This is a genomic window from Arthrobacter sp. B6 (assembly GCF_001663775.1).
GTDB lineage: Bacteria > Actinomycetota > Actinomycetes > Actinomycetales > Micrococcaceae > Arthrobacter.
This window is the reverse complement of record NZ_KV467168.1, coordinates 3,225,804-3,281,445: the sequence shown is the minus strand read 5'-3', so window position 1 is coordinate 3,281,445 and position 55,642 is coordinate 3,225,804. Positions and strand designations below refer to the sequence as shown.

Here is a 55,642-nt window from a genome sequence, read left to right as displayed (position 1 = left end):
GTGAACGGTTGCCGGCAATACCCACAGACACCGAGCGGAGGCCGTCGAGGTAGCCGGACGGACGGCCCAGCGGGTCCTCGCCGGGACCGTTGAAGAGGTCGGAGAGGAGGAGCTCGTCGCCGCCGCCGTGCCCGCCTTCACCGTTGACGATGGGTACTTCGTAGGCGGGCTCCCAGTGGCGCTGGACGACCAGGCGTTCGCCGTTGCGGCGGACGGCGTCGTCCTCCTCGATGGGAGTGGCGCTCGGGTCAACCACTGTCTTCTTGTCGGTGCTGCTGAGGACGGCGGCGCGTTCCACGACTTCGAGCTCTGCCCGGCCTTCCGTGCCGTTGACCGAAACGCGGTAGCCCTCCCACGGGCTGTGGGCGTTCAGGGAGTAGCTCAGGCGCGGCCCGCCCTGGTACTCCACCACGAGTGCCAGGTTGTCCTCGATGGTGATGCCGCCGGTGAAGACGTCCTGGTCGCGGCGGTAGCCATCGTAGTGCTCGTTGTCGAGGAAGAGTGCCTTGAGCCGCTCATCCTCACGGAGGTCCAGCGCAAACGGATCCTTTTCGGCACTCGCCGGAGTCCCGGCGTCGGGGGTTCCACGTTCGGGACGGGGACCCAGGCCGCGCTCGGCGGCGTTCCTGTCGCCGTAGAACTTCAGGCCGCCGGAGGCGAAGACGCGCTCCGGGACGTCGTTGATCCACCAGTTGACCAGGTCGAAGTGGTGGGAGGCCTTGTGGATCAGCAGGCCGCCGGAGTTCTTCTTCTCGCGGTGCCAGCGGCGGAAATAGTCCGCGCCGTGGACAGTGTCCAGGACCCAGCTGAAGTCGATCGAGGTGACCTTGCCGATCACGCCGCTCTGAATGATTTCCTTCAGGGCGCTGTTGCGCGGGGAGTAGCGGTAGTTGAAGGTCACCACCACGTTGCGGCCGGTCTTTTCCACGGCCCTGGTGATGCGGCGGCAGCCCTCGGCGTCGATGGTCAGGGGCTTTTCGACCACGACGTCGGCACCCGCCTCGAGTGCCTCCACGATGTAGTCCGCGTGGGTGTAGTCCGGCGTGGTCACCACAACGCGGTCGATGTTGTTGGCCTGGATGAACGCGGTCAGGTCCGCCGGGTCAAAGGCAGCGACGGGGCCCGGCGCCCCAAGTTCCTGGATGAGCTTCTGGTAGAACTCGACCCGGCCGGGGTTGACGTCGGAGAACGCCACGAGTTCCGCCGTGTCGGCGTGCTTGCCGAAGATGGCGCGGATGTACATCTCGGAGCGGCCACCGGTGCCGATGAGGGCGATGCGGGCCTTGGCGCGGGCACCGGCTCCTGGAACGCCGTCGGCTGCGGTGCCGGTCAGCGGAGCGGGGGTGCTGGCAGCGGTGGCGGAACTCGATTCGGCTGTGTTGACCATGAGGGTCCCTTTCGAAGGCTCAATACCCGGCCGGAAGGCGGCCGTTTGTGTGACGCAGTGTGCCGCTTTCCGGACACTACCGAGAAAGCGTTTTCTCATAAGCGTTATATGATTTGTACCAAGAGCAACCTGCTCTCGTCAACCATATCCTCGTTGAGAGAAAGCGTTTTCTAGAAGGTGGGCGCTGCGGAGCCCTTCGCGCGGAGGCCAAGCTCTCTGACGTACCGATAGAAATCGCTTTCCCGCGGCGTTATATGCTTTTTCTCACGACACCCGACATCTGCAGGAAAATCGCCAGCCCTCTGGCGGCAGAATGGCCCGGGGGACCTACGAAAGGCAGGCCATGGTCAGGAGATCGGCAACCGGAAGGATCGGCATCGCAGAAGTTGCCGTGAAAGCCGGAGTTTCGCATGCCACGGTTTCGCGGGTGATGAACGGCAACTTCACGGTGGATCCGGAAATTGCTGCCCGCGTCCGGGCCGCAGCAGCGGAACTGAAGTACCAGCCCAATCCGGTGGGCCGGAGCCTTGCACTGGGCAAGACGGACACTATTGGGATTGTGGTTCCGGACCTTGCCAACCCCACGTTCCAGGCCATCCTGCGCGGGCTGAGCCGGGCAGCAGCCCAGGACGGCTACCGGGTGCTGATCGCCGACTCCTTCGAGGTCTCCAGTGAGGAAGCAATCCTGGCGGGTGAGGCCCGCCGCCGGTGCGACGGCCTGGTGCTGTGCGCACCGCGCATGAGCGATGCCGAGCTGGAAGAAATCGTGCCTTCGCTGCACCCGCTGGTCCTGATCAACCGGACAACAACTGCGGCTGACGTTCCGAGCCTCGTGGTGGACTACGGGCAAGGCGTCCAGGACCTCGCGGGGCACCTCGTGGACCTCGGCCACACGCGGCTGGCGTTCCTGGCGGGGCCACCCCGCAGCGCCTCCAACGGACTCAGGCTCCAGGGGCTGGAGGCCTTCAAAGCGGACCACCCTCAGGTGGAGGTCCTCATGCTCGAAGGCGGCTCGGACTTCGACACCGGACATGAGGCCGTGGACGCTGTCCTGGACAGCGGCGCCACGGGCATCCTCGCCTTCAACGACCTTGTAGCCATGGGACTGATGAGCGGGCTTCACGAGCGGGGAGTGGACGTTCCCGGTGACATCTCGGTCACTGGCTTCGACGACATCCCGTTTGCCCGCTACACCACGCCTGCCCTGACCACGGCGGCCGTGCCCATCACGGAGCTTGGCCAGCAGGCATGGGAGCAGATGCGCGCACTCATCCGCAAGGAAGAGAATGATGCACCGGGCAGCCGCTACCAGCCGCGGCTTGAGATCCGGGCGAGCAGCGGACCGGCGAAGGCGCCACGCACAGCGACGCACGGCTGACAACCCCTCCCCCTATGGAGTTTTTGTCCAGTTACGGCGACTTGGATGCCCTCCAGCTCGCCATATGTGGACAAAAACTCCACCGTGAGCCGCCGAACCCGGGCGCCCGAAGTTACGAGGAGTGCCTGACCCCGGCCTCCCGGTAGTAGCCCTCGATGTGGGCGGCCACCAGCTTTGCTGCCCTTTCGCCGTCGTCATTCCGGATGGCGTCCAGGATGTCATGGTGCTCCGCCCGTAGCCGCGATGCGGTGGCATCCCAATCCGGAAGGTTGCCCGTGAGGCGTGAGGCATAGCCCGTAATGGATTCGCGCAGGGAACCCATCATGGCGCTGACCACGGTATTGCCTGCGGCGTCCGCCAGGGCCAGATGGAAGCGGACGTCGAGGGCCAGGAAGTCGTCCACGGCCACCCCGTCGGCATCCATTTCTTCCAGGAGCCGGGCAGCCCCGGAGAGCTCCGGCGAATCAGGTCGGGCGTGGGACGCCGCCCAGGATTCCAGGAGGACCCGGGTCTGGACAATGTCGGACACGGGCAGGTGCTGCGTGGCAACGTGGAGCCGCAGCGCCGAGCCGAGCGCCGCCGTCGGGTCCGAAATGACCACAGTTCCCGCCTCGGGACCGGAGCCGACGCCGGCACGGACAACGCCCATTGCCTCCAGGATGCGGATCGCCTCGCGCACTGAAGTGCGGGAGACCTGCAGCTGCTCAGCGAGGGTGCGTTCGGCGGGCAACCGCCCACCCACGGCCAGTTTGCCTTCGGAGAGCTGGCCCTCGATCCACTGGAGGACAAGCTGATGGGTACGCATACGGCCATCCTACTTGATGTGGTCGGACCACATGCCCTACAGTGTGGTTAGACCACACGCACGGCACGATGACTCCCGCAAGCTGTCCGGCCCACCAACGGAGGAAGCCATGACCCACACGATCCAGCCGAACAATCCCGAGACCACCCCGGCTCCGGACGCTACGGATGTCCCGGCTTCCGCCGCGGCCGCGGCGCGCCCCGCCGCCTCGACAGCAGTCCCGGCCGCCCTGAAGCGTCGCATCCCGAAGTACTCGGACCTCGCGCCGCTGATGCAGTTCAAGAAGCCCGAGTTCAGCAAGGAAGCCCGGCTCAAGCGGGCCAGCACCATTTGGGAACTGCGGGACATTGCCAAGCGCCGCACACCACAGGCGCCCTTTGACTACACGGACGGCGCCGCCGAAGCCGAGATCACCCTGCGCCGCGCCCGTGAGGCCTTCCTGGATATCGAGTTCCGGCCGGGCATCCTGCGGAATGTCTCCAAGATTGACCTGAGCACCGACATCCTGGGCAAGTCCTCCCGGCTGCCCGTGGGCATTGCCCCCACCGGCTTCACCCGCATGATGCAGTCCGAAGGCGAATACGCCGGCTCCCAGGCGGCCGAAGCGGCCGGTATCCCGTACACCCTCTCCACCATGGGCACCGCCTCCATCGAGGACGTGGCCGCCGCCGCCCCGAACGGCCGCAACTGGTTCCAGCTCTACCTGTGGACAGACCGCGACCGCTCACTGGAACTGATCGAGCGCGCCGCCAACGCCGGCAACGACACCCTCATGGTCACCGTGGACACCGCAGTCGCCGGCGCCCGCCTTCGCGACGTCCGCAACGGCATGACCATTCCGCCTGCCCTGACCATCAAGACTGTGCTGGACGCGTCCTACCGTCCGGCCTGGTGGTTCAACTTCCTCACGCACGAGCCGCTGACCTTTGCCTCGCTGTCTCGCTACACGGGCACCGTGGCCGACCTCATCAACTCGATGTTCGACCCCACCCTCACCTTCGAGGACCTGGACTGGCTCCGCGAGACTTGGAAGGGCAAGCTCGTGGTCAAGGGAATCCAGACCGTTGAGGACGCCCGCAAGGTGGTGGACCACGGCGCCGACGGCGTGGTGCTGTCCAACCACGGCGGCCGCCAGCTGGACCGCGCGCCCATCCCGTTCCACCTGCTGCCCGGCGTCAAGGAAGCCTTCACGAAGGACAACTCCGACGCAGCCATCATGCTGGACACCGGCATCATGAGCGGCGCGGACATCATCGCCGCCCTGGCCCTGGGCGCTGACTTCACGCTGATCGGGCGCGCGTACCTGTACGGCCTGATGGCCGGAGGCCGGGCCGGCGTGGACCGTGCCATCCAGATCCTGGAGAAGGACATGGCCCGCACCATGGCACTGCTGGGCGTCAGCAGGATCTCGGAGCTGACCCCCGAACATGTGCGCCTGCTCAACAAGTAGAGCCCACCCAGCCCAACTAGGTAGCAGTAAGTGTCGGTTTGAGCCCTCAAAACGACATTTGCTGCTACTTACTTGGGTTAAGGGCTACTTTTTGCGGCCAAACTTCGGGAGGTTCGGCAGGTTGGCAAGCAGGTCGGCGGCCTTGGTGGCGGCGCGGCCCACGGTCCGGCCGATCTGCTGGGGCACGGTGTCATCACTGAGCGGGGCAACAGTTCCGCCCGGAATGACGACGGCGGGGCTCAGCTCCGCGTCATCGCGCGCCAGGACGGCGGCCACGGCTTCGCCCTCCCGCAAGGGGGCAGCCACGGCACGCTCGCTGCCCGCTTCCGCCGCGGGAACCTCAGGCGATCTTGCGGCGGCAGCCGCCGGGCCGACGTCGAACGTTTCCAGCCAGCTGACAATCCCTTCAAGCGGCTTGGGGTTCAGGGCGTAGTAGCGCTTCTGGCCCTGCGCGCGCATGCTGACGAGCTGAGCCTCGCGGAGGACCTTGAGGTGTTTGGAAATGGTGGGCTGGCTTGCGTCAAGTTCCTCCACCAGCTCCCCTACGGCCTTGTCCCCGGCACGCAAGGAAACGAGGATGTCGCGCCGGGTTGCTTCCGCAATGACGGCAAATACGTCGTCTGTCACCATGCTCCCACCCTAGCGACATATACGCCGAAAGGCATCAACTATTTCGGCGGGGGCCCGCGGGCCATTGCCCCTGTTCTCCCGTGGTGCTAGAACGGATGCACGGTTGCCCCGGATTGTCCGGCCGTGGCCGCATAAACATGAGGGGTGGGCGGCTATGGATTTCCTGCGCCAGCAACTTTTCAACATCATCGCATTTGTGTTTCTGGGCCTTTTTGTGGCGGTGTGGGGCACGGTGATGCTGCGCGTCGGGTTTTGGGTGCCGGACGGGCGGACAGCGGCGCCGGCGCTCAACGGAGCACTGGTGACGGCAGCAGGCGTGCTGGGCACCGCTTTGAGTTCCCTGACAGCATCTGCCCTGGGTTTCACCATCGCCGAAGTCCGCCGGGACGAGCGCGACCAGGAAGCCCGGCCGGGTGCAGGACCGGGCGCTCCAGGCAAAGCGGTGGCCTTCAATCCTTCCGAGGTCACCGCGAGGTTGTCAGGCCGGATCGTCGCAGCGGTAGTGGTCTACCTCGCAATGGGGCTGCTGGTCCTGCTGCTTTGGCTCGCCAAGGGAACGGCGTCCACGGACCTGATCGGCGCCTTCGCCTTGTCCTTGCTCGGCTGGCTGATCGGCGCGGCCGGGGTGGTGTTCCAGACCGAGAAGCCCACCAGCTGACCGGTCCACGGGCTGGTCGAACAGGACTGTCAATCGAACCAGGGGTCCAGCCCGTGCAGCGGAAACACGGCCTTACGGGTGGCCATGACAGTGCGGTCGACGGCGTCGTTGGGGTCGAAGCCGACTTCCCAGGACCGCCACCACAGCTCCACGTCATCCCCCATAAGCCCCGGCGTTGCTGCGCCGAACTTCTCGTCAACGTACGCGCGCCAGTCCGCAGGCACCGGGGTCCGCAGAGGTACCGGGCGGCCTGCGGCGATGGCGATGAGGTGGCTCCAGGACCGCGGCACCACATCCGTGACGTTGTACCCGCCGCCGCCGGTGGCAATCCAGCGGTTGCCGCAGTAACGCACGGCAAGATTTCCGACGGCGGTGGCCGCCTCGCGCTGGCCGTCCACGCTCAGGTTGAGATGGGTCAGCGGATCCCTCCGGTGCGAATCGCAGCCGTGCTGGCTCACGATCACTTCGGGCTCGAAAGCCCCAACCAGCTGCGGGACCACCGCATGGAACGCCCGCAGCCAGCCGGCGTCCCCGGTGCCGGAGGGCAGCGCAACGTTGACGGCGCTCCCCTGCGCCTGCGGGCCACCGACCTCGTTCGCGAATCCGGTGCCAGGGAACAGCGTCAGTCCGCTTTCGTGCAGCGAGATGGTGAGCACACGGGGGTCGTTCCAGAAGATGCTTTCCGTCCCGTCGCCGTGGTGCGCGTCGACGTCGATATACGCCACCCGCCGGACGCCGCCGTCGAGCAGCCTTTGAACGGCAAGGGCCGAGTCGTTGTAGATGCAGAAGCCGCTGGCCCGGTCACGGGCGGCGTGGTGCAGGCCGCCACCGAAGTTCACCGCGTGGAGGGCGGACCCGTCCAGGACAGCGGCAGCCGCGAGCAGCGAGCCTCCCGCCAGGCGCGCTGCTGCCTCATGCATGCCCGCAAAGGCGGGATCGTCCTCGGTGCCCAGTCCCCTGGATTCATCGGGCGAGGAGGGATCCTCGCTGATCCTGTGTACCGCCGCCACGAAGTCCGGGGAGTGCACGGTCTCAAGCTCGGCGTCGGATGCCACCTCCGGAGCCTCCACCGACACATGTGAGAGGTCCAACAGGCCCAGGCTGCGGGCCAGGCGCACCGTAAGGTCCATCCGTTGAGGTGCCATCGGGTGCCCGGGGCCAAAGTTGTAGGCGGTCATGGCGGAATTCCACACCACCGTCGTTGGCGGCGCGGGCTGGCTGAGACCGGGCAGGTATGTCATCAATCACAGGCTACCCGAGCCCGCCGCCCACCCAGCCCGGCCATTACGCGTGCATTAGTGGTTTACTACTGAAGGAAACAGTTTCAACCGAGGAAAAGCCACCCCATGACGCAACGCCAGTCGAGGCCCCGGAACCCGGCCACCTGGCACCCCGCCGCACCGGAGCGCGAAGGGCTGTGGGTCTTCACCCGGCTGCGGGACTTCATTGACGATATTGCCAATACGTCGCCCGCCCGGCTTGCCTTGACCGTATTCGCTTCCGTCTGCCTGGTGTTCACTTTCCTGCTCTCCCTGCCGGCAGCATCAGCGGACGGTGAATCCACTCCACTCCACCAAGCCATGTTCACGGCAGTTTCTGCTGTCTGCGTCACCGGGCTGACCGTGGTGACTACGGCCACTCACTGGTCTTTCTTCGGGCAACTGGTCATTTTGGTCGGCATCTTTATAGGGGGCTTGGGCACGCTGACCCTGGCGTCGCTGCTGGCACTTATGGTCAGTAAGCGCCTTGGTGTGCGCGGCAAGGTCATCGCCGCCCAATCGATGAACAACGCCGGACGCCTCGGTGAGGTTGGTGCACTACTTCGGATCGTGATTACCACTTCGGTGGTCATCGAGGCGGTACTTGCCCTCGTGCTCATCCCCCGCTTCCTCATTATCGGTGAGAGCTTCTGGAATGCAGTCTGGCACGGCTTGTTCTATGCCATCTCTTCCTTCAACAATGCAGGATTCACGGCCCACGCAGAAGGAATCGTTCCATACGCGAATGACCTATGGATTCTTGTTCCGATCATGGTCGGCGTTTTCCTGGGCAGCCTAGGGTTTCCTGTGGTGATGGTCCTGCTTCAGAACGGGTTTAACTGGAAGAAATGGAACCTTCACACAAAACTGACCATCGAGGTGTCCCTCATCCTCTTCGCCGCGGGGAGCATTCTCTGGGCAGTTATGGAGTGGGACAACGCCCGGACCATCGGGCCACTCAGTTTCAGTGACAAGGTCCTCAACTCGGTCTTTGCGTCAGTCCAGATACGCTCCGGCGGGTTCAACCTGGTGGACCAGAACCAACTGGAGTCCACCACCATGCTGCTGACGGACGCCCTCATGTTCGCCGGAGGAGGTTCAGCATCCACGGCTGGCGGTATCAAGGTGACCACCATCGCCATTATGTTTCTGGCCATAGCGGCCGAGGCCCGCGGTGACGCAGACGTGCAGGCCCACGGACGTACCATTCCGCAGGGTGCTATGCGCGTTGCCATTTCCGTTATCGTTGCGGGTGCCACATTGGTTTCGGTTGGATCGTTTTTGTTGCTGTCCATCACCGGTGAATCCTTGGACCGAGTGCTGTTTGAGGCAATTTCGGCATTCGCCACCTGTGGCCTGAGCACGAACCTCAGTGCCGAGGCCCCTCCTGCCGGAGCCTACGTGCTGACGGCACTGATGTTCATGGGGCGCGTGGGCACCGTTACCCTTGCAGCTGGACTTGCCCTGCGCCAGCGCAGCCAGCTGTACCACTACCCGGAAGAGAGGCCCATCATTGGCTAATACCCCAGGCGCACCCAACCGGCCCGCGCACAACGCTCCGGTCCTGGTGATCGGGCTGGGCAGGTTCGGCTCCTCGACCGCAGAGCAGCTGGTCAAGCAGGGCCGCGAAGTTCTCGCGATCGAACGGGACACCAGCCTCGTCCAGAAATGGGCGCCCCTCCTGACCCACGTGGTGGAAGCCGACGCCACCAATATTGACGCACTGCGCCAGCTGGGTGCGCAGGAGTTCAGCTCGGCCGTGGTGGGCGTGGGCACGTCCATCGAGTCCTCGGTCCTGATCACGGTGAACCTGGTGGACCTTGGTATCGAGCACCTGTGGGTTAAGGCCATCACGCCCTCGCACGGCAAGATCCTCACCCGGATCGGCGCCAACCACGTGATCTACCCGGAAGCGGATGCCGGCGTCCGCGCCGCGCATCTGGTCTCTGGTCGCATGCTGGACTTCATCGAGTTCGACGACGACTTTGCCATAGTCAAGATGTACCCGCCACGCGAAACCGTAGGCTTCACGCTGGACGAGTCCAAGGTCCGGTCGAAGTATGGCGTCACGATCGTGGGGGTGAAGTCACCCGGCGAAGACTTCACCTATGCGCGGCCGGAGACCAAGGTTTCCGCCCGCGACATGCTGATCGTTTCCGGCCACGTGGACCTGCTGGAACGGTTCGCGGCGCGCCCATAATCGGAACCCCGAGTTTTTGTCCAGATAATGCCTCGAAAACGCCCTTTATGGCGCTTTATCTGGACAAAAACTCCAAGGGTGAAGGGAGGGGGTCAGCCGAGCTGCTTGGTGATCTCTGCGGCCCTGTCCGCGGCGGCGCGGGCGCCGGCGGCGATGATTTCCGGGATGCCGCGCTCATTGAAGGTGGCGATGGCGCGCTCTGTGGTGCCGTTGGGGCTGGTGACGGACTTGCGCAGGGCCGAAGGATCGGCGCCGGGCTCGGCCAGCATGAATCCTGCCCCCGCAACCGTTTCGCGAGCCAAGAGCAGGGACAGATCAGGGTCCAGGCCCAGCTCCACGCCTGCTGCGGCCATGGCCTCCGCGAGGTAGAACGCGTACGCCGGCCCCGAGCCGCTGATGGCTGATAGGGCATCCACCTGCTCCTCGGGTACCTCTACAACCGTGCCGGCCGGTTTGAGGACGTCCTTGGCCAGCTGAAGCTGTTCCGGGGAGCAGTTAGCGCCCGGCGACACGGACACAACGCCGCGGCCCAGCTTGGCGGGGACGTTGGGCATGGTGCGGATGACAGGCTGCCCGGCCGGCAGTGCGGCCTCCAGCTGCGCCAGGGACACCCCTGCTGCCACGCTGACGACGATGGTCTGCGGCGACAGGGAGCCGCTGATCTCCCGGGCAAGGTCGGCGATGCCTACCGGCTTGGTGCCCAGGATGACGACGTCGGCCCTCTTCGCCGCCTGCCTGTTGTTCTCCGGTTCCTCCTCGCCGGCGATGGCCGTGATTCCATGGTGTCGGGCCGCCAGTTCAGCGGCGCGCTCTGCCCGCCGGACGGTTGCCACGATGTCGGCGGGGTCCATGCCGCCGTCAATCAGGCCACCCAGGATGGCTTCGTTCATGGATCCACAGCCAAGGAATGCGATTCGGTTGCTCATGGGTCCATCATTGCAGTTCGGGCGCTGCGGTGCCGAAACTGAAAATGAACTGCAGGTGGCGGAACTCGCCCGTTGCGATTCACAGCGGACTCCCATGTTCGCCGCAGGTCGTACACAAGTTGGGCCGTTAACGTAGTTACTACCTCATTGAGGGTGCGAGTGATGCGGCAAGCATGGGGATGTTTGCCCGAGGCGCCGGTAGTCTGCAGCAGGTTTTCCCCCATTTTCCTGCTGCGGGCGCCGGTGCTTTCGCGTTAAGCAGGTTCACCCAATGAAACGTTCCCGCTGGGCGCCAACAGAAGGCTAGTGTGATGCCGCTGGCTGCGGTGCCCCGACGTGCGGTGCCGGATCCAGCGGTCCGGCAAAGATGAGCTGGTCCAGCCGCCGCAGGATCAGGCCTTCGCGCAGGGCCCAGGGGCAGATCCTGACCTTCTTGAATTTGAACATTTCCAGTGCGGCCTCCGCCACGAGGGCGCCGGCCAGCACCTGGTTGGCCCGGGCCTCGGAGACGCCCGGCAGATGGAGCCTGTCCTCGGTTTTCATGGCGGAGATGCGTTGCGCCCAGACGCCCAAATCCGTCCCGTTGAGTTCACGTTTGACGTAGGGGCCAGCAATGCTGGGCGCGGCACCGGCGATCCTGGCCAGTGAACGGAACGTTTTGGATGTCCCTGCGACGAGGTTGGCGCGCCCCAGCCCGTCGAACTGCCGGACCGCAGGCTTGAGGGTGGAGCGGATGTAACGGCGCAGCTCCTTCACGCTTTTGGCCGACGGCGGATCATCAGCCAGCCAGTCCCGCGTGAGCCTGCTGGCCCCGAGGGGCACGGATGTGGCCATTTCCGGAAGTTCGTCCTGGCCGAACGCCATTTCGAAGGAGCCGCCGCCGATGTCCAGGTTCAGGATGGGTCCGGCACCCCAGCCGTACCAGCGGCGGACGGCGAAGAACGTCATGGACGCCTCCTCGCTGCCCGTCAGTTCCTGGAGGGTCACGGTGGTTTCGTGCTTGACCCGGGCCAGTACTTCCGGGCCGTTGGTGGCTTCGCGGATGGCCGATGTACAGAAGGCCAGCAGGTCCTCGGCCTTGTGCTTGGCCGCAAACTCCCAGGCTTCCAGCACGAACTCGGTCAGCTCGTGCTGCCCGGCGTCGGTGATGTTGCCCTCGGCGTCCAGGTATTGGACCAGGGAAAGCGGCCGCTTGTGCGAGGCAAAGGGCACGGGGCGCGCGCCGGGATGCGCGTCAACCAGAAGGAGGTGGACAGTATTGGACCCGATATCGAGGACGCCTAGCCGCATCCTGCCATTATTCACCCGCGCCGCTCGTCGGCTGCAAACGGCGCGGGAACATGTCAGTTTGCGCTGGGGTCCGTGGGGGCGCCGTCGGGAAGCTCGTCGGCGCGTTTGAAGTCGCGCCGGATGTTGGCCACGCCTTCGGGATTGATCTCGAAACCAAAGGCGGCGCCAGGGTTGATGACCATGCCCAGTTCCTCGCCGATGTTGGCGATGATGGCCGCACCCTGGGTTCCCAGGATGTTCGGGGCAGCGGCCAGGTACTGCTCGTCGACGCGGCTGGGGTGGGAGAAGACAGCCAGGACGGGGTCGCCGTCGGCGTTGGCCAGCACCAGCGGCTCAACCTGGGAGTCCTCGCCTTCGATGCCCTCGGTGCTGACGACGTAGACCTCGCTGTTGAGGAACGACAGGATGACATCCACCGGGCTGGCGTCGGGCTGTCCCCCCTGGGCGAGCTTCTCCTCGAGGTCGTTGAGCGGCGTAGTGTCGGCGATGCCGGGCTGTTCAGTCATGTATCTACTCGACCATGTTGTGGACTACGGCGCAATTCCGAGGATGACACACGGACCGGGATGGGAGGGATCCGGCAGCGTGCGTCTAAGCGGGAACGAGCGAGCACGCCGAGGATTTCTGCCATCCCGGCGCCAGGGATTATTTCTTGGCGGCAGCCTTCTTTTTCGCCGGGGCCTTGCGGGCCGTTGCCGTGCGCTTGACCGGGCCCTTGGCACGCTTCTCGGCGAGCAGTTCAACTGCCTGCTCCCGGGTGAGCTCCTCCAGGGACGTGGCCCGCGGGACGGTGATATTGGTGATGCCGTCGGTGATGTACGGCCCGAAGCGGCCTTCCTTCACCACGATATTCTTCTCCGACACAGGGTCCGGACCGAACTCGGCCAGCGGCGGCACGGCGGCACGCGCCCCCCGCTGCTTGGGCTGGGAGTAGATCTCCAGCGCCTGCTCCAGCGTGATGGTGAAGATTTCCTCTTCGGACCCGATGGAGCGCGAGTCGGTGCCCTTCTTCAGGTACGGGCCAAAGCGGCCGTTCTGCACCGTGATGAGGTTTCCTTCGGCGTCCTCGCCCAGCGCCCGGGGCAGGCTCATCAGCTGGAGGGCCTCGTCCAGGGTGACGGAGTCCACGGTCATCGACGCGAACAGCGAACCGGTGCGCGGTTTGGCCTTGACAGGCTTCTTCGGCGGCTTTGGCTTGCCGTTCTTGTAGTACTCCACGGGCTGGTTGGCCAGCTGTTCGTCGGTCATTTCCGGGATGATTTCAGTGACGTACGCGCCGTAGCGCCCGTTCTTAGCCACAACCGTGTGGCCGGTGTGCGGATCGGTACCCAGCACGCGTTCTTCCGGCGCGGCCGTTTCCATAAGCTCGATGGCCTTGGCCGCGGTGAGCTCGTCCGGAGCCAGGTCCTCAGGCACGTTGGCCCGGGAGTTCTCCACAATTTCGCCGGTCTTAGGATCAACCGTGGCAGCGGAACTCTCCAGGTACGGTCCGAACTTGCCCACCCGCAGCGTAATCTCGTCCGTGATGGGAATGGAGTTGATCTCACGGGCATCGATCTCGCCGAGGTTGTTGACGATGCTCAGCAGGCCCGGCTCGGCATCCTCGCCGAAGTAGAAGTGGCGCAGCCAGGCCGCGCCAACGGCCTGGCCGTTGGCGATCTTGTCCAGGTCGCCTTCCATGTCCGCCGTGAACTCGTAGTCCACGTAGTCCGTGAAGTGCTGCTCCAGGAGTCGGATCACGGAGAACGCGATCCAGCTGGGCACCAGGGCCGAGCCCTGCTTCCGGACGTAGCCGCGGTCCTGGATGGTGGAGATCGTGGAGGCGTAGGTGGACGGGCGTCCGATGCCCTTCTTTTCCAGCTCGGCTGTCAGCGACGCTTCGGTATAACGCGGCGGCGGCGAGGTTTCGTGGCCCACGGCGATGATGTCCGAGGCTGCGAGGGCATCGCCCTTGGCAACATTGGGGAGGCGGCGGGCTTCTTCGGAGTCGTCGTCGCCGCGGGTTTCGTCCTTGCCTTCCTCATAGGCGGCCAGGAAGCCGGGGAAGGTGATGACGGTGCCGGAGGCGGAGAATTCCGCGTCCCGCCCATCCACGGCGACGGCACCCAACCGGATGGTGGCGGTGGAGCCCTTGGCGTCGCCCATCTGGGATGCGACGGTGCGCTTCCAGATCAGTTCGTACAGGCGGAACTCGTCGCCGGAAAGCTGCTTGGCCACCTGCGCCGGCGTGCGGAAGGAGTCGCCGGCGGGACGAATGGCCTCGTGGGCTTCCTGGGCGTTCGCGGCCTTGCTGGAGTACACGCGAGGTGAGGCAGGGATGTATTCCGGGCCGTACAGCTCGGAGGCCTGGCGGCGGGCGGCCGTGACGGCCTCGTCGCTCAGGGCCGAAGAGTCGGTACGCATATAGGTGATGTACCCGTTTTCATACAGGCGCTGGGCGATCTGCATGGTGCTCTTGGATGAGAAACGCAGCTTGCGGCCGGCTTCCTGCTGCAGCGTGGATGTGGTGAAGGGGGCAGCCGGACGGCGGGTGTACGGCTTGGTGTCCACGGACCGCACCAGGAAGTCCGCGTCCTGCAGGCCCGCTGCCAGCGACGTGGCGAGTTCCTCGTTGAGGTGGACGGCGTTCCGGGCGGTGAGGACGCCGTCGTCGTTGAAGTCCCGGCCGCTGGCCACCTTGGCGCCGTCAACGGAGGCAAGCTTGGCCTTGAACGAGGCGGACCCGGCGCCGAACTGGCCGGTCAGGTCCCAGTAGGACGCAGCTTTGAACGCCATGCGTTCGCGTTCGCGGTCCACCACCATGCGGGTGACCACGGACTGCACCCGGCCGGCGGACAGGCCGCGGGCAACCTTGCGCCAGAGGACCGGGGAAATCTCGTAGCCATAGAGGCGGTCGAGCACCCGGCGGGTTTCCTGGGCGTCCACCAGCGCGGAGTCAACGTCGCGCAGGTTGCCCATGGCGCGCTGGATGGCTTCCTTGGTGATTTCGCCGAAGGTCATCCGGTACACGGGCACCTTGGGCTTGAGCACTTCGAGCAGGTGCCACGCAATGGCCTCGCCTTCGCGGTCCCCATCGGTTGCGAGATAGAGTTCGTCGGCGTCCTTGAGCGCCGCCTTGAGCTCGGTCACCTTTTTCTTTTTGTCAGCGGAGACCACGTAGTACGGCTTGAAGTCGTTTTCGATGTCGACGGCGAACTTGCCCACGGAGGTCTTCTTCAGTTCTGCGGGGAGCTCAGACGGCTGCGGCAGGTCGCGGATGTGACCGATGGAGGCCTCTACGATGAAGCCCTCGCCGAGGTACTTGGCGATGGTCTTGCTCTTGGCCGGAGACTCCACAATCACGAGTTTCTTGCCGGTTTTGGCCTTGCTTGGCACGGTGCTCCTACAGAAAAAGGTTGCTCGGGCAGATGAGCCCATATTGGCCTAGTTCACCATATTTTGGACAATCATGCGCATTCGGCGTGAAAAACGTACGTCGTCCGGCGGCGGCCCTGCGCCCCGCCGTTCCTACGTTTCCGCAGGTCCGGCCGGATCTTCCGGGGGAGTTGCGGGAACGGTCCGGTCGTCCGGAATCAGCGACCACATGGCCGCCATCCGCTCGGCTCCTTCGGGTATCCGGTGCGGATCGCCGAGTTCGTATTCGCTCAGCAGGGCGAACATGCGGCGGGTCAGGTCCGCCTGCTGCTCCCGGGTGAGGTACAGCAGTTCGCTGGCAAGCACGACGGCGGTGGGGGCCTCACCGGGTGCGCCGGATCGACGGCGCTCATCCCGCGTCCTCGCGTAGGCGGCAGCACGGCGGCGGAAAGCATCGAGTTCAAGGTCAATGACCGGGCTGGCCGCTCCCCCGCCGGAATTTATGGCGAAATCCGTGCCTGCAGCCTTCCAGCGACGCTCCCGCGCATCCCCCGCGGTAGGCGCCGGGACCACGATGCCCCATTTCCGCAGGGCACGAAGGTGGTAGCTCATGGCGCTGGGCGTCAGGCCGGTCTGCGCGGCAAGTTCGGTGGCGGTCCGGCTGACCTGGCTGGAATACAGTTCGGAAATGACCTCAAGCCGGGCGGCATGGGCCAGCGCCCGGATCGCCTTCGGATCGGTGATCTCCACCTTCTCCTCCGGGCGGGCACGCCGGCCTGCGGATTCCGTATTCACGGCTCCAGTGTATCCAGCGTCCGGCAGCTGTGAAGGAACCGTTTGATATCAGCACCCGCGGGAAGCCACCGGTCCTGGACGGAAGTCAGGCAGGCAGCAGGAACCCGTCCCGAACGAGGTTCGCCACGTCGGCGAGCAGCCCGGTTCGGAACGTGCCGCCGTCGAACCCGTCCTCCCCTGCCAGGCTGCCGCCCAGCAATGCTTCCAGGGCGCCGGCGATCTGCCCGACCGTCAGGTCGCCGTCGCACGCCGAGACGAAGCCGGCCAGTTCGGTGCTGAGCAGGTTGGTCCGGCGCAGGCCGGCGCCCTGGCGCAGCAGGATCACCCCCGGGTGCTCGGCTCCGGGGCGCTGGTGCCGTTCCTCGGTGACATCGTCAGCCACCAGCAGGTGTGCGTCTTCCAGGCTGTTGGCAGCCAGCCAGTCAGAACGTTCGACGGCGGTACCCAGGTGGGGCCCGACGGGCTGCTCGATGGGGTACCGGATTTCCTCGAACCGGCTGATGACGGCGGTACCCGGCGCGGTGTGGTGCGGCCGGCGCAGCCAGATCATGCCGAACCCGATTCCGTCCACGTTCCGGGACGCGAAATCCGCGAGGTAGGCGGCGTAGGCATCCTGGTAGTGCTTCCGGTCGCGGGATTCGGACGCGTCCTGCAGCCAGGTTTCGGCGTACTGTTCCGGTCCCACCTGCTCGCGCTGGATGAACCAGGCGTCCGTGTCCGGCGTGATCCATCCCTGCGGCCGCTCCTGCCATCCCGTGCCGGCGGTGATTTCCCAGTTCCCCAGCAGCTGCGCTGTGCCGCCGGGGACCAGGACATCAGGCAGTGCCGACACGAGCGACGCCACAATGTCGTCGCCTGGCAGCCCGCCGTCGCGGTAGGTGAACTGTCCGGAGTCGTCCCCGCCGGGAGTCCGCGGCGTGATGACGAATGGCGGGTTGGACACCACCAGCTCAAACTCTTCCCCGGCCACCGGCTCCAGGAGCGATCCCAGCCGCAGGCTGACCCTGTCCTCGAGCCGTTCCGGGTCCAGGTGCAGCGCCTCAGCGTTCAGGAGCAGGTTGAACCGGGTGAAGGCCAGCGCCCGCTCCGAGATGTCCGTGGCCGTGACGTGCTCGGCATGGTGCAGGAGGTGGAAGGACTGGACTCCGCAGCCCGTCCCCAGGTCCAGCGCCTTGGCGACATGGCGCCGGATGGTGGTCTGCACCAGCGTGGTGGAGGCCTGCCCGATCCCCAGCACGTGGTCGTGCCGCAGGACCCCGGCCTGCTGGTGCGCGGCGAGGTCGCTGGCAACCCAAAGCTCGGCGCCGCCGCTGCCGTCAGCGCCCTCCCCTTCGGTGCCTTCCCAGCCGTACGGCCGCAGATCCGCCTTGGCCTGCAGCAGGTCCGTACCGGGCCCGCCAGGGCCGGACTCGGGCTCAGCCAGCCCGAGCTCCACCAGGCCGTCGGCCCGGATGCCCGGCAGGGCGGCGTCGAGCGTTTCGCGCGTCTGCGGTACAGCCAGCAGCCAGAGGCGTACGACGGCGGCGAGCGCCGCCGTCGTACGCTCGCCGTGGGTGGCGCCCTCGGTGGCGAGCAGCGCCGGGATGAGCTGGTCCCGGTTCAGCGCGCGGTAGGCGGACTCGCCCAGGAGCCCGGCCACGCCGTCGAGTGTGTAGTCCACCCGGCGGAGATCGGCGGCGAGCGCCGTCAGCAGTCCGGGGAGGTCGCTCCGCGGGGCGTCGGGGGTGTTGCCGGCCAGAAAGAGGGTGGAATCATTCACCGGTCAAGTCTACTGGCGCGGTACCACCGGCCTGACGGCTACAGGTTCTGGTCCGCGTAGATCCTCAGCGCATCCCGGACGAACGAGGCGCCATCAGCCCCGCCGTAGTTCTTGGCGAACCGGGGGTCCGCCACGTACATTTCGCCGAGGCCGGTGACGTACCCCTTGACGCCGCCCGTTCCCTTCCCGCCACTGCCGCGGGCGTCCGCCGCCGGTGTTCCCGGAATGCTGGTCAGCCACTCCACGTGCCGCTTCGCGAGCGCCTGCGCTTCCGCGCTGTCCGCTGCCATGCCAGACGTTGCGGCGGCGATCCAGTCCTCCCCCAGCTTCTGCGAGCGCTGCTTCCACGTGGCCTTCTCGTCCGCGCTCATGCCGCGCCACCACGAGTCCCCCTTGGCGTAGGCGTCCTTGCCCCAGCGTTCCTCCACCTCGTCCTTGTACTGCGTGTGGTCGAAACCGTTGAACATATCTTCTGCCATGATTTCGCCGCCTCCTTTCACTGCTTCGATGGTTTGCGTGACCGACGCGATCTGCCGCGCCAGCCTGTCCTGTTCCTGCTTCAGCCACGTGAGATGCCCGGTGAGAGCCCTGGCTGCGTCCGCTTCGTCGTCGAGCACCTGGCCGATCACCGGCAGGCCCAGCCCCAGCCCCCGCAGGAGCAGGATGCGCTGGAGCTGCACAAGCGCGGCCTGGTTGTAGTACCGGTAGCCGTTGTGCCCGGTGCGGCTGGGCTTGAGCAGTCCGATGTCGTCGTAGTGCCGGAGCGTCCTGCTGGTGGTGCCAGCTATCCGGGCGATGTCCTGGATGGACCAGTCCATGGCGTCCTCCTTTCGTGGGCCTCTCCGTGCTGGTACTTCGACGATAGGGGTTGACGTAGCGTCAAGGTCAAGGGGCCTTTGAAGGTGCGGCGTATCATTGGCGCATGCGCACACAGCAGCGATTTATCAGCCCTCGGCCGCTTACCGGCCGCACGGGCTTCCCATCGCGCGCCTGACTGGAGCTGCCGGGGTCCGTCCGGCGCAGCGGTTGAGGGTGACCTCCCGCCCGTACCTGTTGCACCAAAGGACCCCGACATGAAGACTTACCTTTCCCTTTCCCAGCTCAACTCCGCCCTTTCCCTGCGTGACCTGTCCGACCCCGGGGCAGGGCCGCACGCCATGCAGCAGCTCCTCGCCGACGTCGTTGTGGCCCTGGAGCGCCTCTGGGGCGTGCCGTCCCGGACCCACAGGCTGAACCCGCTCGTGGCCACGGCAGACAACTATGACCGGCTGGGATACTCGCCCGACGACGTCACCCGGGATTCGCGCTATTCCCGCCATGTGAGCCCCACGGTGATGCTCCGTAGCCACACGTCCGCAGGCATCCCGGCGCTGCTGGATTCGCTCCGCGGCGAGCTGGGCCACTACGACGAACTGCACGTGCTCCCGGGCCTGGTGTACCGCCGCGATGCGATCGACCGCACGCACGTGGGCGCGCCGCACCAGGTGGACCTCTGGCGGCTCAAGGCGCGCGGGCTGCTGGGGCCCTCAGACCTGCAGGCCATGATGGCCGCGGTGGTGGAGGCGGTGCTGCCCGCTGCGGAGAACCCGGACGTGCAGTGGCGCTCCACCCCGGCACTGCACGGTTACACCGCGGCCGGCCGGCAGCTGGATGTGCTCGTGACGCAGCCGGACGGGCGCCGCGAGTGGCTGGAGCTCGCTGAGTGCGGGCTGGCAGCGGCTCCGGTACTGCGCTGCTCCGGCCTGGACCCGCGGCGCTGGGCCGGCCTGGCCCTCGGGATGGGGCTGGACCGCGCGCTGATGCTGCGGAAGGGAATCACGGACATCCGCCTGCTGCGCTCGGGGCAGCCCGATGTCCAGGCCCAGATGCTCAACCTGGCGCCGTACCGGCCCGTCTCTGCCATGCCGGACATCCGGCGCGACCTGTCGCTCGTGCTGGACTCCGGCGACGATGCCGACGTCGAACTCCTGGGCGACTCTGCACGCACCGCCCTGGGGGCGGATGCCGACGTCCTGGCGGCATTGGAGGTGTTGGCCGTGACCACGACGCCGGAGCTGCCGCCGGCCGCCTCCGGATGCGTCCCGGGCAGGTCAACGTGTTGCTGAGGCTCGTCCTGCAGCCGCTGGACAGGACGCTGACCGACAGGGAAGCCAACGCGCTGCGCGACAGGGTGTACCTGGCGCTGCACCGGGGCGAGGTGGTGGAGCTGATCGCCGGGTAAGGATAGCCAGGCGGCCCGGGTAAGTTGGAGGTATGGCTGTCCTTCCTCCATCCCTTTCACGTGCCCTTTCCGTGGCGGCCGCCGCCGCTGTACTGCTGGGTCTGTCCGGCTGCGCCCAGCAGCTTTCGGTGGAGAACGCGGATGTGCCGGCCTGGAAGGCCACCGCGCTGCCTTCGGCCAGCGGTCTCGTGGCCGAGGACGCCGGCAAGATCCTGAATGCCCAGCCGGTGGACCACACGGAGAATGTCCCGGCAGGCACTTACAGGCTGACGCTGGTCTGTGAGGGCGGCGGCAAGGCCTTCCTCGCGGTGCGTTCCGGGGGCAAGGAGCTGGCTGACCTCGGAGCAGCCTGCTACGGCACGCGGGAGTCCGTGAAGATCGCCCTCGCCGAAGCGGGCCGGCTGGACCTCAGCGCTTCCAGCGTGGATGCACCCTTGATCTACGCCTACCAACTGGTGTCCGCCGGTTAGTTTCGGGAGCTGGTCTCAGCGTGACTTGCGGCGGTCCCGTGCATCTGTAGGCTCGGGCCATGGCACTTCTTGGGGGAACGTCCGTTGGTTACAGATCCGCGTCGCAGCGAAGTAGGGCGCAAGGGCCCGCCGTGCGGGGCGTCAAGGTGGCCATGGGAGCGCTGTTGGCCGTGGCCATGCTCGGCGGGTGCGAGTACGCCGATACCGACCCTGTGCCGGATGCCAGCACATCTGCGGCGCCCTCCATTCCTCCGCTGACGGGCATCAGCGAGGAGGAAGCCGTACGCCAGTCGGAGGTGATGGCGGAAGTTGATGCCCTCATGGGTCCCCAACCAGACATGCATTTCTTTGGCGTTGCGGGTGGAATGCGGGGAGGATCCGGCATCAGCAGCACGGGCCTGGTGCCGGACGCGGGCGACTACCCGGTGCGTGCGGCCTGCACAGCCGGGCAGAGCGCTGTCCTGACAATCCGCCAGCACGGGGCAGTGCTCCTCACGCAGGAAATCAGCTGCGGAACGCCCTACAACGCCGTGGTTCAGCTCGGGGCCGGCGAGGTTTCGGCGGCCCTTGAACCGACCGACCATGGCCTCGTTGGCGGCGCTGTCCTCTTCGCCGCCCCTCTGGGTGCTACAGCTTTTCCGGGCCTGCCTCCCAACTGACGCCGGGAGTCGGCTTTCGCGGCGACGAGGCGCGGGGCGTACGCCGCTTTCCCCGTTACCAGAGCCACTGGCTTACGGGCTGGGGCGGGCTTAGAGTCGGAGTATGCCCGCGATGCAGGGGGCGCCGCCTCGTCAAAATGCGGTATCTATTCCGGACCCCAGCCCGTCCCGGAAGGCATCCCTGCGCATCCGGGCGAGGGCCGCCGTCGTACTGTGGGCAACAGCCGTTCTGGTGGCAACCGCCTCGCTTGCCGGCTGCGAATACACGTATGACGAAGGCTGGCGGGCACCCGAGTCTGTCCCCGGGCCGGCCTTCACCGAACCGGCATTCCGCGATCAGCTGCGCAATGAGCCCGTCACCGAAGCCGAACTGGAGGACTGGGTGGAGGAGGAGCTGCCCAACATCGAGCGGCAGCTGGTAATGGACTATGGCATCCTCACCGGAGGCGAGATCAAGTCCGAGACCGCGGCAGGACTGCCCGCCGGAACGTACGCCCTGGCCCTGGTGTGCCGGAGCCAGCGGCGGGTCACATTCACCGTCCGCAGCGACCAGTTCACGCTGGTGGACCTCACCCTGCGCTGCGGTTCCATCAGGTCGAACGTGATCTACCTGTCCAAGGAGTCTGCGCTTACTTTCCGTGTTGAGCCCAGGTCACTTGCGAATTACGCGTACCGGCTGACCCCGATTGGACCGTCTGGCTGACCAATCCTCAGCTTCAGACTGCGCAGATTTCAGACCGTGCAGCCTTGGGGGCAGCGGAGCGTCTCCGGGCTGGCGGCACATCCGGCGCAGTACAGGGTCAGCGTGCGGCAGCTCGGGTTGGAGCAGTTCTCGAACTTGCTGGTGGGGGCAGCGCAGCGGACGCATTCACCGATGGTCTTGGCGTCCTCGCTGAACTCCAGGTGCATGCGCTTGTCGAAGACGTAGAGCGAGCCTTCCCAGAGGCCCTGGTCCTTGAAAGTCTCGCCGTAGCGGACGATGCCGCCGTCGAGCTGGTAGACCTCCTTGAAGCCGCGGTTCACCATCAGGCTGGAGAGCACCTCACACCGGATTCCGCCGGTGCAGTAGGTGACTACGGGCTTGTCCTTGAGGGCGTCGTACTTGCCGGAGTCGAGTTCCTTGATGAAGTCGTGGGTAGTGGCCACATCCGGGACCACCGCGTCCTTGAACCGGCCGATCTGGGCCTCAAAGGCGTTGCGGCCGTCGAAGAACACCACGTCTTCCCCGGCCTGTTTCCTGGCGTCCACGAGTTGGTGCAGTTCCTCCGGCTTGAGGTGGGTGCCGCCGCCCACCACGCCGTTCTCATCCACCTTGAGCTCGCCAGGAGCACCAAAGGAGACGATCTCGTCCCGGACCTTGACGCTGAGGCGGGGGAAATCGTCCGCACCGCCGTCGGACCACTTCACGTCGATGTCGTGGAAGCCCTTGTATTCCCGGGTGGTCTTCACATACTGCTTGACCGCGCCGATCTCGCCACCCACGGTTGCGTTGATGCCGTCCTTGGAGATGAGGATGCGTCCGGTCAGCCCCAGCTTCTCGCAGAGGGCACGCTGCCAGAGCCGCACCGCGTCCGGATCTGCGAGCGGGGTAAAGCCGTAAAAGAGGACAATTCGGTTCAAAGCCACGTATTTAAGGGTACTGGCTTCACCGCGCCGGGCGCGTTCCGGCGCTCAGCGGGCGCCTTCCCGCACGGCCACCGCAACGTCGTGCCTGTTCAGCGCGGTTTAGGGCGTTCTGTACCCGTGGACGACAACGGCGAAAGGCAGCATGGCCTCATCACAATTGCATAAGCAAGTCATCTCGGCGCAGCGAACCCCTGTTGCTTGTGACAGGGCTGGAATACTCTCATCACATGAGTCCGGACGCCATGGTTGGAGACATCACACACCTTCTTGAAGTCTGGGTTGCCGGCTGGGCCGGCTGCCGCGGCTACCAGACTGCCACCGAGGGGCGGTTTCCTGCGGCCCTTCGGAGCGACACAACCGGGGATTGGGAATACTTCGCCCACGATCCGTCAGATGACGAGTTTGCTTCCTTGGTGGCTAAGACCGCCGAGGCTCGGGCGAGGATCCTGACCGTCCTGACCAACGACGTCGCACGCTACACAACCCTGGCCCAAAATCACGGCCTCAACGTCACGTCCGACTCCCAGACGATGATGATCGTGGACATGGAAACCCAGGATTCCGAGGACCCGTGGCTCTCGGATGACGATCTCGCCCTGTCCACGTCTGAACTGGATGGCGTGCACCACGCCGTGGTCCGGTCCGGGGACACTGTGGCGGCCAGCGGCAGGGTGTTTGTTGTGGGCGATACCGCGGTCTTCGACAAGATCGTGACGGAGCCGGCATTCCAGCGCCGCGGGCTGGGCAGCTTCATTATGAAGGCCCTGGCCGCGCAGGCCTTCGAGCACGACGTGGAGAACGGCCTGCTCCTCGCCTCCCGTGACGGGCAGAAGCTGTACTCACACCTTGGCTGGTCCAACGTGTGCCGGGTCCTGATGTTATCCGCATCCGACGAAGGCGCTGACCTCTCCGTCGGGTAATTTTTCTCCGAATGACAGAATGTTGTCGGTGATCCCCCATGACTCGCTGATTCCCCTGCTAGGCCGCGGCCCGGACCCGGAACAGCTCCGTCATGTCCGCACGATTCCCGCGCGGAAGGCTGTCCACGCGGCGTGGCCGGGCTGGGCGCACCCCGATCTGGTGGCAGCCTATGGCTCGCTGGGCATTCACGAGCCATACCGGCACCAAATTGAAGCCGCCGACCTGGCCCACGGCGGCGAGCACGTTGTCATCGCCACCGGCACCGCCTCCGGAAAATCGTTGGCGTACCAGTTGCCTGCCTTGGACGCCATCCATCGTTCAGAACTCCGGGTCCTGTCCGAACCCGGAAAAATCCATGACGACGGCGCCGTGACGCTCTATCTCTCCCCCACCAAGGCCCTGGCGGCCGACCAGCTGGCCGCCATCCGCGCCTTGAAGCTGCCAACGGTCAGGGCTGAAACCTACGACGGCGACACCGACCCCGCCTCCCGGCGCTGGATCCGCGACCACGCGAATGTCATCCTCGCCAACCCGGACATGCTCCACTTCGGGATCCTGCCCAACCACGCCTGGTGGGCAGGCTTCTTCCGGCGGCTGCGGTACGTCATCGTGGACGAGGCCCACAGCTACCGGGGAGTGTTCGGCTCCCATGTGGCCAACCTGATGCGGAGGCTGCGCCGCATCTGCGCCTACTACGGCGCGGGAACGTCCCGGCCGGAGCCGGTGTTTATCGCAGCTTCCGCTACCGCTTCTGAGCCCGGCACGTCCTTCGGGCGGCTGATCGGCGCCCCGGTCCGTGCCGTCGCCCAGGACTGCTCCCCCCATGGCGCCACCACCGTGGCATTCTGGGAGCCGGCACTGACCGAACTCAAGGGCGAAAACGGGGCCAGGGAGCGGCGGACTGCTGTGGCGGAAACGGCCGACCTGCTGGCAAACCTCGTTTCCGCACAGATCCGCACCATCGCCTTCATCAAGTCCCGGCGCGGTGCCGAGACCATTTCCTCGATCACAAAACGCCTCCTGGACGAGGTGGACCCCAGCCTGCCACAGCGCGTGGCTGCCTACCGCTCCGGGTACCTGCCGGAAGAACGCCGCGCGTTGGAAAAGGCACTGCGCTCCGGCCAACTCCTGGGTGTCTCCAGCACCTCCGCCCTGGAACTCGGGATCGACATATCCGGCCTCGACGCGGTGCTGGTGGCCGGCTGGCCTGGCACCAGGGCATCCCTCTTCCAGCAGATCGGCCGGGCGGGCCGGGCAGGCCAGGACGCCATTGCCGCGTTTGTGGCGAGCGACGACCCGCTGGATACCTACCTGGTGAACCATCCCGAGGCGATCTTTGACGTCTCCGTTGAGGCCACGGTTTTCGATCCTTCCAATCCGTACGTGTTGGGGCCACACCTGTGCGCTGCCGCCGCGGAGCTGCCATTGGGCGTGACCGAGCTGGGCCTCTTCGGCAGTTCGGCCGAGAAACTGCTGGGACAGCTGGTGTCCCAGGGATACCTGCGGCGCCGGCCCGCTGGATGGTTCTGGACACACTCGCAAAGCGCCGCCGCCATGGTGAACCTCCGTGCCGACGGGGGCGGCCCCGTAAGCATTGTTGATGCCGACACCGGCTCGCTGCTGGGAACCATGGACTCGCCGCAGACGCATTACCAGGCGCACACCGGAGCCGTCTACGTCCACCAGGGCGACAGCTATGTGGTGGAGGACCTGAACGAGGACGAGCACTGCGTGGTTGTCCGGCGTGCCAATCCGGACTATTACACAACTGCCCGCGACGTGACCCAGATCGAAGTGCTGGAGACGCTGCGCACGGCTCAGTGGGGTGACGTCGCTGTGCACTTCGGTGATGTGAAGGTGACAACGCAGGTGGTCTCCTTTCAGCGCAAGGCCCTGATCTCAAATGAAATCCTGGGTGAGGAGCCGCTGGAGCTGGGCGCCAGGGACCTGTTCACCAAGGCCGTCTGGTTCGTTGTGGACAACCGCTCCCTGACCGGGGCGGGGCTCATCGAGGCCCAGTTCCCCGGCGCCCTCCACGCTGCCGAACATGCCGCGATCGGACTCCTGCCCCTGGTGGCCTCCAGCGACCGGTGGGACATCGGCGGCGTTTCGACGGCCATCCACGCCGACACCGGGGTGCCCACCATCTTTGTGTATGACGGGCACCCCGGCGGCGCGGGCTTCGCCGAACGCGGCTTTGATAAGGCCAAAGTGTGGCTCTCCGCCACCCGGGACGCCATTGAGGCCTGCGAATGCGAAGCCGGCTGCCCGTCCTGCGTGCAGTCCCCCAAATGCGGGAACAAAAATAATCCGCTGGACAAAGCGGCTGCCATCACCCTCATTGATGTCCTGCTCAAGGATGCCAGCGAGGCACTTCCCCCCGCCGTGCAGGCCCCAGCCGGAACCCCTCAGGACCGTGAGCCCGCCAACCGTGAGCCCGCCAACCCGGGGCCCGCCAACCTTGAGGGCTAGGGCGGCGGTCCCGCCCTGGCGCGGCCGGCGGCTGTTCCCAGCGTGGTCCTTGCCAGGAGTTCGGTCCTGACCTCGATGGTCTGGCCTGCCCCTGCGCTGCAGCTGACCACCTTGGCGGCATGCCGGCCAGCTACTTCCGCCGCGACTGCGCACGGATCCCCCTCTGTGAGGCCGCGGAGGGCATCCGCCGCGGCGAGCGCGGCAAGATCCGCGGCCGCCGCAGCCCTTGTGGCCATCACGGCCGACTGGGCCAGCAACAGAACGAGTGTCATGGCCATGATCACCACCAGCGCCAGTCCGGCAGCAAGGACGGTTCCGGATCCGCGCTCTGGGTGGTCCGGCAAACTCCGGCTCATGCCACAGTGCCTGACGAACGGTTCCGTTGCCAGGGTGGCCCCGCTGGGATTTGATCGTGGGTCGGCGGGCCCGGTATGGCAGACCCACGGGCGCCCGCCGTTTCGATCCGGGTGGAAGCCCTTGCAGTCAGAGTCCACGGCACCGCCGACCCCAACGTCCCGGCCACTTTGTCGGCCACGGTGACGTTAACCCATTCGCCCTCTGCCGCGATGGCCGCCGTGGCCGAGGCTCCGGCGAGCCTGCTCACTATCGCTTCCGCCGCTGCCGGGCTCTCGCCCCGTGCCAACGCCCTCGCGCCTGCGAGCGCTGCCTCTTCAAGCCGCAGCTGGGTGGCTCCCGCTGCGGCACCGGCCAGCAGCAGCGCCAAGAGCAGCAGTACGGCCGGAAGCGCCACGGCGAACTCCGCAGTCACGGCTCCCCGGGCCTTCCCCGGCCCGGGGCAGCCACGCTGGCCGCAGCTGCAGCTGTTTCCGCATCTGCCGAGGCGCCAGGGCAGGAGCCCGGTCACGGCAAGGCCAGTGCCGTACGGATGAGGTTCAGGAGGAAACCGCGCACCTCATCACTGCGAAGAATGAACACCAGCAGTCCGGCGAAGCCCACGGCAGCGAGGGTGGCAATGGCGTATTCGGCGGTGGCCATTCCCGCTTCCGACCCGAGGCGGCGCATTCGGCCGCGGCTGTGTCCGCGTCTCCTGCTGGCGCCCGGGTAGAGCTCCACGACGTTGTTGTTCATCTCGGCGGCGGCATCCGACTCTTGTGCTCCGGCGCCCCCTTCGACTTCGACGGTGGTTTCGGCGCGTGAGGCCCTGTGTTCCGTGGCGCTGGCGGCTGTGCTTTGGTTCATCAGCATGGTGTTTTCCTTTCAGAGGTCCGGCCCGGTTGCCGGTACGTCCGACTCTTCCCGGCCGGGCCGGCGGCGGTAAGGGACCGGCCGCCCTAAGTGGATAAGCAGGAGCAGGTCACGGCTGTGGAGGAAAGGATCCACCTCCGGCCAACGGCCAGGAAGGGCGCAAGACTCAGGAGGCAAGCCGGCTCAGGATCGCCCCATGGTGGGAAGGTGTACTGGGGCCACGCGGTCAAACGGGGAGCGGGCTCTGGAGGGAAAACGTGCAAGGACCAGGCTCAGGATCGACCCACGGTGGAAGGCATACAGCGGCCAATCATTAGGCAGGCACCAGGGCAAGGAGCACGGGAACGACGCCGAGGCAGATGAACGCCGGCAGCGAGCACAGCCCCAACGGAATCACCAGCTTCACTCCGAGGGACGCTGCGCGCTTTTCGGCCGCCCGGAACCGCTCACGTCGGATCCTGGCGGCCTGTGCATAGAGAATCGCCGACGACGGAGCGCCGGTCACTGCCGCGAAGCCCAGCGAGTCCCGCATTTCCAGAATTTCGGACAGGCGGACTTCCGAGCTGCGCCAGGCAGTCTCCCAGTCCGCCCCGATGGCCAGCGCCGACACAACAGGCCGGAGTGACTGGCGGCACTCCGGGGAAGCAGCAGCTGCGACGAGTTCCAGTGAACGGCCGATTCCGGAGCCCGCGTCCAGCATGGCGGCCACCAGTTCCAGCATCATGGCGGTGTCCCGCAGGCCGTCGAGGTTGCCGCCGGAGCCCAGGGACTGTGTCCCCCTCCGGGCGGGTCCGGCCCTGCCGCCCAACCGGCCCTGCTGACCTGGCCATTCACCCGCCTGGTTCCCCTGAGCCGGGTGCACCTTCGTGGCAATGCCGGGGCCGAGACCCTTCAGCCGCGTCACCACTCGCCCGGGATCCGCGAAAGCCACGACCGCGGCAGCGGCCAGGCTGGCCAACATGACGGCGGCAGCCAGCAATGACGCGGTCATGGCACCCCCGCTCCGGCTGCCGCCCGGACCAGCCGGGCGGACCAGATCCGGCCGGCGACGGTGAGAACCAGGCCGGAGGCCAGGGAGGCCAGACCAAGAGGTGTCCCGACCAGAATGGCCACCGGGTCCACGCCCAGGGCGATGCCCAGCCCAAGTCCCATCAGCGGAAGCCAAGTCAACAGGCCGACTGTGGCCCGGGGACCGGCCAGGGCAGTCTGCCGGGCCGCTTCGGCATCGTCCTCCACCTCCAGCTGCGCGGCAAACCGCGTCAGCACGTCAGCGAGCGGGCATCCACTGGCCTCGGCAATGTCAAAGCATGCGGCAAGCTGGTCCCAGATCCGCGGCTCCCTTCCGCCCGCGCGCCCAAAGGCGGCAGGGACAGCACTCCTGATGGCATCCGACGCCGGCGCGCCGCGGAACGCGGCAGCGCGTGCTGCTCCGAGCACTGCAACAGAGCCTGGACTGAGGCGCGAACCCGCTCGCAGCCCGGCCGTCCTGTCGCTGTGGCCAGCCTCCCCGGGCTGCGCAGAGTAAAGGGACCACAGCTCGTCCCAAAGCCGCGCCGGGGCCCTGCCACCCTTCAGCAGCGCCGCCAGCTGCTGAACCACGAGTGACATGGAGATGCTGCCGGAATCTCTGCGGTTCCGTCGGAGGAGGCCTGCCCGCGTACCGTGCCGGGCGGAATTTCGGCTGGCGGACATTCCCCGGCCCGGGAGGTTGAAGACAGCTGGTCCTGTCGCAGCCCCGACGCCGCCCGCGCGGCCCACGGCACGCCTGAACCGGTTGGCCGCAGTCCGGGCCGGGCGCACGAACAGCCAGGCGGCCAGGACCAGGCAGCCTGCGAGAAGGGCAGTCACGCCGCTGTTCCGGTGAGGCGCTCATCCAGCCCCAGCCGGCCGGCCAGGAGGACCCATGCCGGGCCGGGAGTGGCTTCGTCCCCACGTATCTCGAGTGCGGGAACAACGTTCAGGCTGCCTGGGCCCTCCTCCATCACACCGATGCACGCCACCCGGCGTCCCCGGGGTGGCCTGTCCACGTGGATGACCACGTCGAGCGCGCTGGACGCCTGGAGCCGTACGGCATCCTGCCCCAGCCCGGCCAGGGCACCCAGTGCCGTCAGGCGTGCTGGGACAGCCGTGGCCGTGTTCGCGTGGATGGTTCCGCCGCCGCCGGTGTGGCCGGTGTTCATCGCGGTCAGCAGCTCCCGGACCTCGGCGCCGCGGCATTCGCCGACCACCAGCCTGTCGGGCCGCATCCGCAGCGCCTGGCGGACAAGTTCGCCCAGGTCCACTTCGCCGCCGCCTTCGAGGTTGCCATGGCGGGACTCCAAGGACACAACGTGCGGGTGGACGGGGTTCAGTTCGGACGCATCTTCGATCAGGACCATGCGCTCACGCGGGGAGCACAGGCTGAGCATCGTGGACAGCAGGGTGGTCTTGCCTGAGCCGGTGGCCCCGCTGATGAGGAAGCTCAGCCGACGCTCGACAACACGTTCCAGGACGTTCTGAACGGTCCCGCCGAACATGCCACCGCCCCGCAGCTCATCCATGGTAAAAACCTGCTCCCGACGGATGCGGACACTCAGCAGGGTGCCGGCGGTGGAGATCGGCGGGAGCACCGCGTGGATGCGGTAGCCGCCGTCGAGCCTGACATCGACACAGGGCGAACCGTCGTCCAGGCGCCTGCCGCCGGCCGCGACCAGCCTGGATGCGAGCGCCCGCACCTGGGTTTCGCCGGCGAAGGACACAGCCGAGCGTTCCAGTCCGTTTCCCCGGTCCAGCCACACGCAGTCGGGTGCATTGACAAAAATGTCCGTAACAGCCGGATCCCGCGTGAGCTCCTGAAGCGGTCCCAGCCCGTTGAGCTCAGCGCTGATCCGTTCCACCGCGGCGAGGGAACCAGCCGTTCCGAGCATCTTTCCCGTGGCCTGGACAGCTGCGGCCACCCGGGATGCAGTCACCGGCCCTGCCTCGGCCATCACTGATTCCCGGACTGACTCCAACAGCCCTGAGTCCAGGCCCCGGGGATCAAGGATCCGCGCCTGGCGGCGGCGTGCCACAGCTGGTGGCGGCACGGAGCCCGGTGGAAAAGGAGGCCGCCCGCTCACGGCAGCCCGCCTGCGGCGGGTTCGCCGTCGAGCAGGTCCAGGACAGAAGCCGCAAAGTGCCGCACGCTGCGGCGTTTCCCCAGCTCAAGAAGGCGCCCGCTCTCCGAAGCACCTGTCACGCCGCGGAGGTCAGGAACCCGGCCGTGGACAGGGAGCCCCACGGCGTCGGCAATCAGTGCACTGTCCAGGGCGGCGCCGGCCTTTCCCCGGACCAGCAGGGCGGCCTCCACGGGCGGAAGTTCCTGGAGCAGCCGGGCCGAAGCCACCGCTGCCTTCAGCTGGGCAGGAAGCACCACCAGGATCCGGTCGCAGTCCCACGCGAAGGTGTGCAGCGGCTCGGAGCCGCGGCCGATGTCCACCACAACCAGCTCGTAGCCCCGCCGTGCGGCATCGAGGACCCCGCCGGCGGCCACGGCATCCACTGGCGCGGCACGTTCCCGGCTCCCGGGCCAGGACAGGAAGGAAAAGCCACCCGTGATGGGAAGGGAGTCAGAGAGCTGGCCCGGATCGATGCTCCCACTCGCCTCCGACAGGTCCGGCCAACGGAGTCCGGGCAGTTCTTCGGCGGCCAGCGCCAGCTCCAGGCCACCGCCCCAGGGGTCGCCGTCCACCAGCAGCACCCGGACGCCCATACCGGCGGCCGCCTGGGCGATCCAGATGGCGGCGGTGGTGGCGCCCGCCCCGCCGCATCCGCCGGTGACGCCCAGCACCAGGCCGCCGGCCTGGGGCGAGCGCGACCGGCTGAGGTATTCGGCCAGCCAGGCAGCCGCATCCGGCAGGACGGCTACGCGTTCGGCTCCGAGGGCGGCCGCCAGGTGCCACAGGCTGTCGCCTTCCCCGTTGAGGCCCACGAGCACGGCGGGAGCGCGCCGCCGCGGCGGCAGTTCACGGACATCGCTGCCCACGAGCACAGCTGACGATGAGTCCCAGTACCTTGCCGCCTCCAGGGGGTCGGCCACTACCCGCAGCTGGCCGCCTGCGGCCGCGACGATGCGCTCCACTTCGCCCCGCAGAAAGTCGAATCCGGTAACCAGCAACACCTCCGCCGCTTCCTCCGGCAGCCATGCCCCGGGATCCGGGCCCCGGGCATGGGTCAGTTCGCCGGCCATGGCGGCTGGCTCCTCCGGTGCCGGGCGGCGAGCCGGCGTGAATGCGCTGGCCGGGCCTGACGGTGACGGGGCTTGCTGGTGCCTGCTCATAGGGCAACTCTCACCGCCAGGTTGCGAAACGGTAAGCCGTGAACCGTCCTATGTGGACAAAGTGCGCAACAAACGGGACCCCCAGAGCCTGTGGAGGACAACCGGGCGGCGGGCAACGCCGCGTGCCCGCCCCAGGAGGCCCGCACAAGCCGACCGCCGCGACAGGGCAGAATTGTCTTATGTACCTGCTGCTCGCCGCCCATCCCCACGGCGCAGCCTTCCAGGAACTCACCCAGGCCGGAGACCCCCACCCGAACACCCCCGAACCGCGGGTGGTCACCATGGGCGAGCTCGCCGCCGTCGTGCGTCACCTGGAAAGCCGGCCGAACGGCGGCCCCCCGCCGCGCTGGATATGGCACCGCACCCAGGACTGGTACCCCCTGCTGCTGGCGTCCGGCGTCGAGCTGGACCGGTGTTATGACCTCAGCCTGTGCGGCAACATCCTTGCCTGCTCCGAATTCACGGCCCATACCGACTACGCGCGGAACGCCGAAAAGTTCACGCTGGATGAGGAGCTCCAGCCGCCGCGTGCCCTCCAGCCGCCCGCACCGCCCGCGGAGCAGGGCGAACTGTTCGAGGACCCGGGCCGCGGCGCAACGCATCGCTGCACGCCCGAGGAACTCAGGGTCGAATACGCTGCACAACAGACGGCTCTGGCAGCCGCGAGCCCCGGGGAGAACCGGCCCAGACGGCTCCAGTTGCTCCTCGCCGCCGAATCCGCCGCAGCCATGATCGCCGCCGAAATGCAGCACGCCGGTGTGCCGTGGCGGGAGGACCTGCACGAGAAGATCCTCACCAACTACCTGGGGCCACGCCCACCTTCCGGCCACCGGCCGGCGAAGCTGGAAGCGCTGAACACCGAGCTGCGGGCGCTCCTCAGCTCCCCCGGACTGAACCCGGACTCACCGCAGGAACTGATGCGCGCCCTGCACCGGAACGGCATCGAGGTAAAAAGCACACGGCAGTGGGAGCTGAAGGAATCCAGCCATCCCGCCATCGAACCGCTGCTCGCCTACAAAAAACTTTCCCGCCTGCACACGGCCAACGGCTGGGCATGGCTGGACGCCTGGGTTGATGGCGGACGGTTCCGGCCCGAATATGTGGTGGGCGGCGTCGTCTCGGGCCGGTGGGCATCGCGCGGCGGCGGGGCCCTGCAGATTCCGCGCCAGATCCGCGGCGCCGTGCACGCCGATCCGGGCTACAGGCTCATCGTGGCAGATGCCTCCCAGCTGGAGCCCCGTGTCCTGGTGGCGCTGGCACAGGACACGAAGATGGCAGAGGCTGCACGCGACAAGGACCTCTACGCCGGCATCGCCGCCCAGGGTTTCGGCGGCGACCGTGCGAAAGCCAAAGTGGCCCTGCTGGGCGCCATCTACGGTGCCACCACCGGCGAGTCCGGACGCCTGATGCCGCAGCTGGCCAAGACCTACCCGCGCGCGGTGGGCTTCGTGGAACAGGCGGCGCGCGACGGTGAGGCCGGCGGCACGGTCACCACCCGGCTGGGCCGGAGCAGCCCGCCGCCCTCACGGCAGTGGTTCCAGAGCCAGCAATCCACCACCGCCGAGGAGCAGCGCCGTGCCGAATCCATTGCCCGCTCCCGGGGCCGGTTCACGCGGAACTTTGTGGTGCAGGGCTCGGCGGCGGACTGGGCGGCGTGCTGGCTCGCGGAACTACGACGGCGGCTGCGCGGGATGCGCGCGGAAGGTTCCGGCCGCGCGGAGCTGGTGTTCTTCCTGCACGACGAAGTGATGGTCCACGCCCCGGAGGAGCAGGTTGACGCGTGCATCGCGGCGATTGAAGACGCGGCCAGCGCAGCCAAGGAGCTGCTGTTCGGACGCATCCCGGTGGAGTTTCCGGTCAGCGTCGCTGTGGTGGACTCGTACGACAACGCCAAATAGCGGCGTCGGGAGGATTCCGGCACCATAGCGGTCCGCTGGCGGTTCCTCCAGTCACACGCTGGAATGGTCACGGTACGCCCCCTGAAGTAACCTACCCGGGAGTAGCTGGCCGAGCCCCTGTGAGCCGCGTTACAGTCAACTAACTGACTCAAGCAGGCGGGTCGAGCACTACATGCAAAGATGCATACCCAGGGGAGGTCCGGCATATGGCGGGCAGGTTCGAAATACACCGCGTGGGCGACGAGGCATACAGGCTCCGTCTCACCGACGCTGACGGCAACATCGTGGCGGTTTCGCCAAATTTCAAGCACGTAGGTGCCCTGCTGGAGGGCATCAAGGCCGTACGCGAGAATGCGGCCACCGGCATCGTGGTGGATCTCCGGCAACAGCCACAATCCTAGAAACTGCAACCGGCTGCGATGTTTGCGGCCGGTCAGATCATGATGTTATGCAGGCGGGACCGGTCCCAGGGGACGGCCCAGCCCAGCTGCTCAAAGAGCCCGGTGAGCACAATGCCGGTGAAGCCCCAGACCACCACCCCGTTGACCGTGAAGGCCGGGCTGTTGAATGTCCGGCCGCCGCGGCTGACGGTGGACATCACCCGGTTGTCCGGGTCCAGCAGGTCCCGGACCGGGATCCGGAAGACCTGCGCGGATTCCCCGTAATCCACCACGCGTACCGGCGACGGCGAGGCCCACCAGCCCAGCACGGGCGTCACCAGGAAGTTGCTCCGTGCCAGCCCAAGTTCCTGCAGCATGCCAAGGACTTCCACGCCGCCGGAGTCCAGCCCGGTTTCTTCTTCTGCTTCACGCAGCGCAGCCTCCACCGGCGTTTCTCCGGGATCGATGCTGCCGCCCGGAAACGCCACCTGGCCCGGGTGCGACTCCAGGGTGTGCGCGCGCTCCAGCAGCAGGACGTCAAGGTCAGCCGGCGCCAGCGGCTTGCCTGATGAAGCGGGGATGGTGTCCAGGACACCGAACAGCATCAGTACGGCCGCGCGGCGGGCGATACGTTCGTCCACGGTCAGCGTCGCCCACAGGGCATCGGGCTGGGGCGCTGTACCGGCTTCCGTCCGCTGCACCAGGTCGATCAGGTCCTGACGTGCGCTCACGGAACGCGTTTCTGTGATTCCATCCGGATTTCCGCTGCGCGGTGCGCCTCGGCCAGCAGCTGCCCCAGCAGCGGTTCGCTGCCGGGAGCGAGCTCGTACTTCAGCAGTTTGGCCGCCTTGCCGGGATCGGTCTCGCCCAGGCCGTAGCTGGGGCACCAGTTGGCCACCGGGCAGGCGCCGCAGGCAGGCTTCCGCGAATGGCAGACCCGCCGCCCATGGAACACCACCCGGTGCGAGAGCATGGTCCAGTCCCTGGGCTCGAACAGCTCCGCGACGTCGAACTCGATCTGGACGGGATCTTCGGACAGAGTCCAGCCGAAGCGGCGTGCCAGGCGCCCAAAATGCGTATCCACCGTGATCCCGGGGACGCCGAAGGCGTTGCCCAGCACCACGTTCGCTGTTTTGCGGCCCACGCCCGGAAGGGTCACAAGGTCCTCAAGCCGGCGTGGCACTACACCGTTGTATTCGTCCACCAGACGCGTGCCCAGCGCAATCAGGCTCCGGGTTTTTGCCCGGAAGAACCCAGTGGGTTTGATAATTTCTTCCATTTCGGCCGGGTCGGCCTCGGCCATCGCGCGGGCGTCAGGGTAACGGGCGAACAGCACCGGAGTGATCTGGTTGACTGTGACATCCGTGGTCTGCGCGGACAGGACGGTGGCCACCAGCAGCTCAAACGGGCTCCGGAAGTCGAGCTCGGCGTGCGCGTAGGGGTACTTTTCCGCGAGGGCCCTGTTGATGCGCCGCGCACGGCGCTTTAGGGCCAACAGCGACTCGGACGAAACCTTGGGACCGGTCACGGCCGCGGCTGCCGCTGGTGCGGCACCGCGGGCCGCCCCGTTCCTGGAAGGACGTGAAGTGGCCACCGGCCCGGCTAGCCGCGCTCGATGTTGCTCAGGTCGCGCAGCACGCCGACGCGGCCGTCCGTGTGCTGGACCAGGAACTCGTGGCCGCGGTCCTCGAGCGCCAATACCCAGCCACCAGGTTCGATGACGAAGGCCGGGGCCCCGGTCCGGGGATCAACGGCGGTCCGGTGCTGGGCGACGGCGAACCAGAAAGCCTCGTGGACCGGCTGCTCATCCGATTCCTCCGGCCGGCTTGCGGGGTCAACGGTGGCGCCGATGGGCTCTTCCTGCCTCACCTGCGGGTGGACGGCCGTGGCCGGCATGGGATCGTGGACCTGGCGGGCCTGCGCAGCCGTCGGCGCATCTCCGGCGTCGCCCTCGTTGGCTGCCGAAACAGGGGCGGGATGCACGACGTCGGCTGCCTGGGTTGGGGGCCCAAAGTCACCCTCTGCGGGCCACTCGGACACTTCAGGGGCGGACGAGACGGTGGCCGTTTCCTTGGCGGACTGCACCGGCTGTGCTTCCTTGGCGGACTGCGCGGGCTGGCCTCCGTGGGTGGGCTGCGCAGGCTGTGCGTCCTGGCCGGGCTGCGGGGAAGGCACAAAAGGCGACGTTCCCGGCGTCGAGACCGTATCGGAGCCCTCGTGCCCGGCGGAACCGGAGACAACGGACGAACCGGCGGCGGACCCCGCAGCGGCAGCCGAGCCCGCTGCAACACCGGCGGCAGCGGCGGGCACGGCAGCAGCATGCCCGCTGGCTGGTGAGGTGCCCGCCGCGGACTTCGGCTCGTTCTGGGCCTTAGGTTCCTTCGGCGCCTTGGGCGTGTGCGGCTTTGGCAGCGGCACCGCAGACTCGCGGGCCACTACGTGGGCCGGGGTCTCCTCGCGTCCCTCGAAGTCGCTGGCGAAATATGGAATGAACCGGCCCAGCACGGTGGCGGCAAACAGCACGATGGAGCCAAGGAGCCCGGCCAGGAGGGCGGGGTGGTATTCACCGGCCATGGACAGGAAGAAGAAGGCCACCGAGAAGGACGCCACGACCGACGCAAACTGGTCGATGGACAGCGATCCGATCCGGACCTTCGTGGCCGGAGCGAGCCTGCGTGCGGCAAACAGTGCGCTGACGATGAGCGGCAGGACGATTCCCAGGCCGAGGAAAAACAGGTTGCCCACGTTCCAGAGATTGAACCGGGTGAGGAAGACCGGCAGCAGGGAGGTGACGAAGAGAATGAGGGTGGCCGCGAAGACAGCGAGGTCCCGGACCGTGAAGTGCCCCAAAACCGCCTGGTGCCGGGAGCCGGGTTTCCCCGTGGCCGGCTTCGGCTGCCGTGTTCCCGCACTGCTCCCGGACGAGCCATCAGGTCCGGCCGCTGTTGCACGGCCGGACATCTGGCCGAAGCTCTGCTGGTTCATTTCTGTTTCTCCTTAGCGTGGCGGCACCGGAACCTTTCAGTCCCAAAAACCGTGCCGTCTGAAACGGTGCTGCCGGCCGGGTCACATGCAACGCTGTTACCTGCCGGACGGCTCCGTCGAAAGTCACAATTCAATCTCAGCCTAGTCAACAGCTTTCGCTATCACTAGCCGAAGGGCTGGCCGCCTGACGTCGGCGCCGGGTCCGCGAAACCATTCACCGCTTAATAAACGCCGTTCACGGTCACCTCTGTGACAGGGCACACACAGCCACGTGCTCAAGCACTAGTCTTGTTTTCGGAACAGCTCTTTGCGGCAAGTCCGTGATCGGCCGCTGCCCAATGCCGCGCGAAGCGGCGGAGCACGGCCCGGCCACGGTGCAGGCCGCGCAGCAAAGATCTATGAATGATGAGGTTCACCATGTCCCAGGACACTCCCGGCTCCACCGCCACCGCTCCCGAATCTTCCGTGCAGGGCGACCAGCAGGGCGACGCCTTCGAAAACCTGCTGCACGAGAACCGCAAGTTTGCGCCGACCCCCGAATTCGCTGCCGACGCCGTTGTCACCGCAGCCGACTACGAGGACGCGGACGCTGACCGTCCGGCGTTCTGGGCCAGGCAGGCCCGTGAACTGCTCACCTGGTCCAAGGACTTCGACGAGGCGCTTGACTGGTCCAACCCGCCCTTCGCCAAATGGTTCGTGGGCGGGGAGGTCAACGCCGCGTACAACGCCCTGGACCGCCACGTGGAGAATGGGCTCGGGGACCGGGTGGCCATCCATTTCGAAGGTGAACCCGGCGACACCCGCACCTACACCTACGCCGAACTCACCGAGGAAGTGAAGAAGGCCGCCAACGCCTTCGAGTCCCTCGGCGTGGCCAAGGGCGACCGGGTGGCCGTCTACCTGCCCATGATCCCCGAAGCGGTCATCACCCTGCTGGCCTGCGCCCGCATCGGCGCCGTGCACTCCGTGGTGTTCGGCGGGTTCTCCGCCGATGCCTTGCGCTCCCGCATCGACGACGCCGAAGCCAAGCTCGTGGTCACGGCCGACGGCACCTACCGCCGCGGCAAGCCCAGCGCCCTCAAAACCGCCGTGGACGACGCCCTCTCCCGCCAAGGCGACGGACACACCGTCCGGAACGTCATAGTGGTCAAGCGCAACGGCCAGGACGTGGACTGGCACGAAGGCCGGGACCACTGGTGGGCCGACACCGTCGACGCCGCCTCCCCGGAGCACACCGCCGTCGGGCACGACTCCGAGCACCCGCTGTTCATCCTCTACACCTCGGGTACCACGGGTAAGCCCAAGGGCATCCTGCACACCACCGGCGGGTACCTCACCCAGACCGCGTACACGCACAAGGCCGTCTTCGACCTGCACCCCGGGACGGACGTCTACTGGTGCACGGCCGACGTCGGCTGGGTCACCGGCCACTCCTACGTCGCCTACGCCCCGCTCATCAACGGCGCCACCCAGGTCATGTACGAAGGCACCCCGGACTCCCCGCACCAGGGCCGCTGGTGGGAAATCGTGGAGAAGTACAAGGTCTCCATCCTCTACACCGCTCCCACCGCGATCCGGACGTTCATGAAATGGGGCCGGGACATCCCGGACAAGTACGACCTCTCCTCGATCCGCGTCCTCGGTTCAGTTGGCGAATCCATCAATCCCGAGGCCTGGATGTGGTACCGGGACGTCATCGGCGGCAACGCCGGCAAGAACGGCGAGAAGAAGGAGAACCCTGCACCCATCGTTGACACCTGGTGGCAGACCGAAACCGGCGCGCAGATGATCGCTCCGCTGCCCGGGGTCACGGCCACCAAGCCGGGCTCCGCGCAGGTGCCGCTGCCCGGCATCGCGGTGGACGTCGTGGACGAAATGGGCGAGTCCGTGCCCAACGGCCACGGCGGGTTCCTGGTCATCCGCGAGCCCTGGCCCGCCATGCTCCGCGGCATCTGGGGCGACCCCGAACGGTTCAAGGACACCTACTGGTCCCGGTTCGAGACCATGTACTTCGCCGGCGACGGCGCCAAAAAGGACGAGGACGGCGACATTTGGCTCCTGGGCCGCGTGGATGACGTCATGAACGTCTCCGGCCACCGGCTCTCCACCACCGAGATCGAATCCGCCCTGGTCTCCCACCCCTCCGTGGCCGAAGCCGCGGTCGTGGGCGCCGCGGACGAAACCACCGGCCAGGCAGTCGTCGCGTTCGTCATCCTCCGCGGCGACGCCGTGGACTCCGGCGACGCCACTATCCAGGACCTCCGCAACCACGTCGGCAAGGAAATCGGCCCCATCGCCAAACCCAAAACCATCCTCGTGGTCCCGGAACTCCCCAAAACCCGCTCCGGCAAGATCATGCGCCGCCTCCTCAAGGACGTCGCAGAAGGCCGCGACCCCGGCGACGCCACCACCCTGGCAGACAACACCGTCATGCAGCAGATCGCGGCCTCGCTCCGGAAGTGAGTGCGTGGCTGGGGCGAGGAGAGGGACTCATGCTCCGCGTGCTAGCTCGTTCCTCGCTTCTGACGCACGCTTCCGCATAACTCCCACTCCTCGTCGGCGGCGCTTCTCACCACTGTGGGCGGCGCCGTCGCCGTTTGCCTGAAGCAGCGCGCGGAGGATGACTGCCACTGCTCAGCGGTGGTGACGCCTAGACTGGACCCAGCCCTGTCGCCTGCCTAAAGGAACCGCCCCGATGCTCCCTGCCGCTCGACATCAGGCGATTGTGGACGCTGTCCAGCGGGAGCGGGTTGTTCGCGTGTCCGATTTGGCCCAGCAGTTGGGCGTTTCGCTGATGACCGTGCGCCGGGACATTGAACTGCTGGAGGAAGGCGGCCTGCTGGAGCGCATCCATGGCGGGGCGAAAATTCCGGGCGACACCAGCACCCACGAGCCTGGATTCGACCTGAAGTCCACGCAGTTGACCGCCGAGAAGCGGGCCATCGCCCAGGAGGCGGCCGGACTGGTGCACGAAGGCATGGCCGTGGGCCTCAGCGCCGGAACCACCACCTGGGCCCTGGCCAGGGAACTGGTCAACGGGCCGCGCATCACCGTGGTCACCAACTCGGTGCGCATCGCGGATCTTTTCCACCACGGCCCCCCGGCCGGGTCAGCCCGGTACGGTTCCACGGTGATCCTCATCGGCGGCGAGCGCACGCCGTCGGACGCTTTGGTGGGACCCATCGCGACCGCGGCGCTGAAGCAGCTGCACCTGGACGTGCTGTTCCTGGGCGTGCACGGCATGGACGCCGATGCCGGGTTCACCACGCCCAACCTCCTGGAGGCCGAGACGGACCGGGCCTTTGTGGCCGCGGCGCGTACCGTCGTCGTGCTGGCCGACCATACCAAGTGGGGCATGCTCGGGATCAGCACCATCGCGGCCCTCGACGAAGCGGACGAGGTCATCAGCGATTCCGGCTTGAGCCCGGAAGCCCGGCGGATCCTGGCCGAGAGGACCGGAAAGCTGCGGATCGCGGGCTAGAAAGCGCCCTCGGTTAGGGACAGCCGCAGGACTGGCGGACGTGCAGTTGGGTGGGGAAGATCCGGTGCCGGGGCTTCTCGCCACGGCTGGCTCCCACCAGTGCTGCCACCGCGGCCTCCGCCATGACGGCCACGGGTTGCTCGACGGTGGTCAGCGGGGGCCAGGAGTATTCAGACTCAGCGGAACCGTCAAAGGACGCCACCGCCATATCGCCGGGCACGGCCAGGCCGGCCTCATGGATCGCCCGCAAAAGACCAATCCCCTGCATGTCAGAGGTGGCAAAGATCGCTGTCGGCCGGTTGACCGAGGCCAGGAGGCGCTGCCCGGCCAGGTATCCGCCGGGCCGGGTGAATGCGCTGTACACGATGGGCCCCTCGGGCAGGCCCGCCTCCTGCAAAGCCTCCCTCCAGCCCACCTCACGGCCGTCTGTGCTGTCGGAAACGTTGGTGCCCATCGCCAGGCCAATGTTGGTGTGGCCGTGGCCAATCAGGTGCTGCACGGCAATCCGGGCGCCGGCAGCGAGATCCACTCCGATGCTGTTGAAGCCGGGGGCGTCCCGTTCCTGGTTCAGCAGCACCGAAGGGATGTCTGCCGTTTCCAGCACCTCAAGGTCGGGTTCAAAGAGCACGCTGGCCAACAGCACGCCGTCCACCTGCCGGGCAGCGAGGTTGCGGATATTGCGCCGCTCCTTGGCCAGGTTTCCGTCCGAGTTGCTGAGCACCAGCGCATAACCCAGATCGGCGGCTGCGTCCTCCACCGCGTGGGAGAAGAGGGCGAAAAAGGGGTTGGAAATGTCCGGGACCACGAGCCCCAACGTCTCGCTGGAGCCAAGCTTGAGCGCACGGGCGGCTGCATTCGGGCGGTAGCCCAGGACGCGGATGGCATCCTGGACCTTCGCTTCGGTTGCGGGCGCCACTTTCTTCGGCCCCCTGTTGACCACGTAACTGACGACGGCGGTGCTGACGCCGGCATACCTGGCGACGTCCTTGCGGGTGACCGGGGCACGCGGCGCATGCGCTGCTGGAGTCGTCATGGGGTCCATGCTAGCTATCGGATTGCCGGGGCGTCGCCGAAGTCGCGGATGGGCAGCCGCTCCCCGCCGCGGAGGGCCGACTGGTGCGCCACGATGCCGGGCAGCGTGAACCGGGCAGCAACCCAGGCGTTGACCGGCGGCAGCGTGCCGCTGTTGACCGCTGTCACGAAGTCGTCCACCAGGAAGTGGTGGCTTCCCTCGTGGCCGTTGGGTGCGCCGCGGAACTCCTCCGGAAGCCGTTCGGCGTCGTGGACGGGCGATAGCCCGGAGACGAACGCGTCCCTCAGCTCCGGGGCGACGTTCGCCAGCGACGGGTCGTCCAGGGACATACTGGGGCGTGTTTCCAGCTGCTCTGAAATGTCATGGACGTTTTCCTTGTCCTGCCAGACCGTAACCTTTGCGAGCTGCTCGAAACTGGCCTCCGTCCCGAAGAACCGGAACCTGGACTCCCTGATGTGCGAGGGGTAGCCCACGCGGCGCATCTCATTGGTGCGCATGACGCCGCCGTCGTTGAGTTCAAAGAGGGCCGTGGCGTTGGAGAAGTCGTTGCCGAACATGCTGACCTCCTTGTCAAAGACACCGTCGTTGCGGTCATCCTTGACGCCAACGCAGCTGACGCTGACCGCGTGGGCCGGGACGGCACCCAGCACTCCCCCGACCGCGTGCGTGGGGTACAGCATGGGCGGGTAGCTGGCGGTTTCCTTCCAGCGGTCACCGCCGCTGTACTGGTAAGCATCGTAGAAACCCAGGTCCATGTCGTGGACGTAGTCGCCTTCGGTGTAGAAGATCCGCCCGAAGCTGCCGGCCGCAAGCTGCTTGCGCGCATAAACGGTGGCAGGGTTGTAATAGCTGGTCTCCCCCATCATGTAGGTCAGGCCGGTCTCCTGGACCGCGTCGATGATCCGGGCAATTTCTTCCTCGGATATGGCCATGGGGACGGCTGAGTAGACGTGCTTGCCGGCGCGGAGCGCCTGCTCCACCAGCGGACCGTGCGTCCAGCGTTGGGTGAAGATGGCCACGGCGTCGACGTCGGAGGCGAGGAGGGCGTCAAAGCTCGGCTCCGAACCGGCCAAGTGGTAGCGGTCCACTGCTTCGGCCGCACGCTCCGGAAGCTCGTCCACCACCCGCACGGCACTGACCCCCGGGTGGAGATTGAACAGGTGGGCAAATTGGCCACCAAACTGGCCAACGCCTACTACGCCGACTGAAAAGGTCATGGTCTCTCTTTCAAGGGTGCTGGGAAACGGCGCCTGGCAAGCGCTGTCCATCAGGATTCCCAGTGTTACACCGGGATCTACTCGAGTCAATAGCCTAGCAACTGGATAAATCCTTACATGCTCAGGCAGAAAATAACACTTGCCACCTCCTATCTACTCGTGTAGATTTCTCGGCAGTTGTTATCCACATCACAGTCAGGAAAGGGTCGACGATGACCACCCTTGCCAAGCACACGAGATCCGCCCCGCCACAGTCCGAAGCACCCGCGCCGCGAGGCGGTCACCGCCGGCTCGGCGACCTCAAGATCGCGCTCCTCTTCATCGCCCCCGCCATGATCGGGTTCGTCTTTTTCTACGTCGTCCCCACCATCCGCGGCGTGTACCTGAGCTTTACGGAGTACAACATCCTGGGAGACCCGGAATGGATCGGGATGGACAACTACACGGCGATCGCCAAGGACCCGCTCTTCTGGAATTCCCTGGCCGTCACAGGGCAGTACGTCTTCCTCAACATCGTCCTCCAGACCGCCCTGGCCTTGGGGCTGGCCCTCCTGATGCACCAGGTCGCCAAGTCCACCCTGATCCGCGGCGCCCTGCTCCTGCCCTACCTGATGTCAAACGTCATCGCCGCGCTGCTCTGGTTCTGGATGCTGGACTACCAGATCGGCGTAGTGAACCAGTTCATCGAATGGGCCGGACTGTCCCGCGTCGCGTTTTTCGGAAGCGAGGAGTGGGCCATTCCCACCCAGGCCGTGATCAACACCTGGCGCCATATGGGCTACACCGCGCTGCTGATCTTCGCCGGGCTGCAGGCCATCCCGGGCCACGTCTATGAAGTGGCCAAACTGGACGGCGCTTCACCCTTCCAGACCTTCCGCAAAATCACCATTCCGCTGCTGCGGCCGGTGCTGGTCCTGGTCCTCGTCGTCACGGTGATCGGCTCCTTCCAGGTCTTCGACACCGTGGCCGTGACCACCCAGGGCGGCCCCGTCAACGCCACCCGCGTCATCCAGTACTACATCTACCAACGGGCCTTCACCGAGTCGGACTTCGGCTACGGCTCCGCCATCGCCGTCATTCTCTTCCTCATCCTCGCCCTGGTGGCCTTCATCCAGATGAAGTTCCTTAAGGGCAACGAGTCGGACCTGGACTAAGGAGCCCTCATGACCACCACCACCAGCCGCGCACCGTTGCCGGCCCCAACCCGCCGCCGTCGTCCTTTCAACCCCCGACGCGCGGGCGCGTGGGCCCTCCTTGTCCTGGCCATCGCGGTCTCCGTCCTGCCGTTCCTCTGGGTGCTGCGCACGGCGCTGTCCACGAACGCGGCACTGGCTTCCAATTCGGCCAGCCTGCTTCCCGCGGAATTCACCTTTGGCGCCTTTATGCGGGTTTTTGGGCTGCAGAGCCCCGCCGATGCCGTCGCAGAAGGCGGCTCCGGTGCCGCCATCGACTTCTGGCTGTACCTGCGGAACTCCATCGTCTTCTCCTCCATCACCACAGCCGGAGCGGTGTTTTTCAGTTCAATGGCCGCCTACGCCTTTGCCCGGCTGCGCTGGAGGGGCCGGAACGCCGTCTTCAGCCTGTTCCTGGGCACCATGCTGGTTCCGCCGATATTTACGGCCCTGCCGAACTTCCTGCTGATCAAGAACCTGGACCTGCTCAACACAATGCTCGGCATGGTCCTGCCTTACGTCTTCATGACGCCGTTTGCGATCTTCTTCCTGCGCCAGTTCTTCCTGAACATGTCCCGCGAGGTCGAAGAGGCGGCAATGCTCGACGGCGCCAAGCACCTGCGCATCTTCTTCCAGATCGTGCTCCCCAACGCCGCAGCCCCCATCGCCACACTGGCGCTGCTCACCTTCATCGGCCAGTGGAACGAGTACTTCTGGCCGTTGCTGGTCGGTTCCCAGGATGACGTCCGCGTCCTGCAGGTGGGCCTGGGCGTCTTCAAATCACAGTCTCCGCAGGGGGCGCCGGACTGGTCCGGCCTCATGGCCGCAACACTGGTTTCTGCCCTGCCCGTCCTCATCCTCTTCGCCGCTTTCGGCAAGAAGATCGTCAACTCCATCGGCTTCTCCGGTATCAAGTAGTCCCCCGCCAAAACCATCCGCATCCCCGAACGGAAAGTAGAACCATGAAGAAAACCCTAGGCGCCGTCGCCGTCGCCACAGCTGTGGCACTCTCCCTGTCCGCCTGTGGAGGCTCATCCTCCTCGGCCGAATCAGCCAAGGGGGAGATCAGCTACTGGCTCTGGGACGCCAACCAGCTCCCGGCCTACCAACAGTGTGCTGACGATTTCACCAAGGCCAATCCGGACATCACAGTCAAGATCACCCAGCGCGGGTGGGATGACTACTGGAGCACGCTGACCAACGGCTTTGTGGGCGGCACCGCCCCGGACGTCTTCACCAACCACCTTGGACGCTACGGCGAACTCGCCGAAAACAACCAGCTCCTGGCCATCGACGACGCCGTCGAGAAAGACAACGTGGACCTGTCGGCCTACAACGAAGGCCTCGCCGAGCTCTGGGTGGGCCAGGACGGCAAGCGCTACGGCCTGCCGAAGGACTGGGACACCATCGGACTGTTCTACAACAAGGCCATGCTCGCCAGCGCCGGTGTCACCGAGGACCAGATGAAGGACCTCACCTGGAACCCCGAAGACGGCGGAAGCTACGAAAAGGTCATCGCCCACCTCACTGTGGACAAGAACGGCAAGCGCGGCGACGAAGCCGGCTTCGACAAGAACAACGTCGCTGTCTATGGCCTGGGCCTTAACGGCGGCGGCGACTCCTCCGGCCAGACGGAGTGGAGCTACCTCACCAACACCACGGGCTGGTCCCACACGGACAAGAACCCGTGGGGCACGCAGTACAACTACGACGACCCCAAGTTCCAGGAAAGCATGGAATGGTTCGCCGGACTGGCCAACAAGGGCTACATGCCCAAACTGGAGACCACGGTCGGTGCGAGCATGGCGGACACCTTCGCTGCCGGCAAGTCGGCCATCAACGCCCACGGTTCGTGGATGACAGGCCAGTACACCGGTTACCAGGGCATCGAGGTAGGCATCGCCCCCACCCCGGTTGGCCCGGAGGGCGAGCGTGCATCGATGTTCAACGGCCTGGCCGACTCGATCTGGGCCGGAACCAAGAAGAAGGACGCCTCCATCAAGTGGGTCGAGTACCTCGCCTCGGCTGACTGCCAGGACGTCGTAGCCTCCAAGGCCGTTGTCTTCCCTGCCCTCAAGTCCTCCTCCGACAAGGCTGCCGAAGCCTTCAAGGCGAAGGGTGTGGACGTTACCGCATTCACCGAGCACGTCAAGAACAAGACCACGTTCCTGTACCCGATCACGGACAACACCGCCAAGGTCAAGGGGATCATGGAGCCCGCCATGGACGCAGTGGTGTCCGGCAAGGCGCCGGCCAGCTCCCTGACCCAGGCCAACGAACAGGTCAACGCCCTCTTCAAGTAGGCCACCAGCTAGACCGGCTGCGCGCCGCGGGCGTCGTTCTCCCGCGGCGCGCAGCCTTTTCCACTTACTTTCACACCCTCCAAAGGACAGCATTTTATGGACCCCCTCCACCTCCGTTCCGCCGGCACCAGCCTGCTGATGAGCTTCGACAGCGGAGAGGCCGAGGTCATCCACTGGGGCGCGGATCTTGGCAGCACCCTTCCGGACCTCGCCGTCCTTGGCGCTCCGATCCCGCATTCCGCCATCGACGCCACCGTGCCGGCAGGACTCCTGCCGCAGGCTTCCTCCTCCTGGCGTGGCCGTCCCGCCCTCCGCGGCCACCGGTTCGCCGACGGCGTCGCCGGCCTTGACTTCTCGGCCCGCCTCCGCGTCGTCACAGGAGCCGCCGAGGGCAACTCCGCTGCCATCGTCCAGTCCGATCCCGACGCCGGCCTGACCGTCTCGTCCTCCCTGATGCTGCACGACGGCGGCCTGCTGGAGCTTCGGCACACCGTCACCAACGACGGGATCACCCCTTACCAGCTCGATGAACTGGCCACTGTCCTCCCGGTGGCGCCGGACGCCGTCGAACTCCTTGACCTGACCGGGCGCTGGTGCCGGGAACGCCACCCGCAGCGCCGCCCCATCCAGCAGGGCACCTGGGTCCGCACCGGCCGGCACGGCCGCACCGGGCACGACTCCTCGCTGCTTTTCGCCGCCGGCACCGCAGGATTCGGCAACCGCCACGGCAAGGTCTGGGCCACGCACCTGGCCTGGAGCGGCAACCACGAGCAATTCGCGGACAGCATCGCAGACGGCCGCACCATGATCGGCGGTTCGGAGCTTCTCGGCCCGGCCGAAGTCATCCTTGAGCCAGGCGCCAGCCACACCACGCCGGCGCTGTTCGCCGCATATTCGGGCCGCGGCCTGGACGGCATCAGCGAGGCGTTCTACAGCTGGTTCCGGTCCCGCCCGCACCACGTCCTGCCCGCCGCGGCCACCGCCACCAACCCGGGCAAGCCCCGCCCCGTGGTGCTCAACACCTGGGAGGCGGTCTACTTCGACCACAACCTGCCCACCCTGATCGAGCTGGCTGATTCCGCCGCCGAACTGGGAGTGGAGCGTTTCGTGCTCGACGACGGCTGGTTCCGCGGCCGCCGCGACGACCACGCCGGGCTGGGCGACTGGTACGTGGACGAGTCACTCTGGCCGCACGGCCTCACGCCGCTGATCGACGCCGTCACTTCCCGGGGGATGGAATTCGGACTCTGGGTGGAACCGGAGATGGTCAACCTCGATTCCGACATCGCCCGCGCCCACCCCGAGTGGATTGTGGGCCCTGCTTCGCTCTCGCACAAGGACGGCGGCCGGCTGCCTCTTGAGTGGCGGAATCAGCATGTGATCGACCTCGTGAACCCTGAGGCGTGGCAGTACATCTTCGACCGTGTGGATGCGCTGCTGCGTGAGAACAACATCAGCTACCTCAAGTGGGACCAGAACCGGGATTTGCTGGAACACGGCCATGCCGGACGCTCCTCGGTCCACGAACAGACCCTCGCCGCCTATCGCCTGTTTGACGAACTCAAGAAGGCCCATCCCGGCGTCGAGATTGAAAGCTGCTCCTCCGGAGGTGCACGCGTGGACCTGGGGATCCTGGAACGCACGGACCGGATCTGGGCCTCGGACTGCAACGATGCACTGGAACGGCAGACCATCCAGCGATGGACCGGGCTGGTGGTCCCGCCGGAACTGGTGGGCGGGCACGTTGGCCCCACCACCTCGCACACCACGGGCCGCACGCATGATCTCTCATTCCGCGCCATCACTGCGCTGTTCGGACACTTCGGCATGGAGTGGGATGTCCGGCAGGTTACCGGCGGCGAACGGGAGGAACTCAAACGCTTCATTGGGCTCTACAAGGAACACCGGGACCTCATTCACTCCGGGCGCATGGTCCGCGCGGACGTCGCCGACGGCTCCCTGATGCTGCATGGCGTGGTGGCGCCCGTGGCTGGCTCAGCAGGACCTGCCCCGGGTACGACGGCGGCGCTGTTCGCCTTGGTCAGCACCCGCACATCCTTTGCCGAGCAGGCGGGCCGGATCACCATCCCCGGGCTGGAACCTGACCGCGCCTACCGGGTGGAAGCCATCTTCCCGGCACCGGTCGATGCCGACTACGCGCACACCTTCACCCAGGTCCAGCCGCCGGCCTGGCTTGCGGACGGCGCTGTTGCCGGCGGCCGCTTCCTGGCCGAAGTGGGCCTGCCGATGCCCAACCTCAACCCGGAACACGCCCTCGTGCTGAGGTTCACAGCGCAGTAGGCACTGGACCTCCTGGCATCGGTTGCTCCGTAGCGGCCCGTTTGAAGGCTCAAAACGGCAGTGGGCCCACGCCGGCAGGGTTCCCTGGCCGAGCTTGCGAGGCGAGGGGGCCGGTGGGGAGCAATCGATGGTGAATTGAGCTGGCACAGGGACGGCGGACTAAGGGCTGCCATCACCTAAAGTTGGCAGCATGAACGAATCCGATCAGAGCGCCCCGGCAGGTACGCAAGCGGCTGCCGGCCGCGGCACCATCCTTGTGATCAACGGACCCAACCTCAACCTGCTGGGGACCCGCGAGCCGGAAAAGTACGGCACCTCCACGCTCGCCGACGTCGAGCGGCTGGCCGCCGAGGCGGCAAAGGCGCACGGGTTCGCAGCGGAGTGCGTCCAGTCCAACCATGAGGGTGTGCTCCTGGACGCCATCCACGCCGCCCGGGGTGCCGCCGTCGGCATTGTCCTGAACGCAGGCGCGTTTACCCACACCTCTGTTGCCCTGCGCGACGCCCTGGCGGCGGTGCAGCTGCCGGCCGTCGAGGTCCACATCACCAATGTGCACCAGCGCGAAGAGTTCCGCCACCACTCTTTCCTGTCCCCTGTTTGCGCCGCCGTGATCGTCGGCGCCGGGGTATTCGGCTACAAGCTCGCCATCGACTACCTGGCCGAAGCGCTGTAGCCATGGGCGCCGGGCCGGATCCGCAGCCTTCGGCCGGCCAGGTCCGTATGCCGGCGGACCCCGGCGGGCACACGGCCGGGTGGTACCGGCACTTTGGCAGCGTGGAAGCGCCCGGCTCCTCGCCCTGCTACGCCGAATGGACGCTGGGGATCGCCGACGACCCGGAGCTGATCGCCCGCATTGAGCGTTGGCCGCACGACAAGCGCCAGCCCAATCTGCTCCTCGCCGCCGCCCGGTACCTCGGGGCCGAACCGGGACCTTTTGCGCACTTCCGCGACTTCCTTGAAACCCGTTGGGACGACGTCAGCGCCATTGTCCTCTCCCGCTCCACGCAGACCAACGAGGCTGGCCGCTGCGCCACCCTGCTGCCGTCGCTTGCTGCCATTTCCGTAGCCGAGGGGAAGCCGCTGGCGCTGCTGGAGGTAGGTGCCTCGGCGGGGCTGGGACTATATCCGGACAGGTACGCCTATGAGTACGACGACGGCACAACAGTCACCAGGCTGTCTCCGGCGCCTGTCCCGGAGGGGTCCGCCGCGGCTCCCGTGATGAAGTGCGTCACCAGCGGCGCGGTTCCCTTGCCGGCTTCGCTCCCGTCCGTGGTGTGGCGGGCAGGGATCGACCTGAACCCGCTGGACGTTGGCGATCCCGAGGACGTCGCGTGGCTCGAGGCGCTGGTGTGGCCCGAACAGGAGTTCAGGCGATCGCGGCTGAGGCAGGCCGTGGCCATCGCCCGGCAGGATCCGCCTCTACTGGTCGCCGGCGACTTGAATGACCAGCTTCCGGGTTTGGCCGAACAGGCGCCCGACGATGCTGCCCTGGTGGTGTTCCACAGCGCTGTGATGGGCTACCTGAGCGCCGCCGGCCGTTCCGAATTCCGGCGGACCATGCAGCGGCTCGCAGCCGGCCGCGGCTGCCATTGGCTCAGCAACGAGGGGCACATGGTCATTGCCCAGGAGGACGGCTCCAACGTGGTCCCGGAGGTGGACCCACAACGGATCATGGGCAGGTTCCTCCTCACCCACAACGGCAATCCTGTGGCCATCACCGGGCCGCATGGCCAGAGCCTCGAGTGGCTGTGACCCCGCTGGTCCCTGGAAGAACTGCTACTTCTGAATGCACTGTCCGGAGGACACGGGAGCACTCAGCCCGGGCGCCTGGGATACGACCGGTGTGAGATCGTCCATGGTAATGGCGAAGCCCATTTCAGCATCCGAAGTCGCTTTGGCAAAGATCACGCCGGCCACGAGGCCCTCGGTGGTCAGCAGCGGGCCTCCCGAGTTGCCGGACTGGACGTCACCGGCCAGCCGGTAAATCTCCTCTGGTGCGGGGCTGTTGCCGTAAATGTCCGGCACCAGCACGGTGGTGATGTCCTGCACGGTGGCAGGTTTCGACTGGAACGGACCGCCATGCGGATACCCGGCGAAGGCGGCAGGGCTGCCATTGGGCAGGTCAGGGCTTAGGGCCAGCGGTTCGGACGGCAGCCCGTCGACAGCCAGGACTGCGAGGTCATGCCGGGTGTCGAAGTAAACAACGCGGCCCGGCATCGCGCCGCCCCCCGGAACCTCCACAACCGGCTGCGACACGCCCGCCACGACGTGGGCATTCGTCACGACCCGTCCCGGTGACACAACAAACCCGCTTCCGGTCTGGTTCTGGCCGCATTCAAAGGCGGTGCCCGCAATTTTCAGGACCGATTCCGCCGCCCGGTTCAGGGCAGGCGTGTCCGTGCTGGCATCGGGGACCACCACCGGCTGCCCCTGTTCGAGGCCTTCCAGGAGCGTGGGTATGCCGTTGCCGATCACCGCGGAACGCAACTGGGCCATGGTGGCTTTCACGGGGTTGGGCGTGAGGCCGTCGATGAACCGGATCACCTTGGATTCGGCCAACTGCTGGGACACCAGGGGGACACCGAGGGAACTGACACTGAACGCGAGCATGGACATAACCAGCGCTGAGACCGCCACGTTCACGGCTCCGCCCACCAGCCGGTCTGCGGCGCGCAGGGGCCTGATCCGCACCGCGCCGCGGATTTTCCGGCCGATCATAGTGCCCGTTCCGTGCCCCATGACCATCAGGACGACGGCGGCAGCCACAATGGCGGTCAGCCGCCACCCTGAATCATCAACAAAGCCGCTGACGAGGGGTACCGCGAAAAAGGCGGCCACAGCGCCGGCTGCGAACCCGGCGATTCCGCCCAATGTCACCAGGAACCCGTTGCGCAGACCGTAGCCCAGATACGACAGCAGGGCCAGGATCAAGACCAGGTCCAGAACAGTCAGGCCAAACACCAAGGCTCCTTATAAACAGTTGAAACCCAATTCTAGTGTCGCCGGCTGACAATATTCTGTGGATCTCCGCAGCCCCGGATACCGGACCCGCAATTCTTCGAATGCGATCCAGGCAATGCCGGGAGGAATACTTCCCGCGTTGTCCGTGAGGCCCCAAGGGGGCTTCCGCACCGGCGCTTCCGGGCGTTTCAGCTGCCAAGTACGTCACAGAACCTTGAAAATTCTGGAACAATGGCACAAGCGCCACAGCCGACACTTTTATTCAGGAGATTTTATGGACATCGAGGTACTGCGCCGAGCACCCCTTTTCGCCACGCTCGACGACGAAGCATTCCGTCTGCTGACGGACGAGCTGACCGAGGTGGACCTTTCCCGCGGAGCTTCGGTTTTCCGCGAAGGCGACCAGGGTGACCAGCTCTACTTCATCGTCTCCGGCAAGGTGAAGCTGGGCCGCACGTCGCCGGACGGCAGGGAATCCCTGCTGGCCATCCTTGGTCCGGGCGAACTCTTCGGCGAAATGGCGCTCTTTGACCCGAGCCCGCGTCCCGCAACCGCCACTGCCGTGTCGGAAACCCGCCTCGCCGGGCTAAAGAACGAGAGCCTCAACTCCCTGCTGCGCACCCGTCCGGAAGTTTCGGCCCAGCTGCTGCAGGCCCTGGCCCGCCGCCTGCGCCGCACCAACGACTCCCTCTCGGACCTGGTGTTCTCCGATGTGCCCGGCCGCGTGGCCAAGGCGCTCCTGGACCTGGCAGACCGCTTCGGCCGCCCGGCCACGGACGGCGTCCTGGTGGCGCACGAACTCACGCAGGAGGAACTGGCCCAGCTGGTGGGTGCCTCCCGCGAGACTGTCAACAAGGCACTGGCCGAGTTCGTCCAGCGGGGATGGCTGCGCCTGGAGGCCCGCGCCGTCGTGATCCTGGACATGCAACGCCTCCGCCAGCGCTCCCGCTAGCATCTAACGGTTAAGGCCCTCAGGCTGACATCCGCCCCACCGTCACCCAGCCTCGCAAGCTCGGCCGGGGACCCCTGACGGTGTGGGCCCTGCGTGCTGCTCCTTCGTCGCTTTGACGCGCACGCTTCCGGATGCCGCCTCAGGGCCTTTGCGTCGAAACAGGTGGGCGCTACCCGGCTCAACAAAACCCACCTACCAACCCTCTCTCACATCCTGCAGCCTTTCCGTGAACCCTCTCTCACATCCTGCAGCTTTTCCGTGAACCCTCTCTCACATCCAGCAGCCTTTTGCCGTCAGTTGCCTTTCAACAGCCGGCACCCAGCGTAGAACGGGGCCCCGTGCTGCGGGCCGGGACGGCAGTAAGTGCAACAGCGTTCCCAAGAAACCTGCAAAAGGTGAGAGAGCGTCCGCCCAAAACCGGTCAAAAGTGAGAGAGCGTTTGAGCTAAGCGACGGCAAACGGCGGCCACACAGCGAACTCAACCAACAGCGTTTCGACTGCTCGGCCACCGAAGCGGCGGTAAAATTGAGGCACGAGGTGCATCACAATGTCCGTGGCTATGGCTGTTGCATTGATCCTGCTGGCCTTGGCGTTACTTGCCGCCATGGTGGGCACGGTGGTCCTGGTGATCCGCGACGGCCGGGGCCAAATTCCGCTGGAGCCGTCCGTTCAGCCCTGGACTGCGGGGACCCTTCCCAGCCGTCCCTACTCCACGCTCCGCCGTATTTAGCGCTCGCGCTGCGGGTCGCCGGCAACGGTCTTGGCGGCTTCGACTTCGAGCATGAGCTTGCCGTCCTCTTCCACGAGCCGCGGCTGGTATACGTGGGCCTTGCGCTTGTAGCTCAGGTAGGCGATGCAGCCGTTGGCCGCGGCCATCTTTTCGAGCATGATTTCCGAACCGGGAACGAGGAGCTGGCCGAGAGTGCGGCCCACGGTGTTCTCCACCCCCACTTCGTCGCCCAATGCGGTGGTGTCACGATCAGCAATCACCTGGGCGGCATTCACCCAGCGGCCCCACACACCCTTGCTTTCAAGGAGGGTGGGCTGCTGGTTCATGGGCACGGTCGCTGCAAAGTAGCGCGTGTCGAACCGGTGGTGCGCGAAGTCCGGGCTGCGCCAGTTCACCAGGGGTTTGAGGAGGTCGGTCCGCACCGATAGTCCCCGCTTGGCCAGGACCTCGGTGAACGACTTCTCCTGGGTGGCCACCAACTCCCGTGCCTTCATCCACTCCGGGGTGGACGTGGCCTCCACGGTACTGGCAAGGTCCGGTCCCGCCAGAAGCACGCCGGTCTCCTCAAACAGCTCCCGGATGGCTCCCACCACATGGCGCCGCGCCAGCCCGACGTCGTCCGTTCCCATCTGCTCGGCCCAATGCTGTGGTGACGGGCCCAGCCAACCCAGCGGGTCGTCGTCGGACGCGTCCAGGGAACCGCCGGGGAAGGCGAGGACCCCCAGCGGCGAGGAACCAGGACGGTAGCCGAGCCAGGTCTCCAGGCCGGTGGGGGAATCCCGCAGCAGGACTACGGACGAGGCGAAGCGGGCAGCGCGGGGCGTCCGCTCGCCGTGGTCGAGCCAGCTTTGTGCCGCCCCTTCAAGATCGGGGGGAAGGGCGAACAGGCGTCGTGCGAGTTGAGGCAAAGGAAGTGACCGGTCCTTAGCTGAATTCAGCGATCAGTTCGACTTCTACGGGAGAGTCGAGCGGCAGGACTGAAACGCCGACGGCGGAGCGGGCGTGCTGGCCCGCGTCGCCCAGGACGCGTCCCAACAGGTCGGACGCGCCGTTAATGACACCCGGCTGGCCGGTGAAGGAGGGCTCGGAGGAAACGAAGCCCACGACCTTCACGATCCGGGTGATGCGGTCAAGGTCGCCAATGACGCTCTTGACGGCGGCAAGGGCGTTGACGGCGCAGACGGCGGCAAAGCGCTGGGCGTCCTCGGGGGACACTGTGGGCTCGTCGGCGTGGCCTTCGGTGCCGGTGGACACCTTGCCCGTAGCTTCGAGTTTGCCGTTAATAAACGGCAGCTGCCCGGAGGTGTAGACGTGGTTGCCGGAGATCACTGCCGGCACGTAGCTGGCCACGGGGGCGGCCACCTCCGGAAGCGTCAGTCCGAGCTCGGCAAGGCGCTGCTCAACGGCTGAAGTTGGCGCGGTTTCCGCGCCGGACGTGGTGTCTGCAGGGGTGCTCACGGTTACTGCTTCTCCCTCTTGAGGTAGGCAACAAGCCCGTTGCCGTCCGGTCCGGTGACCACCTGCACGAGCTCCCAGCCGTCCTCTCCCCACTGGTCCAGGATCTGCTTGGTGGCGTGAATAATGAGCGGAATTGTCGCGTACTCCCATTTGGTCATGAGAGAAAGACTAGTCCTTGCCGGTAAAGTGGAAAACATGGTGACTCGTAAGAACCCCATTTTCGACACAGCCACTACCCTCGGAAAGATTTTAGGTTTCCTTGGCGTGAGCGCTATTTGTGGTGTCCTGGTGGCTGGCCTGCTGGTTCCCGCTGCCGCCGTCTCGGGCAGCGCAGCAAGCGGTTCGATCGAGTTCTTCGACACCCTCCCGGCGGAGCTGAAGGTGGACCCGCCCAGCCAGTCCACCAAAATCTTGGCCTCGGACGGCAGCCTCATCGCCAACCTGTATGAGGAGAACCGGACCAAGGTCTCCCTGGACCAGATCTCTCCCTTCATGAAGGAAGCTGTCATCGCCGTCGAGGACAGCCGGTTCTACGAGCACGGCGGCGTTGACACCACAGGCATCCTCCGGGCCGTAGTCAGCACGGCCCGCGGCAACAAGCAGGGTGCCTCCACCATCACCCAGCAGTACGTCAACAACGTCCTCAACGCCAACCTCGCCGCAGAGGGCAACGAGGAGCAGATCAAGCTCAACGGCGTCAACAAGGGCGTAGGCGACAAGCTCCGCGAAATGAAGCTGGCCATCGCGCTGGAGAAGGAGTTCACCAAGGAGCAGATCCTTGAGGGCTACCTCAACATCGTCTTCTTCAACCGGGACGCCTACGGCATCGAAGCCGCCTCCAGGTTCTTCTTCAGCACCACCGCGAAGGACCTGACCCTGCCACAGGCCGCCCTCCTGGCCGGCCTGGTCAACAGCCCCTCTGCGTTTGACCCGATCACCAACCCGGACAACGCCAAGCAGCGACGCGACCTTGTCCTGAGCCTGATGCTGGACCAGGGCAAGATCACG

The 55,642-nt window shown here is 66.4% G+C and carries 53 protein-coding genes (2 of these 53 only partly in view); 25 read left to right on the top strand and 28 right to left on the bottom strand.

Annotation, left to right across the window (positions count from 1 at the left end):
- Positions 1-1,387 carry the 5' portion of a Gfo/Idh/MocA family oxidoreductase gene (locus AU175_RS14565; RefSeq protein WP_066290201.1) on the bottom strand. Its footprint begins 68 nt before the window's first position, so the window shows 1,387 of its 1,455 coding nt (coding positions 1-1,387); the start codon lies at positions 1,385-1,387; its stop codon lies beyond the left edge, outside the window.
- A gap of 343 nt (positions 1,388-1,730) precedes the next feature.
- Between AU175_RS14565 and AU175_RS14560 the strand changes: the two genes are divergently transcribed.
- Positions 1,731-2,765 (top strand): LacI family DNA-binding transcriptional regulator, encoded by a 1,035-nt coding sequence (locus tag AU175_RS14560; RefSeq protein WP_066291167.1) that lies wholly within the window; start codon positions 1,731-1,733, stop codon positions 2,763-2,765.
- Between the two features lie 112 nt (positions 2,766-2,877).
- On the opposite strand, the gene AU175_RS14555 is transcribed toward AU175_RS14560, so the two are convergent.
- A complete protein-coding gene (locus tag AU175_RS14555; RefSeq protein WP_066290199.1) occupies positions 2,878-3,570 on the bottom strand; it encodes a FadR/GntR family transcriptional regulator in 693 nt (230 codons plus the stop codon).
- Positions 3,571-3,679: 109 nt separating this feature from the next.
- Between AU175_RS14555 and AU175_RS14550 the strand changes: the two genes are divergently transcribed.
- Positions 3,680-5,020, top strand: coding sequence for an alpha-hydroxy acid oxidase (locus AU175_RS14550; protein WP_066290198.1), 1,341 nt, complete (start codon positions 3,680-3,682; stop codon positions 5,018-5,020).
- 84 nt (positions 5,021-5,104) lie between these two features.
- Here the strand turns inward: AU175_RS14550 and AU175_RS14545 are convergent, their stop codons facing one another.
- Positions 5,105-5,650, bottom strand: a complete 546-nt coding sequence (locus AU175_RS14545; RefSeq protein WP_066290195.1) for an ArsR/SmtB family transcription factor — start codon at positions 5,648-5,650, stop codon at positions 5,105-5,107.
- Positions 5,651-5,804: 154 nt separating this feature from the next.
- Between AU175_RS14545 and AU175_RS14540 the strand changes: the two genes are divergently transcribed.
- The gene (locus AU175_RS14540; RefSeq protein WP_066290194.1) at positions 5,805-6,308 is read left to right on the top strand and encodes a hypothetical protein; all 504 of its coding nucleotides are present in this window, start codon (positions 5,805-5,807) and stop codon (positions 6,306-6,308) included.
- 29 nt (positions 6,309-6,337) lie between these two features.
- On the opposite strand, the gene AU175_RS14535 is transcribed toward AU175_RS14540, so the two are convergent.
- Complete coding sequence (locus AU175_RS14535) at positions 6,338-7,549, bottom strand: acetoin utilization protein AcuC (RefSeq protein ID WP_066290192.1); 1,212 nt, start codon at positions 7,547-7,549, stop codon at positions 6,338-6,340.
- 105 nt (positions 7,550-7,654) lie between these two features.
- Between AU175_RS14535 and AU175_RS14530 the strand changes: the two genes are divergently transcribed.
- Entirely contained in the window at positions 7,655-9,088 is a 1,434-nt protein-coding gene (locus tag AU175_RS14530; RefSeq protein WP_066290191.1) for a TrkH family potassium uptake protein, read from the top strand.
- On the top strand, positions 9,081-9,767 hold the full coding sequence (locus AU175_RS14525) for a potassium channel family protein (RefSeq protein ID WP_066290190.1): 687 nt from the start codon (positions 9,081-9,083) through the stop codon (positions 9,765-9,767). The genes AU175_RS14530 and AU175_RS14525 overlap by 8 nt, the downstream gene beginning before the upstream one ends.
- Before the next feature lie 92 nt (positions 9,768-9,859).
- On the opposite strand, the gene proC is transcribed toward AU175_RS14525, so the two are convergent.
- The 7 genes from proC to AU175_RS14490 all read right to left on the bottom strand — a co-directional run bounded on the left by proC (position 9,860) and on the right by AU175_RS14490 (position 18,709).
- Complete coding sequence (gene proC / locus AU175_RS14520; protein ID WP_066290189.1) at positions 9,860-10,693, bottom strand: pyrroline-5-carboxylate reductase; 834 nt, start codon at positions 10,691-10,693, stop codon at positions 9,860-9,862.
- Between the two features lie 303 nt (positions 10,694-10,996).
- Positions 10,997-11,983, bottom strand: coding sequence for a Ppx/GppA phosphatase family protein (locus tag AU175_RS14515; protein ID WP_066290184.1), 987 nt, complete (start codon positions 11,981-11,983; stop codon positions 10,997-10,999).
- Positions 11,984-12,036: 53 nt separating this feature from the next.
- Positions 12,037-12,489 (bottom strand): SseB family protein, encoded by a 453-nt coding sequence (locus tag AU175_RS14510; protein WP_066290182.1) that lies wholly within the window; start codon positions 12,487-12,489, stop codon positions 12,037-12,039.
- A gap of 139 nt (positions 12,490-12,628) precedes the next feature.
- The gene (gene topA, locus AU175_RS14505) at positions 12,629-15,358 is read right to left on the bottom strand and encodes a type I DNA topoisomerase (RefSeq protein ID WP_066290177.1); all 2,730 of its coding nucleotides are present in this window, start codon (positions 15,356-15,358) and stop codon (positions 12,629-12,631) included.
- Positions 15,359-15,490: 132 nt separating this feature from the next.
- Positions 15,491-16,132 carry an ArsR/SmtB family transcription factor gene (locus AU175_RS14500; RefSeq protein WP_231938580.1) on the bottom strand — a complete coding sequence of 214 codons (642 nt, stop codon included), beginning with the start codon at positions 16,130-16,132 and terminating at the stop codon, positions 15,491-15,493.
- A gap of 85 nt (positions 16,133-16,217) precedes the next feature.
- Positions 16,218-17,891, bottom strand: a complete 1,674-nt coding sequence (locus AU175_RS14495; protein ID WP_066290172.1) for a DUF7059 domain-containing protein — start codon at positions 17,889-17,891, stop codon at positions 16,218-16,220.
- Positions 17,892-17,929: 38 nt separating this feature from the next.
- Entirely contained in the window at positions 17,930-18,709 is a 780-nt protein-coding gene (locus AU175_RS14490; RefSeq protein ID WP_066290170.1) for a MerR family transcriptional regulator, read from the bottom strand.
- A gap of 255 nt (positions 18,710-18,964) precedes the next feature.
- On the opposite strand from AU175_RS14490, the gene srmL reads away from it, so the two are divergent.
- The 5 genes from srmL (at position 18,965) to AU175_RS14470 (ending at position 21,944) form a co-directional block, all read left to right on the top strand.
- A complete protein-coding gene (srmL, locus tag AU175_RS14485) occupies positions 18,965-19,996 on the top strand; it encodes a PheS-related mystery ligase SrmL (RefSeq protein ID WP_231938579.1) in 1,032 nt (343 codons plus the stop codon).
- Entirely contained in the window at positions 19,987-20,112 is a 126-nt protein-coding gene (locus AU175_RS22560) for a hypothetical protein (protein ID WP_269449485.1), read from the top strand. The genes srmL and AU175_RS22560 overlap by 10 nt, the downstream gene beginning before the upstream one ends.
- A 32-nt stretch (positions 20,113-20,144) precedes the next feature.
- Positions 20,145-20,582: a hypothetical protein gene (locus tag AU175_RS14480; protein WP_066290168.1), complete on the top strand. Its 438-nt coding sequence runs from the start codon at positions 20,145-20,147 to the stop codon at positions 20,580-20,582.
- Positions 20,583-20,641: 59 nt separating this feature from the next.
- The gene (locus tag AU175_RS14475; protein WP_156642327.1) at positions 20,642-21,241 is read left to right on the top strand and encodes a hypothetical protein; all 600 of its coding nucleotides are present in this window, start codon (positions 20,642-20,644) and stop codon (positions 21,239-21,241) included.
- A 103-nt stretch (positions 21,242-21,344) separates the two neighbouring features.
- Positions 21,345-21,944, top strand: coding sequence for a hypothetical protein (locus AU175_RS14470; RefSeq protein ID WP_231938578.1), 600 nt, complete (start codon positions 21,345-21,347; stop codon positions 21,942-21,944).
- Between the two features lie 29 nt (positions 21,945-21,973).
- On the opposite strand, the gene trhO is transcribed toward AU175_RS14470, so the two are convergent.
- The gene (gene trhO, locus AU175_RS14465) at positions 21,974-22,867 is read right to left on the bottom strand and encodes an oxygen-dependent tRNA uridine(34) hydroxylase TrhO (protein WP_066290161.1); all 894 of its coding nucleotides are present in this window, start codon (positions 22,865-22,867) and stop codon (positions 21,974-21,976) included.
- 227 nt (positions 22,868-23,094) lie between these two features.
- Here trhO and AU175_RS14460 point away from each other — a divergent pair, with 227 nt between their 5' ends.
- Positions 23,095-23,787, top strand: coding sequence for a GNAT family N-acetyltransferase (locus AU175_RS14460; RefSeq protein WP_066290155.1), 693 nt, complete (start codon positions 23,095-23,097; stop codon positions 23,785-23,787).
- Positions 23,788-23,815: 28 nt separating this feature from the next.
- Complete coding sequence (locus AU175_RS14455) at positions 23,816-26,260, top strand: DEAD/DEAH box helicase (RefSeq protein ID WP_231938577.1); 2,445 nt, start codon at positions 23,816-23,818, stop codon at positions 26,258-26,260.
- Here AU175_RS14455 and AU175_RS14450 read toward each other — a convergent pair.
- The 7 genes from AU175_RS14450 to ssd all read right to left on the bottom strand — a co-directional run bounded on the left by AU175_RS14450 (position 26,257) and on the right by ssd (position 31,763).
- Entirely contained in the window at positions 26,257-26,616 is a 360-nt protein-coding gene (locus AU175_RS14450) for an Rv3654c family TadE-like protein (protein ID WP_066290152.1), read from the bottom strand. The genes AU175_RS14455 and AU175_RS14450 overlap by 4 nt on opposite strands.
- Positions 26,613-27,029, bottom strand: a complete 417-nt coding sequence (locus AU175_RS14445) for a TadE family type IV pilus minor pilin (protein WP_231938576.1) — start codon at positions 27,027-27,029, stop codon at positions 26,613-26,615. Before AU175_RS14445 ends, AU175_RS14450 begins: the two co-directional genes overlap by 4 nt.
- 92 nt (positions 27,030-27,121) lie before the next feature.
- Positions 27,122-27,466 (bottom strand): DUF4244 domain-containing protein, encoded by a 345-nt coding sequence (locus tag AU175_RS22445; RefSeq protein ID WP_082979170.1) that lies wholly within the window; start codon positions 27,464-27,466, stop codon positions 27,122-27,124.
- Positions 27,467-27,779: 313 nt separating this feature from the next.
- On the bottom strand, positions 27,780-28,457 hold the full coding sequence (locus AU175_RS14435; RefSeq protein ID WP_066290150.1) for a type II secretion system F family protein: 678 nt from the start codon (positions 28,455-28,457) through the stop codon (positions 27,780-27,782).
- Positions 28,454-29,314, bottom strand: a complete 861-nt coding sequence (locus tag AU175_RS14430) for a type II secretion system F family protein (protein WP_066290148.1) — start codon at positions 29,312-29,314, stop codon at positions 28,454-28,456. Before AU175_RS14430 ends, AU175_RS14435 begins: the two co-directional genes overlap by 4 nt.
- Complete coding sequence (locus AU175_RS14425; RefSeq protein WP_231938575.1) at positions 29,311-30,531, bottom strand: TadA family conjugal transfer-associated ATPase; 1,221 nt, start codon at positions 30,529-30,531, stop codon at positions 29,311-29,313. The genes AU175_RS14430 and AU175_RS14425 overlap by 4 nt, the downstream gene beginning before the upstream one ends.
- Positions 30,532-30,560: 29 nt before the next feature.
- Positions 30,561-31,763: a septum site-determining protein Ssd gene (gene ssd, locus AU175_RS14420; protein ID WP_442855300.1), complete on the bottom strand. Its 1,203-nt coding sequence runs from the start codon at positions 31,761-31,763 to the stop codon at positions 30,561-30,563.
- A 179-nt stretch (positions 31,764-31,942) separates the two neighbouring features.
- Here ssd and AU175_RS14415 point away from each other — a divergent pair, with 179 nt between their 5' ends.
- Together AU175_RS14415 and AU175_RS14410 are read left to right on the top strand one after the other, a co-directional pair.
- Positions 31,943-33,661: a bifunctional 3'-5' exonuclease/DNA polymerase gene (locus AU175_RS14415; protein WP_066290145.1), complete on the top strand. Its 1,719-nt coding sequence runs from the start codon at positions 31,943-31,945 to the stop codon at positions 33,659-33,661.
- Between the two features lie 206 nt (positions 33,662-33,867).
- Complete coding sequence (locus AU175_RS14410) at positions 33,868-34,062, top strand: YegP family protein (RefSeq protein WP_066290144.1); 195 nt, start codon at positions 33,868-33,870, stop codon at positions 34,060-34,062.
- 32 nt (positions 34,063-34,094) lie between these two features.
- Here AU175_RS14410 and AU175_RS14405 read toward each other — a convergent pair whose 3' ends face one another.
- The 3 genes from AU175_RS14405 to AU175_RS14395 form a co-directional block, all read right to left on the bottom strand.
- Positions 34,095-34,772 (bottom strand): NUDIX hydrolase, encoded by a 678-nt coding sequence (locus tag AU175_RS14405; protein WP_066290142.1) that lies wholly within the window; start codon positions 34,770-34,772, stop codon positions 34,095-34,097.
- The gene (nth, locus tag AU175_RS14400) at positions 34,769-35,569 is read right to left on the bottom strand and encodes an endonuclease III (RefSeq protein ID WP_066290139.1); all 801 of its coding nucleotides are present in this window, start codon (positions 35,567-35,569) and stop codon (positions 34,769-34,771) included. Before nth ends, AU175_RS14405 begins: the two co-directional genes overlap by 4 nt.
- 74 nt (positions 35,570-35,643) lie before the next feature.
- Positions 35,644-37,026 (bottom strand): hypothetical protein, encoded by a 1,383-nt coding sequence (locus AU175_RS14395; RefSeq protein ID WP_066290137.1) that lies wholly within the window; start codon positions 37,024-37,026, stop codon positions 35,644-35,646.
- 417 nt (positions 37,027-37,443) lie between these two features.
- Here AU175_RS14395 and acs point away from each other — a divergent pair, with 417 nt between their 5' ends.
- Positions 37,444-39,489 (top strand): acetate--CoA ligase, encoded by a 2,046-nt coding sequence (gene acs / locus AU175_RS14390; RefSeq protein WP_066291156.1) that lies wholly within the window; start codon positions 37,444-37,446, stop codon positions 39,487-39,489.
- A gap of 232 nt (positions 39,490-39,721) precedes the next feature.
- Entirely contained in the window at positions 39,722-40,507 is a 786-nt protein-coding gene (locus AU175_RS14385) for a DeoR/GlpR family DNA-binding transcription regulator (protein ID WP_066290136.1), read from the top strand.
- A 13-nt stretch (positions 40,508-40,520) separates the two neighbouring features.
- Here the strand turns inward: AU175_RS14385 and AU175_RS14380 are convergent, their stop codons facing one another.
- Positions 40,521-41,540: a LacI family DNA-binding transcriptional regulator gene (locus AU175_RS14380; protein ID WP_066290135.1), complete on the bottom strand. Its 1,020-nt coding sequence runs from the start codon at positions 41,538-41,540 to the stop codon at positions 40,521-40,523.
- 14 nt (positions 41,541-41,554) lie between these two features.
- Positions 41,555-42,757: a Gfo/Idh/MocA family protein gene (locus AU175_RS14375; RefSeq protein WP_066290132.1), complete on the bottom strand. Its 1,203-nt coding sequence runs from the start codon at positions 42,755-42,757 to the stop codon at positions 41,555-41,557.
- Between the two features lie 212 nt (positions 42,758-42,969).
- Between AU175_RS14375 and AU175_RS14370 the strand changes: the two genes are divergently transcribed.
- The 6 genes from AU175_RS14370 (at position 42,970) to AU175_RS14345 (ending at position 50,285) form a co-directional block, all read left to right on the top strand.
- The gene (locus AU175_RS14370; protein ID WP_066290130.1) at positions 42,970-43,911 is read left to right on the top strand and encodes a carbohydrate ABC transporter permease; all 942 of its coding nucleotides are present in this window, start codon (positions 42,970-42,972) and stop codon (positions 43,909-43,911) included.
- A 9-nt stretch (positions 43,912-43,920) separates the two neighbouring features.
- Complete coding sequence (locus AU175_RS14365; RefSeq protein WP_066290127.1) at positions 43,921-44,847, top strand: carbohydrate ABC transporter permease; 927 nt, start codon at positions 43,921-43,923, stop codon at positions 44,845-44,847.
- Between the two features lie 44 nt (positions 44,848-44,891).
- A complete protein-coding gene (locus tag AU175_RS14360; protein WP_066290124.1) occupies positions 44,892-46,232 on the top strand; it encodes an ABC transporter substrate-binding protein in 1,341 nt (446 codons plus the stop codon).
- A 96-nt stretch (positions 46,233-46,328) separates the two neighbouring features.
- Positions 46,329-48,533, top strand: coding sequence for an alpha-galactosidase (locus tag AU175_RS14355; protein WP_066290123.1), 2,205 nt, complete (start codon positions 46,329-46,331; stop codon positions 48,531-48,533).
- A gap of 190 nt (positions 48,534-48,723) precedes the next feature.
- The gene (gene aroQ, locus AU175_RS14350) at positions 48,724-49,206 is read left to right on the top strand and encodes a type II 3-dehydroquinate dehydratase (protein ID WP_066290122.1); all 483 of its coding nucleotides are present in this window, start codon (positions 48,724-48,726) and stop codon (positions 49,204-49,206) included.
- 2 nt (positions 49,207-49,208) lie between these two features.
- Positions 49,209-50,285, top strand: coding sequence for a DUF2332 domain-containing protein (locus tag AU175_RS14345; protein ID WP_331711946.1), 1,077 nt, complete (start codon positions 49,209-49,211; stop codon positions 50,283-50,285).
- Between the two features lie 24 nt (positions 50,286-50,309).
- On the opposite strand, the gene AU175_RS14340 is transcribed toward AU175_RS14345, so the two are convergent.
- Complete coding sequence (locus AU175_RS14340) at positions 50,310-51,494, bottom strand: MarP family serine protease (protein ID WP_066290120.1); 1,185 nt, start codon at positions 51,492-51,494, stop codon at positions 50,310-50,312.
- Positions 51,495-51,768: 274 nt separating this feature from the next.
- On the opposite strand from AU175_RS14340, the gene AU175_RS14335 reads away from it, so the two are divergent.
- Positions 51,769-52,446, top strand: coding sequence for a Crp/Fnr family transcriptional regulator (locus AU175_RS14335; protein ID WP_066290118.1), 678 nt, complete (start codon positions 51,769-51,771; stop codon positions 52,444-52,446).
- A 559-nt stretch (positions 52,447-53,005) separates the two neighbouring features.
- Positions 53,006-53,176, top strand: coding sequence for a hypothetical protein (locus AU175_RS14330; protein ID WP_231938574.1), 171 nt, complete (start codon positions 53,006-53,008; stop codon positions 53,174-53,176).
- Here the strand turns inward: AU175_RS14330 and AU175_RS14325 are convergent.
- Genes AU175_RS14325 through AU175_RS21805 form a run of 3 tightly spaced genes read right to left on the bottom strand, consistent with a single transcriptional unit; the run spans position 53,173 to position 54,792 of the window.
- Positions 53,173-54,084 carry an NUDIX hydrolase gene (locus AU175_RS14325; protein ID WP_066290114.1) on the bottom strand — a complete coding sequence of 304 codons (912 nt, stop codon included), beginning with the start codon at positions 54,082-54,084 and terminating at the stop codon, positions 53,173-53,175. The two genes, AU175_RS14330 and AU175_RS14325, sit on opposite strands and share 4 nt — an antisense overlap.
- A 16-nt stretch (positions 54,085-54,100) precedes the next feature.
- Entirely contained in the window at positions 54,101-54,634 is a 534-nt protein-coding gene (locus tag AU175_RS14320; RefSeq protein WP_066290112.1) for a RidA family protein, read from the bottom strand.
- 2 nt (positions 54,635-54,636) lie between these two features.
- Positions 54,637-54,792 (bottom strand): DUF4177 domain-containing protein, encoded by a 156-nt coding sequence (locus tag AU175_RS21805; protein ID WP_011693223.1) that lies wholly within the window; start codon positions 54,790-54,792, stop codon positions 54,637-54,639.
- Between the two features lie 37 nt (positions 54,793-54,829).
- Here AU175_RS21805 and AU175_RS14315 point away from each other — a divergent pair, with 37 nt between their 5' ends.
- On the top strand, positions 54,830-55,642 hold the 5' portion of the coding sequence (locus tag AU175_RS14315; protein WP_066290110.1) for a transglycosylase domain-containing protein. It continues 1,470 nt past the right edge of the window; 813 of the gene's 2,283 nt are visible here — the first part of the coding sequence; the start codon lies at positions 54,830-54,832; its stop codon lies beyond the right edge, outside the window.

What these genes read in the sequence shown, in the direction of transcription:
- AU175_RS14375 (WP_066290132.1), bottom strand. Translation starts at nt 42,757, where the DNA reads ATGACCTTTTCAGTCGGCGTAGTAGGCGTTGGCCAGTTTGGTGGCCAA.
- AU175_RS14490 (WP_066290170.1), bottom strand. Translation starts at nt 18,709, where the DNA reads ATGGACTGGTCCATCCAGGACATCGCCCGGATAGCTGGCACCACCAGC.
- acs (WP_066291156.1), top strand. Translation starts at nt 37,444, where the DNA reads ATGTCCCAGGACACTCCCGGCTCCACCGCCACCGCTCCCGAATCTTCC.
- AU175_RS14365 (WP_066290127.1), top strand. Translation starts at nt 43,921, where the DNA reads ATGACCACCACCACCAGCCGCGCACCGTTGCCGGCCCCAACCCGCCGC.
- AU175_RS14550 (WP_066290198.1), top strand. Translation starts at nt 3,680, where the DNA reads ATGACCCACACGATCCAGCCGAACAATCCCGAGACCACCCCGGCTCCG.
- AU175_RS14385 (WP_066290136.1), top strand. Translation starts at nt 39,722, where the DNA reads ATGCTCCCTGCCGCTCGACATCAGGCGATTGTGGACGCTGTCCAGCGG.
- AU175_RS14555 (WP_066290199.1), bottom strand. Translation starts at nt 3,570, where the DNA reads ATGCGTACCCATCAGCTTGTCCTCCAGTGGATCGAGGGCCAGCTCTCC.
- AU175_RS14460 (WP_066290155.1), top strand. Translation starts at nt 23,095, where the DNA reads ATGAGTCCGGACGCCATGGTTGGAGACATCACACACCTTCTTGAAGTC.
- AU175_RS21805 (WP_011693223.1), bottom strand. Translation starts at nt 54,792, where the DNA reads ATGACCAAATGGGAGTACGCGACAATTCCGCTCATTATTCACGCCACC.
- AU175_RS22445 (WP_082979170.1), bottom strand. Translation starts at nt 27,466, where the DNA reads ATGCTGATGAACCAAAGCACAGCCGCCAGCGCCACGGAACACAGGGCC.
- AU175_RS14510 (WP_066290182.1), bottom strand. Translation starts at nt 12,489, where the DNA reads ATGACTGAACAGCCCGGCATCGCCGACACTACGCCGCTCAACGACCTC.
- AU175_RS14475 (WP_156642327.1), top strand. Translation starts at nt 20,642, where the DNA reads ATGGCACTTCTTGGGGGAACGTCCGTTGGTTACAGATCCGCGTCGCAG.
- AU175_RS14450 (WP_066290152.1), bottom strand. Translation starts at nt 26,616, where the DNA reads ATGAGCCGGAGTTTGCCGGACCACCCAGAGCGCGGATCCGGAACCGTC.
- AU175_RS14480 (WP_066290168.1), top strand. Translation starts at nt 20,145, where the DNA reads ATGGCTGTCCTTCCTCCATCCCTTTCACGTGCCCTTTCCGTGGCGGCC.
- AU175_RS14410 (WP_066290144.1), top strand. Translation starts at nt 33,868, where the DNA reads ATGGCGGGCAGGTTCGAAATACACCGCGTGGGCGACGAGGCATACAGG.
- AU175_RS14360 (WP_066290124.1), top strand. Translation starts at nt 44,892, where the DNA reads ATGAAGAAAACCCTAGGCGCCGTCGCCGTCGCCACAGCTGTGGCACTC.
- AU175_RS14370 (WP_066290130.1), top strand. Translation starts at nt 42,970, where the DNA reads ATGACCACCCTTGCCAAGCACACGAGATCCGCCCCGCCACAGTCCGAA.
- AU175_RS14435 (WP_066290150.1), bottom strand. Translation starts at nt 28,457, where the DNA reads ATGACCGCGTCATTGCTGGCTGCCGCCGTCATGTTGGCCAGCCTGGCC.
- srmL (WP_231938579.1), top strand. Translation starts at nt 18,965, where the DNA reads ATGAAGACTTACCTTTCCCTTTCCCAGCTCAACTCCGCCCTTTCCCTG.
- ssd (WP_442855300.1), bottom strand. Translation starts at nt 31,763, where the DNA reads ATGAGCAGGCACCAGCAAGCCCCGTCACCGTCAGGCCCGGCCAGCGCA.
- AU175_RS14560 (WP_066291167.1), top strand. Translation starts at nt 1,731, where the DNA reads ATGGTCAGGAGATCGGCAACCGGAAGGATCGGCATCGCAGAAGTTGCC.
- AU175_RS14470 (WP_231938578.1), top strand. Translation starts at nt 21,345, where the DNA reads ATGCCCGCGATGCAGGGGGCGCCGCCTCGTCAAAATGCGGTATCTATT.
- AU175_RS14355 (WP_066290123.1), top strand. Translation starts at nt 46,329, where the DNA reads ATGGACCCCCTCCACCTCCGTTCCGCCGGCACCAGCCTGCTGATGAGC.
- AU175_RS14545 (WP_066290195.1), bottom strand. Translation starts at nt 5,650, where the DNA reads ATGGTGACAGACGACGTATTTGCCGTCATTGCGGAAGCAACCCGGCGC.
- AU175_RS14515 (WP_066290184.1), bottom strand. Translation starts at nt 11,983, where the DNA reads ATGCGGCTAGGCGTCCTCGATATCGGGTCCAATACTGTCCACCTCCTT.
- AU175_RS14415 (WP_066290145.1), top strand. Translation starts at nt 31,943, where the DNA reads ATGTACCTGCTGCTCGCCGCCCATCCCCACGGCGCAGCCTTCCAGGAA.
- AU175_RS14395 (WP_066290137.1), bottom strand. Translation starts at nt 37,026, where the DNA reads ATGAACCAGCAGAGCTTCGGCCAGATGTCCGGCCGTGCAACAGCGGCC.
- AU175_RS14535 (WP_066290192.1), bottom strand. Translation starts at nt 7,549, where the DNA reads ATGACATACCTGCCCGGTCTCAGCCAGCCCGCGCCGCCAACGACGGTG.
- AU175_RS14380 (WP_066290135.1), bottom strand. Translation starts at nt 41,540, where the DNA reads ATGACGACTCCAGCAGCGCATGCGCCGCGTGCCCCGGTCACCCGCAAG.
- AU175_RS14345 (WP_331711946.1), top strand. Translation starts at nt 49,209, where the DNA reads ATGGGCGCCGGGCCGGATCCGCAGCCTTCGGCCGGCCAGGTCCGTATG.
- AU175_RS14540 (WP_066290194.1), top strand. Translation starts at nt 5,805, where the DNA reads ATGGATTTCCTGCGCCAGCAACTTTTCAACATCATCGCATTTGTGTTT.
- AU175_RS14530 (WP_066290191.1), top strand. Translation starts at nt 7,655, where the DNA reads ATGACGCAACGCCAGTCGAGGCCCCGGAACCCGGCCACCTGGCACCCC.
- proC (WP_066290189.1), bottom strand. Translation starts at nt 10,693, where the DNA reads ATGAGCAACCGAATCGCATTCCTTGGCTGTGGATCCATGAACGAAGCC.
- aroQ (WP_066290122.1), top strand. Translation starts at nt 48,724, where the DNA reads ATGAACGAATCCGATCAGAGCGCCCCGGCAGGTACGCAAGCGGCTGCC.
- AU175_RS14330 (WP_231938574.1), top strand. Translation starts at nt 53,006, where the DNA reads ATGGCTGTTGCATTGATCCTGCTGGCCTTGGCGTTACTTGCCGCCATG.
- AU175_RS14335 (WP_066290118.1), top strand. Translation starts at nt 51,769, where the DNA reads ATGGACATCGAGGTACTGCGCCGAGCACCCCTTTTCGCCACGCTCGAC.